The following is a 55,151-nucleotide window of genomic DNA, read 5'->3' as shown; positions in this document are numbered from 1 at the left end:
GCGATCCGGGCTCCCGCGCCAAGATCGCCGTGACCTCGCGCGATTCCTCCATCGATCCGGTCGGCGCCTGCGTCGGCATGCGCGGCTCCCGCGTCCAGGCGGTGGTGGGCGAACTCCAGGGCGAGAAGATCGACATCATTCCCTGGTCCCCCGATCAGGCGACCTTCATCGTCAACGCGCTCCAGCCGGCCGAAGTGGTCAAGGTGGTGCTCGACGAGGAGGCCGATCGCATCGAGGTCGTCGTCCCCGACGACCAGCTCTCGCTGGCCATCGGCCGCCGCGGCCAGAACGTGCGCCTTGCCTCTCAGCTCACCGGCTGGGACATCGACATCCTCACCGAGGCCGAGGAATCGGAGCGCCGCCAGAAGGAATTCGCAGAGCGCACCGATCTCTTCATGAATGCGCTCGACGTGGACGAGGTCGTGGGCCAGCTGCTCGCCTCCGAAGGCTTCCGCTCGGTCGAGGAAATCGCCTATGTGGATCCGTCCGAAGTCGCCTCCATCGAGGGCTTCGACGAGGACACCGCGGCCGAGATCCAGAGCCGCGCACAGGAGTACCTCGCCCGTATCGAGGCCGAGAACGAGGCCCGCCGCCAGGAACTCGGCGTCGCGGACGAGCTGAAGGAGATCGACGGCGTCACCACCGCCATGCTGGTCGCTTTTGGCGAGAACGACATCAAGACAGTCGAGGATCTGGCCGGCTGCGCCACCGACGACCTCGCCGGCTGGACCGAAGGTCGCGGCCCGGAGGCGACCCGCTACAAGGGTGCGCTCGACGGTTTCGACGTGTCTCGCGCCGATGCGGAGAACATGATCATGGCCGCCCGCGTGAAGGCGGGCTGGATCGAGCAGCCGGAAGAGACCGTGGAGACCGAGGGATCGGCCGAAGAGGCCGAGACCGAGGCTCAGCCGTCTTAACGCCGGCTATGGCAAAGCGAGGTCAGCACCCGTGCCGCGGCATGAACCGGAGCGCACCTGCATCGTCACCCGCGAGGCAAAAGCCCCGGCGGAGCTGATCCGCTTTGTCCTGGGACCCGACCATCAGGTCGTGCCCGATCTGAAGCACAAGCTGCCGGGCCGCGGCGTCTGGATCACGGCCCGCCGGACTATGATCGAAGAGGCGGTGAAACGCCGCCTCTTCTCCCGCGCCTTCAAGACCGAGGCCAGGGCTCCCGTGTCGCTGCCTCAGGATATCGAGCGCATGCTGCGGGACGACCTGCGCCAGGGGCTTTCCCTCGCCAACAAGGCGGGCGCGGTGATTACCGGCTTCCACAAGGTCGAGGCGGCCATCGCCGATAAGCCTGTCGTTGCCCTTATTCATGCCACAGAAGCGGCCGAAGATGGGCGTAGGAAGCTCGCGAACCAGTTGCGAAAACGCCTCGGCGACACAATATCAGGCTTTCCGGTCATCCAAGAACTGTCGAATGACGAATTGGATTTGGCATTAGGCCGGTCACATGTGATACATGCTGCCCTCGTCGCGGGCGCTGGGAGCGACGGCTTTCTGAACCGCTGGCACCGTTACCGCTCCTTTTGCGGTTCCGGAGCCGTACAAGCTGGGCTCGGTGACGGGACCGGCGAATCCACGATTTTGAAACCCGCAGGAATTGAGGCGGAATGAGTGATACGAAAAACCAGGGCGACAAGACTCTCCACGTGTCGTCCAAGACGCTTTCTCTGAAGCGGCCCGTCGAGCAAGGCGTGGTACGCCAAAGCTTCTCCCATGGCCGGTCCAAGGCGGTCGTGGTCGAGACCGTGAAGCGTCGCCCTGCCGTTGGCCCAGGCGCCAAGGACGAGAAGGCTGCGCCCCAGCAGGCGGCACCGGCTGCCAAACCTGCGGCTGCTGCGCCGAAGCCGGCTGCGCCCGCGGCCCAGGGCCGTCCGCAGCGCTCGGGCGGAGCCTCAAGCTCGACCCGGTCCTCCGGCGTGGTGCTGCAGACGCTCTCGGAGCAGGAGCGCGATGCCCGCATGAACGCGCTGGCCGATGCGCGCCGCCGCGACGAGGAAGACCGCAAGCGTCAGGCTGAGGATGCCCAGCGCCGCGCCGCCCGTGAAGTCGAGGAGGCCCGGGAGCGTGAGGCCGCCGAGGCCCGCAAGCGCGAGGAAGACGAGCGCCGCCGCCAGGACGACGAGCGCAAGCGCCGCGCCGAGGAAGAGGCCCGCCGCCGCCTGGGCGAAGAGGCCGCTCCCGCGCGTCAGGCGGCTACGGCTCCCGCCGGCCGCGAACGGACCGGCCCCCGCCCTGCCGGCGACGGCCGCGGCCCCGGTGCTCCGCGCACGGGCGCTCCGTCCGGCCCGCGTACCGGCGGCCCGCGCATGACGGGCGGCACCGATGGACGCCGTCCGCCGAGCCTCAACCATATGGCCCGCCCGGCTGCCCCGGTGGTTCCCGATCCGGAAACCGCGAAGCCCAATGCCCGCACGGCACCGCCGGTCGCAGCCCGCGCCGTCGAGGTCGAGGAGGACGAGGCTCCGCGCGCGGTCCGGCGTCCCGGCACTCCGGCCAAGCCCGTTCCCGCCCTAAAGGTGCCGAAGGCCAGCCCCGGCGAAGAAAAGCGCCGCGGCCGCCTGACCCTGGCCAATGCGACCTCTGGCGAAGAGGAGCGCACCCGCTCGCTCGCCGCCTTCCGTCGCCGCAACCAGCGCCTCATGGGCCACCGGCAGGTGGAGCAGAAGGAAAAGATCGCCCGCGAGGTGACGATTCCGGAGACGATCACGATTCAGGAACTCGCCAACCGCATGTCGGAGCGCGCCGTGGACGTGATCAAGTTCCTGATGAAACAGGGACAGATGCACAAGATCACCGACGTGATCGACGCCGATACCGCGCAGATCGTTGCGGAAGAACTCGGTCATACGGTCAAGCGCGTCGCGGAATCGGACGTCGAGGAAGGCCTGTTCGACACGCCGGACGTGGACGAGAACCTCGAACCGCGTCCGCCGGTCGTGACCATCATGGGTCACGTCGATCACGGCAAGACCTCGCTGCTCGACGCCATCCGCAAGACCAACGTGGTCTCCGGCGAAGCCGGCGGCATCACCCAGCATATCGGCGCCTACCAGGTGACGTCGCCGCTCGGCGGCAGGATCACCTTCATCGATACGCCCGGCCACGCGGCCTTTACGGCCATGCGCGCCCGCGGCGCCAAGGTGACGGATATCGTCGTGCTGGTGGTGGCGGCCGATGACGGCGTCATGCCGCAGACCATCGAGGCGATCAACCATGCGCAGGCGGCCGGCGTGCCGCTGATCGTGGCGATCAACAAGATCGACAAGCCCGACGCCAACCCCCAGCGGGTCCGCACGGAGCTCCTGCAGCACTCCATCGTCGTCGAGTCGATGGGTGGCGAGACCCTCGAATTCGAGGTGTCCGCCAAGACCGGCGACGGTCTCGAGACTCTTCTCGAAGGTCTCCAGCTGCAGGCTGAAATCCTCGAGCTCAAGGCCAATGCAGAGCGCTCGGCGGAAGGCACCGTCATCGAGGCGAAGCTCGATCGCGGCCGCGGTCCGGTGGCGACCGTGCTCGTTCAGCGCGGAACTCTCCGCACCGGCGACATCGTGGTGGCCGGCGCCGAATGGGGCCGCGTGCGCGCGCTCATCAACGATCTCGGCGCCAACGTGAAGGAGGCAGGTCCCTCCGTCCCGGTCGAGGTTCTCGGCTTCAATGGCACTCCGGAGGCTGGCGACCGCGTCGCGGTGGTCGAGTCCGAAGCCCGTGCCCGCGAGGTCACCGAGTACCGGACCCGCCAGAAGCGCGAGCGTCAGGCAGCCCGCATGGGTACCGCCGGACGGACGCTGGCCGACATGATGCGCGATCTCAAGGCCGGAGCGGGCCGCAAGGAATTCCCGCTCGTGGTCCGGGCAGACGTGCAGGGCTCGGCGGAAGCCATCGTCGGCGCTCTCGAGAAGGTGGGTAACGAGGAAGTTGCCGCCCGGATTGTCCAGGCTGGCGTCGGCGGCATCTCGGAATCGGATGTCACCCTGGCGGAAGCCTCCGGCGCCATCATCCTGGCCTTCAACGTGCGCGCCCACAAGGAAGCCCGCGAGGCGGCCGAGCGTGCCGGCATCGAGATCCGCTACTACAACATCATCTACGATCTCGTGGATGACGTGAAAGCGGCGATGTCGGGACTTCTGGCTCCGACGCTGCGCGAGGAGCGGCTCGGCGAGGCCCAGGTCCTCGAGGTGTTCAACGTCTCGAAGGTCGGCAAGATCGCAGGTTGCCGCGTTCTCGATGGCGTGGTCCAGCGCGGCGCCCATGTCCGCCTGATCCGCGACAACGTGGTGATCCACGAGGGCAAGCTGTCCCAGCTCAAGCGCTTCAAGGACGACGCCCGCGAGGTCACGTCCGGTCAGGAATGCGGTATGTCCTTCGAGAACTACCAGGACATGCGCGTCGGCGACCTGATCGAGTGCTACCGCGTGGAAGAGGTGAAGCGGTCGCTCTAAGCTCCTGCCTTCGCTCTTTCAGAACCTGAACAATGCGTCATCACCGGGCTTGTCCCGGTGATCTCGCTTTGGCGGGCTTCCATTTCTCTTCCACCGCGACGGCCGGGAGAAATCCGGTCGAGATTTCCAGCAATGTCCGGTCCAACCCCGGAGAATGATGATGGCCAAACGTTTCGAACAGACCACCGGACCTTCCCAGCGCCAGCAGCGCGTCGCCGAGCTCGTGCGCCACGCGCTCGCCGAGGTCCTCTCCCGCGGCGATCTCCAGGATGACATGCTGGCACGCCATGTCATCACCATCCCGGAGGTGCGCATGTCGCCGGACCTGAAGCTCGCGACCGCCTACGTCATGCCTCTCGGCGGCAAGGACATAGACGCTGTGCTCAAGGCCCTCGATAAGAACAAGAAGGTCCTCCGCCAGGAGGTCGCCCGCCGGGTGAACCTGAAATTCGCGCCCGAGCTCCGCTTCCGCCGCGACGAGAGCTTCGACGAGGCGGCCCGTATCGATGCGCTGCTGCGCTCGGAGAAGGTGGTCCGCGATACGGCGAAGCCTGCAGACGACGCATCCGACGACAGCGACGAGTAGAAGCCATGACCGAAGAACGTCCTCAACGTCGTCCGCAGGGCGACCGGCCAAAGAAGCGCGACGTCAATGGATGGATCATCCTCGACAAGGGCGTCGGCATGACCTCGACCCATGCGGTGGCCGTGGTGAAGCGGGGCCTCTCCGCCAAGAAGGCGGGCCATGCGGGCACTCTCGACCCGCTGGCCTCCGGCATCCTGCCGATCGCGCTGGGCGAGGCCACCAAGACCGTGCCATTCGTCATGGACGGGCGCAAATCCTACGTTTTCACCGTCGCCTGGGGCGCCGAGACGAGCACGGACGATTCCGAGGGCGAAATCGTCGAGCGGACCGACAGGGCGCCCGAGGCGGCCGAGATCGAGGTGCTCCTGCCCCGATTCACCGGCCAGGTCCAGCAGGTGCCGCCGCGCTTTTCCGCCATCAAGATCCAAGGGGAGCGCGCCTATGATCTCGCCCGCGATGGTGAGGTGGTGGAGCTGCAGCCGCGCACCGTCGAAATCGACCGCCTGGCCCTGGTGCATCACGAGGGCAACCGTTCGGTGATCGAGGCCGATTGCGGCAAGGGCACTTACGTGCGCGCGATTGCCCGCGACCTCGGCCGGACGCTCGGCTGCCTCGGCCACATCGCGGCGCTCCGGCGCACGCGGGTCGGGCCTTTCACGGAGCACGATGCGGTCACCGTGGACGATCTCGCAACCGATCCGGCGGCGCTTCGTCCGGTGGAGGCGGCCCTGAGCGAGATCCCCTCCGTTGCAGTGAGTCGGGACATGGCCGGCCGCCTCATGCGCGGCCAGTCGATCATCCTGCGCGGCCGCGAATCCCCGCTCTCGGGCAAGGTCTATGCCACCTGCAACGGCGTTCTCGTCGCCGTGGGCGACGTGGAGCGCGGCGAACTGGTGCCGCACCGGGTCTTCAATCTGGGAGCCTGAGAAGTCGTCTCCATCCTCTGCGGGAGGTCCCGGTCGGACGAGCGGCCCATTCCCCACAGAAAGATGGCCGGGACAAGCCCGGCCATGGCGTCAGCGGTAGGGATTGGTCCTAGAGCATCGTGGGGAACTGAGGTCCGCGTCAGCGAAAAGTGGATCCGGTTTTTCCCACATCAACGATGCTCTCATCATAAGAGAAAGCATCGGATGGGATCCCAAAAGTGCAAGTCCACTTTTGGGTCCAATGCTTTAGCGGTCCGATTTCAGCCCCTGAGCCTCGCGCATCAGGTACTTGCGGGTGATCGGCTCGATCTGGTCGTGGACCGCCTGGGCCATCTTCTGTTCCTCCCTCAGGGTGTCCTGGAGGGCCGGAACGAACTTCTGGTGGCCGGCGGCCTCGGCCATGGCGATGAGCGACACGTAGGACGCGATCTCGTAGTTCTCGAAGGCGTGGTTGGCGAAGGTGTTCTTGAGAACCTCGTCGGCCATGGGCATGTGGCCGGCCGCCGCCATATTGGCCATGAACTGGGTGGCGGTGTCCTTCAGCAGCGAGCGATCCTCGCCGAAATTATGCAGGATCTCGTCGAGACGGCGGATCTGCCCCTCGGTCTCCCGGATGTGCATCTGCAGAAGGCTCGACATTTCCGGGTAGTGCTCAAAGCGCTCGACCTGGCGCTGCATGAGCTGGATCGCTTCCTTCTCAAGGGCATGGGCGTTCTGAAGGCCGGTGATGAAGATGGTCCGGACGGTTTCAGAGGACGCCAGATCGGCTGTGGTGGCAACCATGGTTCAAGCTTCCTATATTGGGGTCTCTATACCACCAACAGCGGCTGTCGGGACTTGTTCCAACGGCCCAGGCCAAACCGGCGCATCCCATTGGAAGGCTTGGCAAAAACGATTCTTTTGGCACTTATCCACATTTCGTGTATGGTGCACCCGCCTCCTGGGACTGATCCCTGAGAGGACCGTCACGGTGACCGACCGCGCTGGACGACATCCCGGCCCGGCCTTTCCCGGACGAACCGACCTCAAGCCGTAAGGCGGGGGTCTTTTTCGAAAAGCAAACCCGAAAGGACATGCGATGTCGATTACGGCTGAGCGCAAGAACGCGCTCGTGAAGGAATTCTCCCAGAAGGCTGGCGACACCGGCTCCCCGGAGGTGCAGGTCGCCATTCTCACCGAGCGGATCAACAATCTGACCGGTCACTTCAAGACCCACGCGAAGGACAACCACTCCCGTCGCGGTCTCCTGAAGCTCGTGTCGTCGCGCCGTTCGCTCCTCGACTACCTGAAGAAGAAGGACGAGGGCCGCTACCGGACGCTGATCGAGAAGCTCGGCATCCGCCGCTAAGCTTTTGCAAGACTTCCGTCCGGAGCCCGGCTCCGGACGGTTTTTCCCGGATATGGCCGTGAGGGTCATCTCCGGAATCCAGGAACGGATCGGGTGAGATACATCCGACCGGTTCGCTCCGGCGCCGGTGAGGACGAAAAGATCCCGGCGTCCCTCTGAGGAGACGGATGACGCGATGACCATGGCAGGATCGCAAGGGGCTTGGACAGGCGGGACGACCCGCCGGACGAGCCTCTTGCCGTCTTGCTCATGGCATCGGGCCCCCGCTCCTGCTGTCATGAAAGACGAAACATGTTCGATACTCAACGCGAAGAACTGATCTGGGCCGGGCGCAAGCTCGTGCTCGAAACGGGCCGCATGGCCCGCCAGGCCGACGGCGCCGTTGTCGCCACCTACGGTGAGACCACCGTTCTCGCCACCGTCGTTTCGGCCAAGGAGCCGAAACCCGGCTTCGATTTCTTCCCGCTCACGGTGAACTACCAGGAGCGCGCCTACGCCGCCGGTCGCATCCCGGGCGGCTACTTCAAGCGCGAGGGCCGTCCGACCGAGAAGGAGACCCTCGTCTCCCGCCTCATCGACCGTCCGATCCGTCCCCTCTTCGTCGAGGGCTACAAGAACGACACCCAGGTTGTCGTGACCGTGCTCTCGCACGATCTCGAGAACGATCCTGACATCGTCGGCATGGTCGCCGCCTCCGCGGCCCTGACCCTGTCCGGCGTGCCCTTCATGGGCCCGGTGGGCGCTGCCCGCGTCGGCTATATCGGCGGCCAGTATAAGCTGAACCCGCTGCTCCAGGAAATGGACCAGACCTCCCTCGATCTCGTGGTCGCCGGCACCGCCGACGCCGTTCTCATGGTCGAGTCCGAGGCGAAGGAGCTGGCCGAGGACGTGATGCTCGGCGCCGTGATGTTCGGCCACAAGCACTTCCAGCCGGTGATCGAGGCCATCATCCGGCTTGCCGAGAAGGCCGCCAAGGAGCCGCGCGACTACCAGCCGGCCGATGTCTCCGAGGTGGAGAAGGCCGTTCTCGAAATCGCCGAGAAGGATCTTCGCGAAGCCTACAAGATCACCAAGAAGCAGGACCGCTACGCCGCCGTCGACGCCGTGAAGGCGAAGGTGATGGAGGCGCTGGTCCCGGCCGAGGGCGAAGCCAAATTCGATCCGGAGAAGGTCAAGGCCGTCTTCAAGGAGGCCCAGGCCAAGGTCGTGCGCTGGAACATCCTCGACACCGGCACCCGCATCGACGGCCGCGATCTCAAGACCGTCCGCCCGATCCTGTCGGAAGTCGGTGTCCTGCCGCGCACCCACGGTTCGGCGGTGTTCACCCGCGGCGAGACCCAGGCGCTGGTCGTGACCACGCTCGGCACCGGCGAGGACGAGCAGTTCATCGACGAGCTGGAGGGCACCCGCAAGGAAACCTTCCTGCTGCACTACAACTTCCCGCCCTACTCCGTCGGCGAGACGGGCCGCATGGGCTCGCCCGGCCGCCGCGAGATCGGCCACGGCAAACTCGCCTGGCGCGCCATCCACCCGATGCTGCCGGCTTCTCACGAGTTCCCCTACACGATCCGCGTCGTGTCGGAGATCACCGAGTCGAACGGCTCCTCCTCCATGGCCACCGTCTGCGGCGCCTCGCTGGCGCTCATGGACGCGGGCGTTCCCCTGCGCCGTCCGGTGGCGGGCATCGCCATGGGCCTCATCCTCGAGGGTGAGCGCTTCGCGGTGCTGTCCGACATTCTCGGCGACGAGGATCACCTCGGCGACATGGACTTCAAGGTGGCCGGAACGGAAGCGGGCATCACCTCGCTCCAGATGGACATCAAGATCGCCGGCATCACCGAGGAGATCATGCGCGTGGCGCTCGATCAGGCTCAGGCCGGCCGCGCCCATATCCTCGAGGAAATGAACAAGGCGCTGACCGCGCCGCGCGCCGAGCTCGGCGAGCACGCTCCGCGCATCGAGACCATGCAGATCCCGGTCGACAAGATCCGCGAAGTCATCGGTTCCGGCGGCAAGGTCATCCGCGAGATCGTGGAGAAGACCGGCGCGAAGATCGACATCAACGACGACGGCCTCATCAAGATCGCCTCCGCCGACGGCAAGTCGATCAAGGCGGCCTATAACTGGATCCGCTCCATCGTCGCCGAGCCCGAGGTCAACGTGATCTACGACGGCACGGTGGTGAAGGTGATGGAGTTCGGCGCCTTCGTGAACTTCTTCGGTTCCCGCGACGGCCTCGTCCACATCTCGGAGCTCGCCAAGAACCGGGTCGGCAAGGTCACCGACGTGGTGAAGGAAGGCGACAAGGTGAAGGTGAAGTTCCTCGGCATGGACGAGCGCGGCAAGGTCCGCCTGTCCATGAAGGTGGTCAACCAGGAGACCGGTGAGGACATCACCGAGCAGCTCAAGGCCGAGCGCGACGCCGAAAAGGCCCAGCGCGACCAGCAGAAGGCGGCTGCGGGCGAGTAAAATCGCTGATTTTCTTGATTACCCGAGCCCCCGCATCGCAGGATGCGGGGGCTTTTCTTTGGGAGATCCCATGTCCGATACGATCACGCGTCTGGATCAGCTCGAGTCCCTCTACGGCGAGGCCAACGAAGCCTCGCTTCTGAAGGAGGCCGACCGGGTCGTGCCGGAATACCGGGCGCTCATCGAAGCCTCGCCCTTCGCGGCGCTGGCGACGCGGGGACCGGAGGGGCTGGACTGCTCGCCGCGGGGCGACGGGCCGGGCTTCGTGCGGGTGCAGGACGAGAAAACCCTTCTGATGGCGGACCGGCGCGGCAACAACCGGCTCGATTCGCTTCGCAACATCGTGCGCGATCCTCACATCGCCCTGCTCTTCCTCATTCCCGGCATCGGCGAGACGCTCCGGGTGAACGGCCGCGCCGCGATCTCGGTCGAGCCTGGCCTCCTCGAGAGCTTCGCGGTGGAGGGCAAGCCGCCGAAAAGCGTTCTCGTGATTTCGGTCGATGCGGTCTATTTCCAGTGCGCCCGGGCCATCGTGCGCTCCGATTTGTGGAACCCGGAAAAGCACGTGCCCCGCGAGAGCCTGCCGAGCGCAGGACAGATCCTGGCAACCCTGACCGACAGCAGGATGGGCGGCGAGGCCTACGACAAGGGCCTGCCGGAGCGCCAGCGCACGACGCTTTATTGAGCCTTGACCTAAAGCTCCCGGCCTTCGAAAAAGCGGGTCTCATCTCCTCAGACAAGGACAGATCATGACGATTCAGCGCATCAAGCCAGGCCCCCGCATGAGCGGCGCCGTCGTTCACGGCAACACGGTCTATCTCGCAGGCCAGGTGGCCAACCAGACGGCCGGGCAGAGCGTCGCCGAGCAGACGAAGGAAATCCTTTCCATCATCGACAGCCTGCTCTCGGAAGCCGGCACCGACAAGTCGAAGATCCTCATGGCCAATATCTGGATCACCGACATGGCGACCTTCCAGGAGATGAACGCCGTGTGGGATTCCTGGGTCTCTCCGGGCAACACCCCTGCCCGCGCGACCGTGGAGGCCAAGCTCGCCGCACCCCAGTACAAGGTCGAGATCGCCGTCATCGCGGCGAAGTAAGCAGGCTTCTCCAACAAAAAAAGCGGGCCCGAAAGGGCCCGCTCTTCGTTTCTGCCTACACCTGCTTACGGGCAGGGGTGACGGCGACCGTCATAGCCGAGATAGGTGCCCGAAGCCGGGTCATAAGACCGGTAGCGCTGGGCGCAGTAGGCGTGATTGCGGTTATAGGTGGGAGTAGCCGCCTGAGCCTGGGACTGGGCCAGGGCACCGCCGATGATGGCGCCGGTCGCAAGACCCAGAGCGCCGGCCGCCAGGGCGTCGCCGCGGTCACGGCGGTAATAGCCGCGCGGGTTATAACCGTATCGACGCGGACCATAGTAACGGCGCTCTCCGTAGCGCGGCCTGTCACGGTAGCCGCGACGCGTATGGTCGTAATAGTGACCGCCGCGCCACTGGGTGTAGGTGGTCTGAAGCTCACCGTTCTTCAGCGCGTTCATGATTTCCTTCACCGGCGCAGCCTGCGTCTCAGCCGACGCGGGCGCGGTGAAACCGAAAGCTCCAAGAGCAACTGTCGCAGCGACAGCCATCAGCGTTTTACGCATGGGGTAATCCTCCGTTGTTGGGAGGCGAACGCCTAAAATCCGCGGTCGTTCCGCTGATGAGAATTTTTTGGACTGCGGCTTTCTGAAAACAAGAGGTCATTCATAGAATTGGCTAAGCTTTGGGCCTCGACGGAATCCGCCTCCTGCAACAAGAAAATGGCCGGATGCGATCCGGCCAAGCTGATCAGTCGATGAAATCTTAAGCCGAGCTCTTAAAGAATAAACCGGCTCAGGTCCGTGTTCTTCGCCAGGCTCTCGACCTCGCCGCGGACATAAGCCGCGTCGATGGTCACCGTCTCGCCCGAGCGGTCGGGAGCCGTAAAGGAGATATCGTCGAGAACGCGCTCCAGCACCGTTTGAAGCCGCCGCGCACCGATATTCTCTACCGAATTGTTCACTTCCACCGCGACTTTCGCGAGGGCGTCGATGGCATCGTCCGAGAAGGCCAGCTCCACGCCCTCCGTACGCATCAGCGCGACGGATTGCTTGATGAGGCTGGCCTCCGTCTCGGTCAGGATGCGCTTGAAATCCTCGACCGTCAGAGGCGAGAGCTCCACGCGGATCGGCAGGCGGCCCTGCAGCTCGGGCAGCAGGTCCGAGGGCTTGGAGACGTGGAACGCGCCGGAAGCGATGAAGAGAATGTGGTCGGTCTTCACCGGCCCGTATTTCGTCGAGACGGTGGTGCCCTCGATGAGCGGCAGAAGGTCGCGCTGCACGCCTTCACGCGAAACATCCGCGCCGGAGCGGCCCTCGCGGGCGCAGATCTTGTCGATCTCGTCGAGGAAGACGATGCCGTTGTTCTCCACCTGGCGCAGGGCCTCCTGGACGATGGCGTCCTGGTCGAGGAGCTTGTCGGCCTCCTCCATCACCAGCGGCTCGTAGGCCTCGCGGACGGTGGTGCGGCGCGTCTTGCGCTGCCCGCCGAAGGCCTTGCCGAACATATCGGAGAGATTGATCGCGCCGACGGAAGCGCCCGGCATGCCGGGGATCTCGAACATGGGCATCCCCTGCCCACTCGACTGCAGCTCGATCTCGATTTCCTTGTCGTCGAGTTCGTTGGCGCGCAGCTTCCGGCGGAAGGAATCGCGGGTTGCGGCGCTGGAGGTGGAGCCGACCAGCGCATCGAGCACCCGCTCCTCGGCAGCGATGTGAGCCTTGGCCTGGACCTGCCGGCGTCGCTCCTCCTTCACGAGGCCGATGCCGATCTCGACGAGGTCGCGCACGATCTGCTCCACGTCGCGGCCCACATAGCCCACTTCCGTAAACTTCGTCGCCTCCACCTTCATGAAGGGTGCATTCGCAAGCTTCGCCAGGCGGCGCGAGATCTCGGTCTTGCCGCAGCCGGTGGGCCCGATCATCAGGATGTTCTTAGGCGCGACCTCCTCGCGGAGATGGCCTTCCAGCTGCTGCCGACGCCAGCGATTGCGGAGCGCGATGGCGACCGCGCGCTTGGCGTCGTTCTGGCCGACGATGTAGCGGTCGAGTTCGGAGACGATTTCACGGGGGGAAAAGGTGGTCATGACGAAAGGATGGGGTGCGGAAGCCTGTGTGCAAGATGGGCGGGAAGAAGTCGCAGGAAAGCGGCGCGGACCGGACGCCAGCCCGCACTGAGCAGGAGCACGAAAGCGCCGAGAGCCAGCACCGTGAGCGGGGTGGTATAGTCGGTGAATCCGACCCTTTGGAAGAGGCTTGCGAGCGCATATCCCGCATAGGCCAGACCCGACACCAGCATGGCGCGGCGGTCGATCACCACCGCGACGATGCCGAGGGCCAGGAAGACGGCGAGAATGGCCGGCGCGACGGCGGCGATCTCCGCACCTTCCGACAATTGCGCGATGAGCGGGTGAACGATCATCGGCGCAGCAAGCAGATGCAGCCAGAAGGCGATGTCCGTCCGGCGCGTCACCCGCTCCGGATCGGAAAGATCGAAGCGCATGGCCAGGGCGAAGACGGCAAGGCCCAGGAGCAGCGTGATGACCTTCGAATATCTCAGCGCCCATTCGGGAGAGATCGAGGCCAGGATTCCCACCGCCGCAAGCGCCAATGCAGCCGTACCGGCGGCGATCGTGATAGGCACCCGGAAGCGCCGGTAGTGCAGCGCGGTCAGAGCGGCCGTCGTCAGGGCCGTTCCCGTCAGAACACCCGGGCTCATGGAGCCCAGAAGTCGCGATGCCCCGAACTCGTTCGGCGCTCCGAATGCCCATGTCAGGAAGAGATTGGCTGCGCCGAGGACGGAGACGGCATAGAGGGCGAGCAGTGCAATGCTCGGAAGCGCCATGCGCCGGCGACGGGTGAAGAACTCCGCCAGGAGCCAGGCGGCAATGGCGAGGATTGTCCACATCGCCTCCGTGTCCCACTGGCCCGTCAGATAGGCCAGCGCGCCGGTGAAAAGCGCAAGCCCCATGGTGACGAAGATATCGCTGAAGCCGGTGATGAAGCGCAGCTTCTCGTCGTCCTCGGGCTCCGGGGCCGTGGTCGCGTCCATCTCGCGCGCCAGGACCTGCAGATCCGTCGCCTGCTGGTTGGAAATGATTCCCCTTGCAACTCCCTGCTCGAGGACGGCTTCGCTGATCATCAATCGAGGCTTTCTATAACAATATTGCCATTGGTATAGACGCATATCTCGGCGGCGATGGAAAGCGAGCGGCGTACGATGGCTTCCGCATCCGTCTCATATTCGGCGAGCGCGCGGGCGGCAGCCAGGGCATAGTTGCCGCCGGAGCCGATGGCCGCTATTCCGTTTTCCGGCTCCAGCACGTCGCCCGCGCCGGAGAGCAGCAGGCCAACATCCTTGTCGGCCACCAGCATCATCGCCTCCAGACGGCGCAGATAACGGTCGGTACGCCAATCCTTGGTCAGCTCCACGCAGGCGCGGGTGAGCTGGCCGGGATACTGCTCGAGCTTGGCCTCCAGCCGTTCGAAGAGGGTGAAGGCGTCCGCCGTGGAGCCGGCGAAGCCCCCGATCACGCCGCCCTTGGTAAGGCGGCGCACCTTCTTGGCGTTCCCCTTCACGATGGTCTGGCCGAGGCTGACCTGACCGTCGCCGCCGATGACGACGCGGCCCCCTTTCCGGACCATGAGGATCGTGGTGGCGTGCATGCTGCGGGGGGTGGCGTCATCTGACACGGGGCGAAACTCCGGCGGATGGGAATGGAGGACGTCCGGCCTTCATGCGGGCCGAAAAGAACCGTTCAGGCCCTGACTTAAGCATTGATGGCCCAAAAGCAACGCGGGTGGCGTTTTCCGCCGCATCTTGGTAGAAGGCGCGGTCTCTCACTCCTGAAAAGGACCCTCATGATGCGCTCCGCGAGCGTCAGCCGTCGCACCGCTGAGACCGATGTGGCCGTGTCGATTGCCCTCGACGGCACCGGCAAGGCCGAGATCTCCACCGGGGTCGGCTTCCTCGACCATATGCTCGAACTCTTTGCCCGCCACGGTCTCTTCGACGTGACCGTGAAGGTGACGGGCGACCTGCATGTGGACCAGCATCATACGACCGAGGATACGGGGATCGCGCTCGGCCAAGCCATCGTGAAGGCGCTTGGCGATAAAAAGGGCATCGCGCGCTATGCGGATATCCATCTTCCGATGGACGAGACCTTGACGCGGGTGGCGCTCGACATATCGGGCCGTCCCTTCCTGGTGTTTCGCACCACGTTCCCGACGGAGAAGATCGGCGCTTTCGACACCGAGCTGGTTCGCGAGTTCTTTCAGGCGTTCGCCATCAATGCGGGCCTGACCCTGCACGTGGAAACCCTCTACGGAGAAAACAGCCACCACATCGCCGAGAGCTGCTTCAAAGGCTTGGCACGGGTCTTGCGTGAGGCGGTGGCCGTGGACCCAAGGGAAGAGGGTCGCGTTCCCTCCACCAAGGGAACGCTCTAGATCCGCTCAAGAGACGGCCTGTCCGGCGAAATCTGTTGCGCCTCGCCGGGTGGGGCCTGAGGAAACGTCGCGATGACCACCTATACCCTGCACCTCCCGCGCGATGCGCGGCCGGGTGATCCGATGCCATTGGACGAGGCCGAGCTCGTGGAGGACAGCTTCTCCTGGGGAGCGTTCTTCTTCACCTTTCTCTGGTTCTTCGTGCACCGGCTCTGGCTCGCCGGTCTCGGCGTGCTGGCGCTTCTCGTCGCCTTCAATGCGCTCCTGAACCTTCTGAACGTGGAACCGACGGCCGCCTTCGTGGCGCAGCTTCTGCTGCAGGTCCTGATCGGCCTCGAGGCCAGCAGCCTCAGGCGCTGGACGCTCGCGCGCCACGGCCGCCCGGCCGTTGACGCGGTCGCGGCCGCAGACCGGGACGAAGCGGAGGTGAAGGCCTTCGCCCGCTGGCTGGCCAGGAACCCCGCCCAGGCCCCCTCCCCCGCACCGGCTCCTGCGCCGGTCCTGCCCACCCGGAGGACCGAGCCGGTGATCGGTCTCTTCCCCGATGCGGAGCCCTACCGTTGAGCGTCGTCATCATCGATTACGGTTCGGGCAACCTGCACTCCGCCGCCAAGGCCTTCGAGCGAGCGGCGCGGGAAGCGGGCCTGAACGAGACCGTCACCGTCACCTCCGATCCGGACCTCGTCGCGAAATCCGACCGCATAGTGCTGCCGGGCGTCGGCGCCTATGCCGATTGCCGCCGGGGCCTCGATTCCGTGCCCGGCATGGTGGAGGCGCTGCAGAGGCGCGTCCGCGAAGAAGGTTATCCCTTCCTCGGCATCTGCGTCGGCATGCAGCTCATGGCGACCCGGGGCCTGGAGCACACGACGAGCTACGGGCTCGACTGGATCCCCGGCGACGTGAAGCCGATCGCGCCGAGCGATCCCTCCTTGAAGATCCCGCATATGGGCTGGAACACGCTCGAACTGGTCAAGCCGCATCCGATTCTGGCGGAGATTCCGACGGGGCCCGAGGGGCTGCACGCCTATTTCGTCCATTCCTATGCGCTGACGCCGTCAAACCCGGCCGATGTCGTCGCCACCACCGATTACGGCGGACCCGTGACGGCCATCGTCGGACGCGACAACATCGCCGGAACCCAATTTCATCCCGAGAAGAGCCAGACGCTCGGTCTGCGGCTCATCGCCAATTTTCTGAGGTGGCGTCCGTGATCCTTTATCCTGCAATCGATTTGAAGGAAGGCCGCTGCGTCCGCCTCATTCAGGGCGACATGGACCAGGCGACCGTATTCAACGACGACCCGGCGGACCAGGCCGCCACTTTCGAGGCGCAAGGCTTCGAATGGCTGCACGTGGTCGACCTCGACGGGGCCTTCGCCGGCAAGCCGATGAACGCCGCGGCCGTTGAAGAAATCCTGCGCCGCATGAAGATCCCGGTGCAACTCGGCGGCGGCATCCGCGACATGAAGACCGTCGAGGGCTGGCTCGCCAAGGGCGTGGCCCGGGTCATCATCGGCACGGCCGCCGTGCGCGATCCCGCCTTCGTGCGGGAGGCCGCGCGGCTCCACCCCGGCAAGATCGCGGTGGGCATCGACGCCAAGGACGGTCTCGTGGCGGTCGAAGGCTGGGCCCAGACCTCGACCCTGACGGCCGAAGAGCTCGGCCGCCGCTTCGAGGATGCAGGCGTTGCCGCCATCATCTACACGGACATCGCCCGCGACGGCATTCTCAAGGGGATCAACTTTCCCATGACCTTAGGCCTCGCCCGCGCGGTCTCGATCCCGGTCATCGCCTCGGGCGGGCTTGCCTCCATGGCCGATATCGAGCGCCTCACCGATCCCGACTGCGCCGTGCTCAACGGCGCGATCTCCGGCCGCGCCCTCTATGACGGGCGCATCGATCCGCAACAGGCGCTGGAACTGCTCCGCTCCGTGCGCAAGGAGCCCGCCTGATGCTGAAAGTGCGTCTCATTCCCTGCCTCGACGTGAAGGACGGGCGCGTCGTGAAGGGCGTGCAGTTCTTGGATCTCGTCGATGCGGGCGATCCGGTGGAGGCCGCCAAGGCCTATGATGCGGCGGGAGCCGACGAGCTCTGCTTCCTCGACATCACCGCGAGCCACGAGGCGAGGGGAATCCTGCTCGACGTGGTGCAGCGCACGGCCGAGGCCTGCTTCATGCCGCTCACCGTCGGCGGCGGCGTGCGCACGGTCGAGGACATCCGCAGGCTCCTGCTCGCAGGCGCCGACAAGGTCTCGATCAACACCGCGGCGGTGAAGAACCCTGACTTCGTGCGCGAGGCCGCCGAAAAATTCGGCAACCAGTGCATCGTCGTCGCCATTGACGCTAAGAAGGTGTCGGGCGAGGGCGAGCCCGCGGCTTGGGAAATCTTCACCCATGGCGGACGCAACGCCACCGGCATCGACGCCATCGCCTTCGCCAAGAAGGTGGCGGAGCTCGGGGCAGGGGAGCTTTTGGTCACTTCCATGGACCGCGACGGCACCAAGGGCGGCTACGATCTCGCCCTCGTGCGCGCCATCGCGGACGCGGTATCCGTGCCCGTCATCGCCTCCGGCGGCGTCGGCAACCTCGACCACCTCGTCGATGGCGTCGAGAAGGGCCATGCCAGCGCCGTGCTCGCGGCCTCCATCTTCCACTTCGGCACCCACACGATCAGCGAGGCGAAGGGCTACATGGCGAAGGCAGGACTGAAGATGCGGCTGGACAAGGCGGCTTAGGCCGGGAGAATGCTCCTCGTCATCCCCGGCGGCCCAGAGGGCCGGGAAGGGGATCTACTCTTGTTTGCGGAGAATGGATTCCCTTTCCCTCCGCTGCGCTACGGCCGGGAATGACACCGAGACAGCCATGACCTCCTTCACCCTTACCGATCTCGCCCGCATCGTCGCCGAGCGCGCCAGGGCTCCTGCGACCGAATCCTATACGGCCAAGCTTCTGAGCGAGGGGCCCGCGAGAGCGGCCAAGAAGCTGGGCGAGGAGGCGGTGGAAGCCGTGATCGCGGCCGTGCAGGGGGACCGGGCGAACCTCACTGCCGAGGCGGCGGATGTGCTCTATCATCTTTTGGTCGTGTTGCAGGGCGCGGGCATTCCCTTAAATGAGGTAATGGCGGAACTGGAACGGCGCACCACCCAATCGGGGCTCGCCGAGAAGGCCGCGCGCAAGGCGTAATTCGGGAAAGGTGGTTCGCATGGACCAGCCCAACACGGTGGCGGCTCCGGAAGCGGATGGCAGCCTCTCGCCCTACCGGGTCTTCCAGCGGGAGGAATGGGCGCAGCTGCGGGCCGATGCGCCGATGACGCTCACGGTCGACGAGGTGATGCAGCTGCAATCCCTCAACGACCCGATCTCCATCGACGAGGTGGCGGCGATCTATCTGCCGCTGTCCCGCCTGCTCTCCCTGTACGTCGCGGCCACGCAGGGGCTTTTCAAGGCGACCCAGCGCTTCCTTCTCGCCGAGAACGACACCAAGGTCCCCTATATCATCGGCGTCGCGGGCTCCGTGGCCGTCGGCAAGTCCACTACGGCGCGCGTGCTCAAGGCGCTCCTCGCCCGCTGGCCCAACACCCCGAAGGTGGACCTCGTCACCACGGACGGCTTTCTCCTGCCCAATGCCGAGCTCACGCGCCTGGGGCTCATGGAGCGCAAGGGTTTTCCCGAGAGCTACGATACCGGCAAGCTCCTGCACTTCCTGGCCGACATCAAGGCTGGCAAGCGCAACGTGCATGCACCGCTGTATTCGCACCTCGTCTACGACGTGGTGCCCGGCGAGGAGACGGTGGTCGACCGGCCGGACATCCTCATCGTCGAGGGGCTGAACGTGCTCCAGCCCGCGCGGATGCCCAAGGACGGCACGGCCATTCCCTTCGTGTCCGACTTCTTCGACTTCTCCGTCTATATCGATGCGGAGGAGGAGGACCTGCACCGCTGGTACGTGAACCGGTTCCTGCGCCTGCGCCACACGGCCTTCCGCGATCCGCTCTCCTACTTCAGGCGCTATGCGGAGCTCCCGGAGGCGGAGGCCATCGCCACCGCCGATGGCCTGTGGAACCGCATCAACCTCGTGAACCTGCGCGAGAACATCGTGCCGACCCGCCAGCGGGCGAGCCTGATCCTGAAAAAGGGCCCGAGCCACCGGATCGAGACCGTGGCGCTGCGGCGGCTGTAATCCACCGACCTTTCCGCAATCTTGGGCGTTGTTCCTCCAGCTTGACGAGGAGGAGCAATGGCCACGCATCCGGTCGAGAAAGGAATCGAGCAGAGCGCCGAACAGGCCCAAGAGGCGGCCGAACAGACACAGGAAGCTGCGGAGAATACCGAGACCGCCGCCAAGCACACGCAGGTCGCGGCGCGAAAGACGGCTGCGGCCACGACAGTCCTGAAGGACAGCGCCGACCGGCGCACGGAGCTTGCGGCCAATCGAACCGTCTTCGCCGCCGAGCGGACCTATGCCGCCTGGGTCCGCACGGGCCTCGCCGCGCTCGCCTCCGGAGTCGGCGCGAAGGCGCTGCTCGAAGGGGTGGTGCCGGGATGGATGATTGTGACGACCGGTTCGGTCCTGGTCTTCTTCAGCGCCTTCTGCTTCGCGGCCGCAGTCTGGCGTCAGTTCGTCATCGGCGCCGAACCGCCCAATCCGGACGTCCGGCGCCTTTCACCCTTCTTCCTCGTGGTGATCAACGGTTTCCTGGTGCTCGTCGCCATCGCCGCCCTGTTCGGCCTCTGGTTCGGCGATACAGGAGGAGGGTGAAAACCGTCACCGGCCCTGTGCCGGTGATCCCGACGAGATGGGGCGCTCTTCCGCATCGGGATGGCCGGGCCTGGCCCGGCCATGATGCAAGAGGATTCAGGCCAACAATCCCTGTTGCCGGGCCAGATCTCGCAGGCTCGCCTGGGAGCGGGCGCCGAGATGGCTGATGATCTCGGCCGCAGCCAGGCCGCCGAGGCGGGCGCAATCGGTGAGGTCGAGATTCTGGGTGAGGCCTGCAAGGAAGCCGGAGGCGAAGAGGTCGCCTGCGCCGGTGGTGTCGACCACGCGCTCGACGGGGAAGGCGGGCACAGCCTTCGTCTCGCCACGGCTCACCACCAACGCGCCCTCCGCGGAGCGGGTGATCACGCCCAGAACCTTCTCCTCGCGCAGCGCGGCAAGCGCGCTGTCGGCGGAGGAGGTGCCGTAGAGGCTCTGCAGTTCGTGGATATTGGCGAAGAGGATGTCGAGGCTGCCGTCGCGCATCAGCCCTAGGAACTCGTCGCGGTACCGGTCGACGCAGAAGGCATCGGAGAGGGTGAGCGCGACCTTGTTGCCGGCTTCGTGGGCGATCCTCACCGCCTTGCGGAAGGCTTCCTTCGCCGCCGGCGGATCCCAGAGATAGCCTTCCAGGTACACGATGCTCGAGGCGCGCACCGTTTCCGGGTTCACGTCGTCCGGGGTGAGGTTCTGGCAGGCGCCCAGATAGGTGTTCATCGTGCGCTCGCCGTCGGGCGTCACCAGGATGAAGCTGCGCGCCGTCGCAGGCCCGTCCTCGGCCATGGCCACATCGTAATGGACGTCGATGGCCTTGAGATCATGGGCAAAGAGGCGGCCCGTCTCGTCGTTCTTCACCTTGCCGATGAAGCCGGCCTTCACGCCCAGCGACGCGATGCCCGCCGCCGTGTTTGCGCCGGAGCCGCCCGACACGATGATGGCAGGACCCATGTCGCCATAAAGCTCCTCCGCGCGCGCCTCGTCGATGAGCTGCATCGCGCCCTTGTGGACCTTCTTCTTCAAGAGAAAGGCCTCGTCCGTATGGGCCAGCACGTCAACGATGGCGTTGCCGAGGGTGAGGACGTCGATGCGGGTCTGGGACATGAACCACCATGGTTTGCAAAAAGACGGGGCGCTTTCGCATCCGCAGTCCTGCCGGTCAAGGTCGGGGTGCACTTCCTGGAGAGCGAAGAAAAAGAGAGGCCTCCGAAAAGGCCTCTCTTCGAGATCGTCGTTTGCGCGCTTAGCGAGCGTATTCGAACTGGGGAGCGTCTTCGAGCTGCTCCCTGGTGGCGTTCCGCAGGATGGCCCGCTCGGGATAGTCGCGCATCCGGTCGCCTGCCGTCATGGCCATCCGGTCATCGGCGCCGATAGCGCCCGTTGTCGTCGGCTCCGTGGCGGGAGCGGTGGCCGTCATGTCGGCTCCGGGGGTGATCGGAGCAACGGCCGTGGTGCCGGTGCCCATGGCGCCGGCCGTGTCAGTCGCAGGGGCTCCGGTCACACCGCCCACGCCCATGCCGGTCCCGGGAGTGCCGGTGGCGGTCATCGCAATGCGGTCATCCTGCACCCATTCGAGGGCGTCGTAGGGGACGGCCACGTCGCGCTCGCCGATGCCCAGAAAGCCGCCGACGCCGATCACCACGGCCTCGACCTGGCCCGTGCTGTTGACGAGCACCTCCCGGATATCGCCGACCTTCTCGTTGTTCTCGTTATAGACGTTCATTCCTTCGAGGCGCGAGGCGCGCCACAGGTCGGGCCTGTTCTCGGTGACATACCGGATGTCGCCACCCTGCATGGGCATGGTCGAGGCGCCGGTTGCAGGGGCGGGCGCAACGGTGACGCCTTCAGGCACGATCGTCACCGGGGCCTGACCCTGAGGCTGAACCGGTGTGGTCTGGGCCAGTGCAGGGGCCGACAGCAGCGTGCCGGTCATGAGAGCGATCGCTATTCGCGGAAACATTTTTTACCCTCCGACATTGGGATCAAGGCGCCAATGGGCGCCCGTCGTCACGCCAACGGCGTCGGAGACGAAAAGGTTCTGCTGAGCTCCCGCACCTTCCACTAGCCAGCGGGCGGGGAAGGCTGTCCGAACTCCTGAAGGGCCTGCGTCGGGGCTACGCCCCGCTTCTCCCGCTCCTGCGCCTGATCGAGGATCGCCAGCATCTCTTCAAGATCCGTCCCGGAGAGGTCGCGGATTTCCCTTGCGAGGCGATTGGCGAGCAGCGTCGCCCGGGGATCGGCGCTGGCGGTGTCGATCTTCACCCGCGGGTCGGAGAGATCCGCAAGACGCGTCAGCTCGTCGGCCTCGTCCCAGATGATGTGGAAATACTGCAGCACGCCCTGGATCAGGGTCCAGGTCGGCTTGCCGCGCTCGCCCCGCTCGAGCGCTGAGAGATAGGCGCTCGACACGCCCAGATGGGCGGCCATGTCCTTCAACATAAGGCCGCGCTCGCGGCGCAGCTGCCGCACCCGTTCACCGAAGGGAGTCATTCCGTTACCCCTTAACCCCGCCTGCGGCGGAGCCTGACATAGAGTGCACCGGATCCGCCATGCTGGGGAGAGGCCTCCTCGAAGCCAACCACAAGAGATCTCAATTCCGGCAGACGAAGCCAGTGGGGAACCATGCGGCGCAGTACGCCGCGCTCGTCGAAAAGGCCGCCAGCAGCCGCGGCACCGCCCTTGCCGGTGATCACGAGAACGAGGCTGTACCCCGAACCCTGCGCCCGGTGGAGGAACCGCATCAGGGCGAAATGCGCCTCCTCCTGGCGCATCCCATGCAGGTCGATCGCCCCGTCCACGTCCTTCCGGCCCCGACGCAGGGCCTGGAGCGTCTTGCGCTCCACCGGAGCGAGCGGCGGCAGGGACGGTTTCGGGGGCAGGCGAGGGGGCAGAGCAGGGGGGGCAGACCCGCGTTGAGGCGCGGGCGCGGTTTCGGTCGTCTCCTCCGGCTGCGGTTCGGGCGGGAGGAGTCTGCCCTTCATGGGCTTCACCTCCTTGGCCACATGGGCCCAGAGCCGCCGCTCTTCGGGGCTCAGCTCGCGGGTCCGACGGCGCTTGGTCATGGTTGGGGTTTGGGCAGCAGAACCGTGAAGCGCACCGGATGGCGCATGAGGCCCGCACGTCGTCCCGCCTCCGTGCCGCTGCCGAAGAAGTAGTCGCCCCGCGCCGGACCGACGATGGCGGAGCCCGTGTCGTGAGCGATCATCAGCCGCCGCAGGGGCTCCGTCCGGTCGAGGGCGAGAGGCAATTGGCCTTCGAGCCAGATGGGCGTTCCGTAGGTCCAGAGAGTGCGGTCGACGGCGAGGCTCCGCTCCGGAACGAGGGGAATGCCTGCGCCGCCGATCGGGCCGTCCTCGGGCGCGAGCTCGTCCGCCTCACGGAAGAAGATGTAGGATTGGTTCTGCCGCATGAGCTCCCTGGCCGGACCCGGATTGTCCCTGAGCCAGCCCATGAGCTTCTCCAGCGTCATGGTTTCGAGATCCATCACGCCCTGCTGCACCAGCAGGCGGCCGACGGACGTATAGGGTCGGCCGTTGCGCCCCGCATAGGCGACGCGCATGACCGAGCCGTCGCGGAGCCTGATCCGCGCCGAGCCCTGGACATGGATGATGAAGGCTTCGCCGGGTTCCCGTAGATAGACGACCGGCTCGGCAAGCGCTCCCAAGGCTCCGTTCTCGATGGCGGCGCGGTCGGGATAGGGCTCGTAGCCTTCCGCCCTCCTGCGGGCAGCCTGGAGAGCGGGGTCGAGGCCGGGCAGGGTCTCGCCCTGCGGAATCGTCACGAGATCCTCCGGCCGGGCAAGCAGGGGGACGGAATATGTGGAATCGGGCGTCCGCGAACCCTGGAATTCCGGCTCGTAATAGCCGGTGAGAAAGCCCTCGCCCGAAGACGGAGCGACGGCGAAGGGCTGGAAATTCGCCTCGAAGAAATGCCGCGCCTCAGCCTTGGACGGACCGGCCAGAGTGGAAGCCTTGCGGCAGACCGCCTGAAGGTCCGCCTGCGAGGCCAGGGCGGGCCGCAATTCGATGCTCTGGGTCAAAAGCGCCCGGCAGGAGCGCAGGAAAGCCTGAAAGGCGGCCGCGTGGTCGTCCTCCTTCCAGCCGGACAGGCTCTCGAACGATACGGGTTCGAGGCGCGCCTGACCGGCCAGCGCCGATGCCGCAGCCTGCGCTGAGGACATGGTCAGGGCCGAGAGGAAAAGACAGGCGAGGCCGAACCGGCGGACATGCCTCATTGCCCCGCTTCGGTCGCGACCAGCAGCCAGTTCGGATCGCGGCTGCCGAGCTGCCGGGCGAAGGTCCAGACATCCGTGACGTCCACCACCGCATCCGGGCTTCCGTCCACCACGTTGCCGGAAGCGTCCCGGGTCGCAGTGATGAGCTTCGACTGAAAGCGCACGACCACCTGCCCCATCTTCCCGTGGACCTCGGCTCCCGCGAGCTCGGCCTTGTCGATGGAGACGAAAGCGGTCTCCACCTTCTCGCCCCGCTGCTCGCGCTCGGTGATCGCCCGCTCAAAGCCCTCGTAGACCTCCTTGGAGAGGAGGTCCTTCAGGGTCTTGCGGTCGCCCTGGGCGAAGGCGGTCACGATCATCTCATAGGCTGCCTTGGCGCCCTCGAGGAAATCGGCGGCGTCGAAAGACGGTTCGGCCCTGGCGATGGTGTCCAGGGCCTGGGCGGTCGGAGTTCCGGGTTCGGCAATCCCCTTCCAGCGGTCGCTCGGCGGAACCTCGACGGCGGCCTTGGCCCCGTTATGTCCGGGCAGGCGAACGACATTGTCCTGCTCGTTCGCCGGATTGCCGGGGCGCAGGGGAGCGTCGCGCCGGGAGAGCGGATCGAAAGGCGGCTGCTCGTTTCCGGTCTTCTGACCCAGGACAGAGCGAAGACGCCAGATCACGAAGACCGCGAGAATGATAAAAATAAGGGTCGTGATGTCGAAGGAATCCTGCATCGTCGATCCGTTGTCAGCCTGCCCGGCCCGGCTTTCAGGAATCATGCCGGGCTTATGCCCCAGAAAGCGGGTGTCTCTTTCGCATATGGGGTCTCAGGGTCGTAACATCCACCTCTGCCCGGGACAAGCGAAGGGAAATGCTGAATCTTGCTTCGCACGGGCGAAGCATGCTAGCGCGAAACTCCATGGCCCGTTGCCGATCCAGCGTCTCGCCTCGAGCGCTCCGTCCGGGCTCGACCGATTACCCCCATCGGGAGGATGACACCATGGCCGACAACCCGGCAAATAACGGCGCAGAGCAAAACGGCATGCCTGCGCTCAACGCCCTTGCGCAGTACTGCAAGGATTTCTCGTTCGAGAACCCCAATGCTCCCCGTTCCCTGCAGCCGCAGACGGAGGGTCCGCAGATCAACCTTCAAGTCAACGTGAACGCGAAGCAGCTCGCCGAGGCCGATTTCGAGGTCGACCTGACGCTTGAGGGCGATGCCAAGATCGGCGGCAAGGACGTTCTTTTCGCCTTCGAGCTGACCTATTCGGGCGTGTTCCGGGTCCAGAATATCCCGCAGGACCAGCTGCACCCGGTCATCATGATCGAGTGCCCGCGCCTGCTCTTCCCCTTCGCCCGCCAGATCGTGGCCGATGCGGTCCGCAACGGCGGCTTCCCGCCCCTCTATATCGACCCGATCGACTTCGTGGCTCTCTACCGTCAGCGCGCGGCCGAGGTTCAGTCGCAGCCGGGCCAGACGAACCTGTCGTAAGCCACATCTCGGTTGGGAAAAACAGCGCCCCGGTCTCATTGAGACCGGGGCGTTTTCCGTTCAGGCCTGCTCGGGGGTGCTCTCCCCGATATACTCGCGCCAGAGCGAGTTCGGGCCGAGGGACTGGATGAAGGATGCGTGAGCTTCGCGCTCGGCATCGGTCAGGCGCGAGATCATGGTCCGCGGCTTTGCTTCGCGGCCAGCCGCGTCATTCCGATTTAGGGCGATGCCCCTTCCGGCGCTGGGCTGAAGCGACAGGTCGAAGCCCACCTGCCGTCCGCCGATCAACTCGATATAGACCTCGGCCAGGATCTCCGCGTCGAGGAGCGCCCCGTGCTTGGTGCGCTTGGAATTGTCAATCCCGTAGCGCGAGCAGAGCGCGTCGAGGTTGTTGGCCGCTCCCGGATGCTTGCGACGGGCGAGCGCGAGCGTATCGACCACCACGGCAAGATCGATGACCTTGTGCCCGGTGCGGCCGAACTCTGCATTGAGGAAGCCGATATCGAAGGCCGCGTTGTGGATGACGAGCCGCGCGTCCCCGATGAAGTCCACGAACTCATGCGCGATGGCCGCGAAGACCGGCTTGTCGGCCAGGAACTCGTTGGAGAGCCCGTGAACCGCGAAGGCGCCTGCGGAGACCTGGCATTCGGGATTGATGTAGACGTGATAGTTCCGCCCGGTCGGGATGTGGTTGAGAAGCTCGACGCAGCCGATCTCGATCACCCGGTCGCCCTTGGCGTGATCGGTGCCGGTGGTTTCGGTATCCAGGACGATTTCACGCAACAGCGCCGACATTCTTTTCTTCTCTTCTTGAGGATCGAACCCGCCCTGGCCTGCCGGCGAGGCACGCCAGGATAGACCGCACCTGGGCCTCGGCGGAAGCAAAGCCCCAGCTCGTATCCACGAGGAAATGGGAACGAGCCCGCTTTTCGGCATCTGGCATCTGCTTATCGAGGATGACGGTGAATTTCTCCTCCGTCATGCCGGGCCGCGCGAGAACGCGGGAGCGCTGGACGTCGGCCGGAGCGGTGACGACGAGAACCGCGTCGCAGCGGCGCTCGCCACCGGTTTCGAGGAGAAGGGGAATGTCGAGAACCGCGACCGGTGCGAGAGCGGAGACGCTTTCGAGAAACTTTTCCTCCTCCGCCCGCACGAGCGGATGGACGATGGCCTCCAGCTGCCGGATCTTCTCCGGATCGCCGAGAACCGCCGCGCCGAGCCTGGCGCGGTCGACGGTGCCGTCGCTCACGGTACCGGGAAAAGCCCTCTCGATCAGCGGCGCGGCGCGTCCGCGATAGAGGGCGTGAACGGATGCATCCGCATCATGAACGGGCACACCGAGACGGCGGAAAATATCGGCCGTGGCCGATTTTCCCATGCCGATGGAGCCGGTGAGGCCGAGCACGAAGGTCATATCCGCCCCTCGATATCGGCGACGATGAGCGCGCGCAGTTCCGGTGTGACTTGCGGCCTCACGCCGAACCAGCGTTCGAACCCGGGTGCGGCCTGATGAAGCAGCATGCCGAGACCGTCGACGGTCCTCAAACCGCGCGCCTCGGCCGCCGCGAGGAGGGGGGTCTTCAACGGCACATAGACGATGTCTGCGACGGCAGCATCGTCGGGCATGGTGTGGAGATCGATGGAAAGCGGCGGCTGGCCCGCCATGCCGAGCGAGGTCGTGTTGACGACGAGCTGGCACCCGGCGAGGGCCTCGCCGATCCGATCCCAATCCATGGCTTCCAGCCTGACCGCGCCGCCTTCGAGATCATGAACGAGGCTTTCCGCCTTCGACAGGGTGCGGTTCGCGACGAGGATGCGGCCGAGTGGACGATCCTGGAGCCCGGCAACGACCGCGCGCGCTGCGCCGCCCGCGCCTAAAACCATAACATTGTCCACCGATTGCTCCCAGCCTGTCCCCAGGCTCTGGTCGAGATGGACTATGAAGCCGAGCACGTCGGTGTTGTCGCCCCAGAGAAGCCCGTCCTGGATCCAGAGCGTGTTGACGGCTCCCAGGCGCTCGGCGCGCTCCGTCCTGCGGTCGACGCCTGCGAAGGCCGCCTCCTTGTGCGGGATCGTGACGTTGCCGCCGGTATAACCCCGCTCACCAAAGCTCCTGAGAAAATCCCCGAAGTTCACAGGCTCCACGTCGATGCGCTCGTATGAGCCGTCGAGATCATGAACTTGCAGCCAGTAGCCGTGGATCAGCGGCGAGCGGGAATGCTTGATGGGGTGGCCGACGACGAAGGCCTTCGTCATGGATCTGATCCTTCAGAACGCGAGGCAGCCGAGGCGGCGCAGGGCGGAGAGGAGCGGGATGAGAGGCAAGCCCAGAACGGTGGAATGGTCGCCCTCGACCTTTTCGAAAAGATGAACGCCGAGGCCTTCCAGCTGGTAGACTCCAGCGCTCTGCAGGACATCCGGCCCCGCCAGATCGAGGTAGAGCGCAATGGCATCATCCGTCAAAGCGCGCATGCCGAGGCTGGCCTTGCTGCAAAAGGGCGCGACCACCTGCCCTCCGAGAGCGAGCGCTCCGGCGGAATGAAGCACATGGGTGCGACCCGAAAGTCTTCGCAAATGCGCCTGCGCGGCCTCCCGGCTCTCAGGTTTGTGGAAGACCTCGCCCTCGCATTCGAGCACCTGATCGGCCCCGAGCACGATCCGCTCCGGATGACGGCGGCTCACCGCCAGGGCCTTTTCGGCCGCAAGGCGCGCGGCCAGCGCGGGCGGATCGAGCGCTTCCGCCCGCGCCGCTTCCTCGACAACCCGCTCGTCGACGCCGGAGCCTTGCGTCTCCACCGGCAGGCCTGCGCTTACCAGCAGCGCGAGCCGGGTGGCGCTGGTGGAGGCGAGGAGGAGTTTTTCCGGCTGGATCCAGAGGGCGGGCATGGCGCTATTCCGCGATGAAACGCAGGCGGTGGTCGCGATAAAGGTCGATGATCGCGGCGGCAGTCTCCTCGATCGATCGGCGGGTCACGTCGATCGTCGGCCAGCCGTTGCGGGCGAAAAGCCGCCGCGAGGCAGCGATCTCCTCCGCCACCGCCTCCTTGTCCACATAGGACGTATCGTCGTCGGCCCTGAGACTGAGCAGACGGTTCTGCCGGATCTGAACGATCCGTTCCGGAGTCGCCACGAGGCCGACGATCAGGGCCTTGCGCGCATTTTCCAGGACCGGCGGCGGCGGAACGCCCGGCACGAGGGGAATGTTGGCCGTCTTCAGGCCGCGATTGGCGAGATAGATCGCGGTCGGGGTCTTGGAGGTGCGGCTGACGCCCACAAGAATCACGTCGGCATCGTCCATGTCGTGGGGCAGGTGCCCATCGTCATGGAGGAGGGTGAAGTTCATGGCGTCGATGCGCTTGAAGTAATCCGCATTCAGCATGTGCTGTGCGCCGGGCCGCGCATTGGAGTGGGTGCCGAGATAGGAGGAGAGCAGGGAATGCACCGGCTCGAGCACGGAGAGATGGGGCGAGCCGGTATTGCGGCAGACCTCTTCGAGCCGCTCCGCGAGATCCCGCTCCACCAGGGTGTAGAGCACGATGCCCGGCGCGGTCTCGATTTCCGTGATCACCCGCTCCAGCTGGGTGGTGGAGCGCACGAGCGGATAAACATGCTCGATGGCGGCGACGCCCTCGTATTGAGCGACCACGGCGCGGGCGACGGTGATCAGAGTCTCGCCCGTCGAGTCCGAGACGAGGTGAAGGTGAAAGTAGCTGCGCCCCATGAACAGGCCTCCCGGATGAGGAGTCGATAGATGTGGATAGAGCGGTGTGTCGGCGAGGTCCAGTGCGGGGGCCTGTGGGATTCCCGAACTTTCATCAACAGCGCTGACCCGTGTGGGATGCCGGGACCCTCGAATTGGGAGAATCCGGCACGAATCACCCCGGTCTTTTCGATTCAGGTTTCGTTAACACTTCTTAACGGGTTGTTAAGCTTTAAGAATTCGGAAAGGAATGCGGCAGGCCTGCCCCATCCGTTAACGAAGGGTTAACGCCTCCCGCGATGTGGACCGGTTGTGGACGGGGTTGCGGCTTTGCGATTCACGGCCCAAGAGAAACAACAGATTCTTTGATTCAAGAATTTATCTTTTAAGAGAGGGCCTGTGAGCGAGCGTCCCACCAAAGCTGTCCTACGCGTGCTGAACGGCGAACCGGTCTGGCCTCTGCCGATCTGGATCATGCGCCAGGCAGGCCGCTATCTGCCGGAATACCGGGAGACCCGGAAGGAGGCCGGATCCTTCCTGGATCTCTGCTACAATCCGAAGCTTGCCGAGGAGGTGACCCTCCAGCCGATCCGCCGCTTCGGCTTCGACGCCTCGATCCTGTTCTCCGACATCCTCGTGATCCCCCATGCGCTCGGCCAGGACGTACGCTTCGTGGAGAACGAGGGGCCGAAGCTCGATCCCATCACCGAGGCGAAGGATTTTTCGAGGCTTGCCGAGGAGCTGCCGCTGGAGCGGCTCGAACCGGTCTTCGAAACCCTGGATCGTTTGAGACAGTCGCTGCCGAAGGAGACCACGCTTCTCGGCTTCTGCGGCGCGCCCTGGACGGTGGCGAGCTACATGATCGCCGGCAAGGGCACCCCGGATCAGGCGCCGGCCCGGCTGACCGCCTATCGCGACCCGGCTTTCATGGATGCCCTCATCGATAGGCTGGTGCAGGCCTCCACCGCCTACCTCATCCGCCAGATCGACGCGGGCGCGGAAGCGGTGCAGATCTTCGAGAGCTTCGGCTCGGCCCTGCCGCCCGCGCTTTTCGACCGGCTGTCGTTGAACCCGATCCGCCGCATGGTCGAAGGATTGAAGGCCGCCCGGCCGGACGCCAAGGTCATCGTCTTCGTCAGGGGAGGCGGGGCCAATCTCCAGCGCTTCGCGCAGGCCGGGATCGGCGATGCGCTTGCTCTCGACTGGACGCTCGATCCCGCGAAGGTTCTGCCGACCCTGCCGGGCCACGTGGCGACCCAGGGCAATCTCGACCCGCTTGCGCTGATCGCCGGCGGCGAGGCTCTGGAGCAGGGCGTCGACCGCGTCCTGGATGCGGTGCGCGGCCGTCCGCACATCTTCAATCTCGGTCACGGCATCCTGCCGGAAACGCCGATCGAGCACGTCGAACAGATGATCGCCCGGGTACGGAGAGCCTGAGGAATGCTGTATCTGTGGCTCAAGGCGCTTCACGTCATCGCGATCATCGCCTGGATGGCGGGAATGCTCTATCTCCCCCGCCTCTTCGTCTATCACTGCGATGCACCGAAGGGCTCGATCCAGTCCGAGACCTTCAAGATCATGGAAAGGCGGCTTCTCAAGGCCATCATCAACCCGGCCATGATCGCCACCTGGCTGATCGGCCTCTATCTCGTCTGGGACGGCGGCTGGTATCTCTCCGGCTGGCTCCACGCGAAGGTGGCGCTCGTCGTGATCATGTCGGCGGTCCATGGCGTTTATGTCCGCCGGCTTAAGGAATTCGCCGCGGACAAGAACACGCGACCCGCGAAATATTATCGCATTCTCAACGAGGTCCCGACGGTGCTGATGATCGGCATCGTGATCCTGGTGATCGTGAAGCCGTTTTGATGCGCGACATGTCGTTCCCGGTCCAGCGAACTGCCGGGATGACATCTCCCGATTCGGGTTGTTAAAGAACACTTGAGATTCGCCGCACGACGCGGTAAAAGAGAATCCTCTTCCTAAAGGACAGGTTGCGCTGCGTGGGGCCGAAAGGCCTTCAAAAGTCACGGTTCGTGAACTGGGCGGCCCTGTCGACGTTCCCCCCATCTCCCACGCGTTCAGGCAACCTGCCCGCGGAAAAATCCCGAGAGTGTTCCCGATGAGGGAAATCAAGCTTCAAGATCTGAAATCCAAGACACCCACCGAACTCATCGCCTTCGCCGAGGAGCTCGAGGTCGAGAACGCGAGCACGATGCGTAAGCAGGAGCTCATGTTCGCCATCCTCAAGCAGCTGGCGGCGCGCGAGGTCGAGATCATCGGCGCGGGCGTCGTCGAGGTGCTGCAGGACGGCTTCGGATTTCTGCGCTCAGCCGATTCGAATTACCTGCCCGGTCCCGACGACATCTATGTCAGCCCCAGCCAGATCCGTCGCTTCGGCCTGCGCACCGGCGACACGGTGGACGGCCCGATCCGCGGACCGAAGGAGGGCGAGCGCTACTTCGCTCTCCTGAAGGTGAACACCATCAACTTCGAGGATCCGGAGAAGATCCGGCACAAGGTTCACTTCGACAACCTGACGCCGCTCTTCCCGCACGAGCGCTTCAAGCTCGAGATCGACGATCCGACGCGCAAGGATTTCTCGTCGCGCATCATCGACATCGTTTCTCCCATCGGTAAGGGCCAGCGTGCGCTGATCGTCGCGCCGCCGCGTACCGGCAAGACGGTGCTGATGCAGAACGTGGCGCAGTCGATCACCACGAATCACCCCGAGTGCTACCTTATCGTGCTGCTCATCGACGAGCGCCCGGAAGAGGTGACCGACATGCAGCGCTCCGTGAAGGGCGAGGTCGTGGCCTCCACCTTCGACGAGCCGGCGACCCGCCACGTGCAGGTGGCCGAGATGGTGATCGAGAAGGCCAAGCGCTTGGTGGAGCATGGCCGCGACGTGGTCATTCTGCTCGATTCGATCACGCGCCTCGGCCGCGCCTACAACACGGTCGTTCCGTCCTCGGGCAAGGTGCTCACCGGCGGCGTTGACGCCAACGCCCTGCAGCGTCCCAAGCGCTTCTTCGGTGCTGCGCGCAACATCGAGGAGGGCGGCTCGCTCACCATCATCGCGACGGCTCTGATCGATACCGGGTCGCGCATGGACGAGGTGATCTTCGAGGAGTTCAAGGGCACCGGCAACTCGGAAATCATTCTCGACCGCAAGGTTTCCGACAAGCGCACCTTCCCGGCCATCGACATCACCCGATCCGGCACCCGCAAGGAGGAATTGCTGGTACCGAGCGATACGCTCAAGAAGATGTACGTGCTGCGCCGCATCCTCAACCCGATGGGCACGGTGGACGCGATCGAGTTCCTGCTCGACAAGCTGCGTCAGACCAAGTCGAACGGCGAGTTCTTCGACTCGATGAACACCTGAGCCGAAGCGTCCGGCTTGGAAATTTTGCCCCATCCTCCGGCCGGAGGGTGGGGTTTTCTTTTGTCCGTCAGAGGACGCCCAACAAGAACAGGATGACGAGGGTTACAACGGCGGAAACCAGGAGCGAGGCTCCGCAACCGAGGCGATTCGAGAAGAAGAAGAACATTGCCGCTCCTGTGGTTTCTGTCAGGCGAGCGTCAATTCCTATTGTATCGCTGCAGTTCCTTAAGGATTCAGGACTGGGTCCTCACGGAAACTGTCAAATTATTGTTACAATTAAGGAAATCGTCCTCAGCGGCATAGTCGAAGAGATCACGCGGGTACCCTGCGAGAACGGGAAAGAGCTCCCGCCAGGGAGCAGTTTTCGCCACCTCGGAAAGCCAGCGGCAGGTTTCCAGAACCGAGTCCTCGTAGGTGGCAACCGGACGGTATCCGATCTCTGATGCAGCCGCCATGTCGATCAGAAAGGGGCGGGGACAGGACCAGGGAGTGGTCCCCACGCGTGGCGGGTAAGCGTCATCGTCACTGATTCTGATGAACTTGCCCTGATAGTTCATGTAACGGGCGATAGCCTGCCCGATCGCAGCAACATCGGGCGGATCGGGATCTCCGATGTTCAAGGTGCGGCTTCCAGGATTATCCAGACAGATACGGGTCAGCTCTGCGATGTTCCTGACAGAAGATGTGTGGAAGCGGCTGCGGCCTTGGTAAGCCAGCGGGATCGAATCTCGTCCGTCGAGCATTCGTTTGACGAACCACCATTCGCGCGGGTGCTGGGATCCGGGTCCGTGGATCGCACATGGCCGCAGCACGGTGACCGGACATCCGGCCTGCTCCTGCAGTGTCGTCTCCAGCGCCATTTTGCGCGTCGAGTAGGTCCCCGGTCCCGGATCGACCGTTGCTTGCCTTTCCGTGATGAGCTCGTCGAATTCCGGAAAGCCGGTTTGCATCGATTCTTCGAGGGTGCGCCCGGCCTCGTCCCTGTAGACGCTGGCCGAGGAGATCACGAGAAGGGTGCCGACGGAAGTCTCCACTTCCAAGAGCTGTCGGGCATGGGTCTCGTCGAAGGCGACCGTGTCGATCAGCGCATCGGCTCCGGAGCCTAAGGCTGAGGCGATGGCGGCGGAATCCTGCCTGTCCAGGGTCACGACCTCCAGGCCCCGCTCAATTAGCTCGGATGGCGGCGCCCGGTGCCCTCTGTGGGAAGCGGTGACCCTCCAGCCATTCTCCAGAAGGTTCGCGGCAATGGCGCAGCCGATCTGCCCTGTCCCGCCGATGATAAAGGCCTTTCGCGCCATGGCTTCCCTCCGCTCTCGCGATTCTCTTCCCGAACCTTGCGCGATGCTACTGGATATCAGCGGTGCTGTTCAACGCTGCGACCGGCTATCGCTCCTGAGGGCCTTCGATCGTCGCAGGGGCTTAAGACGCCTGCATCATCTCCCGCACCTGCGCCTCGAGCCCCGTTGGATCCGTCACCGGCAGCGAACAGCGGATTCCAGCGCAGACGAGGGCTTGCGGACCATTGCCTGAGGAGGCGAGGGCCTTGGCGGGGTGATTGTCGTCCAGGGCTTCACCCTCGTGCAGCCGATGAACGCTGCGATCGAGATAAGGCATGCGCAAGGCCGCCTCGAAGAGAGCGTCGGCCTTGTTTCCCGTGACGAGAATGCTCAGACCCCTGAGGTGCAGGTCGAGGGCATTGAGGATCGAGGTATGGCCGAGCGGGGCTGAGCGTGCGATTCCGACGAGCCGGTTCAATATATCCGAAGCTCGCTGGATATCGTCCTGTGCCTCCGTGATCTGAGCGAGGCGCACGAGGGCTTCCGCGAAGACGCCATTGGCGTTGGGCACTGCATCGTCATGGGTCGGCTGGGGATGAACGACCAGCGGGTCCGCGCCTTGAGCGGTCATGGCGAGGGCGCCTGTTTCCGCGACCATGAATTCGGACAGCAGGACGTCGCGCCAGGTGTGCGCATCCCGCAGATAGGATGCCTCGGAGGTCGCCTCGAAGAGGGCGAGCGCTGCCCGCATCATGGCCGCATGGTCGAGGGCGAAGCCCGGAAAGATCAGCGAGCCGCCGCGCCAGGAATGGCCGAGCTTGTCGTCGCGGGTCATTGTCTCGCGGATGAAGCGATAGGCTCGTTCGGCAAGCCCGATCCAGTCCGGCCGGGAAAGGAGGGGAGCCGACCGAATGAGAGCGGAGATCATCAGCCCGTTCCAGTCGGCCAGCACCTTGTCGTCCAGGCCGGGCCTGACCCGTGTCGAGCGGCGTTCGAGAAGCTTCTGCCTCATTCCGGCAAGCCGCTCCTCGATAGCGGGCGGGGCTTCTCCTGAAATGAGCCGGTTCGGGATATTCGTCTCCTCCCAGTTCCCGTGCTCCGAGACGTCGTAAACCTTCGCGAAGAAGGCGGCGTCCTCGCCGCCCAAGACCTCGCGGATTTCACTCAAGGACCAGACATAGAAGCGGCCCTCAATCCCTTCGGAATCCGCATCCAGGCTTGAGGCGAAGGCTCCTTCCGGCGTCACCATCTCCCGCTCCAGCCAGGCGACGATACCGGCAGCGGCGTCGCGGAAGAGGGCGCGGCCGGTTTCGGCGTAGGCCAGCGCATAAAGCTCCAGGAGCTGGGCGTTGTCGTAGAGCATCTTCTCGAAATGCGGCACGAGCCAGCGCTCGTCGACGGAATAGCGGGCGAAGCCGCCGCCGAGATGATCGTGGATGCCGCCGAGCGCCATCCGCTCCATGGTCAGGAGAGAGGCTTCACGGGCCTTGCCGTCCCTGGAGCGATGAGCGTAGCGCAGGAGATATTCGAGGATCAGTGGGTTGGGGAACTTTGGGGCACCCTGAAGGCCTCCGTTCTCCTTGTCGATCAGCTCGGTGAGACGCGAGCCCATCTGGTCGAGATCGGGGAGGGTGAGGGTGCCGCCGTCAGCCTGCGCCGTTTGGGCGAGGTGCTGCTTCAGGGCGTCCCAGTTCTTCGCGATCCGTTCGGGCTCGGCATGATAGAGGCGGCTGATCTCGCGCAGGACCTGGACGAAGCCGGGCCGGCCGAAGCGGGGCTCCTTCGGAAAATAGGTCCCGCCCCAGAAGGGCTCGCCCTCCGGCGTCAGGAACATGGTGAGCGGCCAGCCGCCCTGCTCGCCCAGCAGATGCAGCGCGCTCATATAGACGTGGTCCACATCAGGCCGCTCCTCCCGGTCGACCTTGATGTTGACGAAGAGCTCGTTCATCACCGCCGCGACGTCCGGATCCTCGAAGCTCTCATGCGCCATCACGTGGCACCAGTGGCAGGCCGCATAGCCGATGGAGATGAGCACCGGCTTGTTCTGCCGGCGCGCCTCGGCAAGAGCCTCCGGCCTCCATTCCCACCAATGGACAGGGTTGTCCCGGTGCTGCAGGAGATAGGGAGAACTAGCGTCCTTCAGTCGGTTCATGGGTCCTGCTCCTGTCGGGCCTTGAGGGTCGGACGAGAACGATCCTTCAGCCGCCAAGGGTAATAGTTTATCGGGTTTAAGTCCCGCCAGCCTCAGAGGTTCACGCCATGCGTTCGGGTGACACGATCTTCGCCACCGCCTCCGGTTACGGCCGGGCGGCAGTGTGCCTCATCCGGATCAGCGGCAGCGAGAGCCGGACGATCCTGGAGCGGATGGCGGGAGTCCTGCCGCAGCCCCGGCGTGCGGCGCTGAAGGTCCTGCGGGACCCGAGCAGCGGGGAGCCCCTCGATCAGGCCCTCGTGCTCTGGATGCCGGGGCCGAACAGCTTTACCGGCGAGGACCAGGCCGAGCTTCATATCCATGGCGGTCTCGCGACGCGGGCTGCGGTGCTGCGGAGCTTGAGCTCCTTCGAGAACTGCCGGGCTGCCGAGGCAGGGGAGTTCACCCGCCGCGCCTTCCTCAACGGGCGGATGGACCTTGCCCAGGTCGAGGGTCTCGCCGACATCATCGATGCGGAGACGGAGGCACAGCGCCGTCAGGCCATGCTTCAGCTCGAAGGCCGCCTGGGCGACGCCTCCGAGCGCTGGCGCGAGAACATCCTTCTCGTCCTGGCCCTTCTGGAAGCGAGCCTCGACTTTTCCGACGAGGGCGACGTGCCGGAGGATCTGGAGGCGGATATCCTCCGCCGCCTCGGGCTGCTCGAGAAGGAACTCGCCAAGGTTCTGGAGAACCGCAGCGGCGAGCGACTGCGCGAGGGACTGACCGTGGTGCTGGCAGGCCCGCCCAATGCGGGCAAGTCCACGCTCCTCAATGCCCTCGCCCGACGCGACGTCGCCATCGTCTCGCCCATCGCCGGAACGACCCGCGACCTGATCGAGGTCCATTGCGACCTGGGCGGTCTGCCTGTGGTGATCGTCGACACGGCGGGCCTGCGCGAAAGCGGCGACCTGATCGAGCAGGAGGGCGTGGCGCGAGCACGGGCGCGAGCCGGAGCTGCCGATCTCGTCCTGTGGCTGATCCCGCCGGAGGGTCCCGTCACCGAGCCGCCCTCCGCCCGTCGCGTCCTGCGGGTGGGCACCAAGGCGGATCTCGACCGGGGCCGGCCCGGCTGCGATCTCCTGATCTCGGCCGCCAGCGGGGAGGGGATCCCCGAGCTCATCCGGCGACTGGAGGAGGAGGCTGAAGCCGCGCTCGGACAGGCTGACGCCATCGTGACCCGGGAGCGCCATCGCAAAGCGGTGGAGCGTGCCCATCTCTCTCTTGTGGGAGCACGGAAGATGCTGGAGAGCGGCGGACCCGTGGAGCTGGCGGCGGAGGAGGTTCGCCTTGCGTCCCGCGCTGTTGGGGAGATTACCGGCCGGGTTGATGTTGAGCACGTGCTCGACCGGCTCTTTTCTTCCTTCTGCATCGGGAAGTAGGGGCGTTCATCAAGAATTAGCGGATCGGGCTCATTCTGAAGGTGTCCCGAAGACGAGGGCGCTTCCAGAGTTCTCTGGATGATTCTTCGAGACGCTTCGCTCCTTGGATCCAGGCGGCGACCGGGTCCGGCGAAAGAACACCCGAAACCTGTTCACGAATCGGTGGAAGCATGCTGAATCCACTCTGCACAAGGTGTGGAGATCCTGTGCGGAGCGGTGCATGAGCGCCGATGTTTCACGTGAAACATTTTGCCCTTTTGACCTCTGACCCGATGGGTTCTAGACCCCGGGCATGGAGATGACCATGAGTTCGGCTTTCGATGTGATCGTCGTGGGAGGAGGCCATGCCGGCGCTGAGGCGGCAGCGGCCTCCGCGCGCACGGGCGCGCGCACGGCGCTCGTGACGCACAAGATCTCCACCATCGGGGCCATGTCCTGCAACCCGGCCATCGGCGGGCTCGGAAAGGGTCATCTCGTCCGCGAGATTGACGCTCTCGATGGGGTGATGGCCCGCATGGCCGACCGCGCCGGAATCCAGTTTCGCCTGCTCAACCGCCGCAAGGGTCCTGCCGTGCGCGGGCCCCGCACCCAGGTCGACCGGAAACTCTATGCCCGCGCCATGCAGGCCGAGCTTTCCCGGACGCCGAACCTGACCCTCATGGAAGGGGAGGCCGACGATCTGGTGATCCGGGACGGCCGGATTGCAGGGCTTCTCCTTGCGGATGGGCGACAGCTCACGGCAGGGGCCGTGGTCATCACGACCGGAACCTTTCTCTCCGGCCTGATCCATATCGGCGAGAAGAAGATTCCGGCCGGGCGCATGGGCGAACGCCCCTCACTCGGGTTGCCGAAAACCTTTGCCCGGTTGGCCTTCACCCTCGGCCGCCTCAAGACCGGAACGCCGCCCCGCCTGGACGGGCGTACCATCGACTGGGCTTCCGTCGACAAGCAGGCCGCGGATGATGAGCCTGTGCCGTTCTCGCTCGTGACCGAGAAGATCACCACGCCCCAGATCGAGTGCGGCATTACCCGCACAACGGCGAAGGTGCATGAGCTGATCCGCGGCAATCTCCACCGCTCGGCCATGTATTCAGGCGAGATCCAAGGCACCGGTCCGCGCTACTGCCCCTCTATCGAGGACAAGGTGGTGCGCTTCGGTGATCGGGACGGCCACCAGATCTTCCTGGAGCCGGAAGGCCTCGACGACATCACGGTTTATCCGAACGGCATTTCGACCTCGCTCCCCGAGGACGTTCAGCTTGCCTTCCTCGCCGAGATCCCGGGCCTGGAGAAGGTGCGCATGCTCCAGCCGGCCTATGCCATCGAGTACGACTATGTGGATCCGCGCAATCTCACGGCCGGGCTCGAGACAAAGGCCGTCCAGGGGCTGTTTCTGGCAGGCCAGATCAATGGCACCACCGGCTATGAGGAGGCGGGGGCGCAGGGCTTGGTCGCCGGCCTCAATGCCGCCCGCCGCGCCGCCGGCCAGGAGAACACCGTTTTCGACCGGGCCGAGTCCTATATCGGCGTGCTGATCGACGACCTCATCACCCGTGGGGTGAGCGAGCCCTATCGCATGTTCACCTCGCGCTCGGAATATCGCCTGAGTCTGCGCATCGACAATGTGGACGAGCGGCTGACGGGCAGGGGGCTGGAACTGGGCTGCGTCGGAACAGAGCGAGAGGCGCATTTCCACCGCTCGCAGGCCGAGATCACCGGGGTCCGGCAGCGTCTGCAGGCGCTTTCGCTGACGCCGAAGGAGGCAGCGCGCCATGGTCTCGAGCTGAACCAGGACGGCATTCGCCGTACCGCCTACCAGATTCTTTCCTATCCCAGCATCGGCTGGAACGATCTCGCCCGGGTTTGGCCCGAACTCCGCGAGGTGAGCGCCAGCGTGAAGGAGCGGCTGGAGACAGACGCCACCTATGCGGTCTATCTCGACCGGCAGCAGGCCGATATTGCCGCCTATCGGCGCGACGAAAGCGTGGTGCTGGAGGAGGCCATCGACTTCCGGAACCTTCCCGGTCTCTCGAACGAGATCAAGGCGAAGCTCGACCTCGTCCGCCCCCGGACCCTGGGCCAGGCGGCCCGGATCGAGGGGATCACGCCGGCGGCCCTCACCCTGCTCGCCGCTCACGCGCGGAAGGCCTCATCCCGCAGCGCCCATACGATGGATGCGGTGTCGTGATGAAGAGAGGCATTCCAGACCTCGATGTTTCACGTGAAACATCGGAGAAGCTCGAACTGCTGGAGCGGGAGCTTCGCCGCTGGCAGGCGATCAAGAACCTCGTCGGCCCGGCGACCCTGGATCACATCTGGGACCGGCACATCGTCGATTCCCTCCAGCTTCTGGACCTCGCGCCGGAGGCAAAAACCTGGCTCGATCTCGGCTCCGGCGCGGGATTTCCCGGTCTCGTCCTGGCTATCGCGGGAGCGGAGCGAGGCCTGAAAGTTCACCTCGTCGAGAGCAACTCGCGCAAATGCGCCTTCCTTCGCCAGATAGCCCGGCTGACCGAGGTGTCGGCCCAGGTGCATGAGGCGCGGCTCGAAACCGTCATTCCCGGCTTCGTCGGCAAGACCGATGTGGTCTCCGCCCGGGCTTTGGCCTCGTTGACCCAGCTTTTGGAATGGACCGAGCCTTTGTTGAAAGCGGGGACAATGGGCCTCTTCCCCAAGGGTCGGGACGCCGAGATTGAATTGACCGAGGCCCGGAAAAGGTGGACAGTCGAGGCAGAGTTCCTGCCCAGCTGTACCGATTCTGACGCCAGGATTCTTCGCATAACCTCCATCGAGAGCCTTCCAAGATGAACGACCTCAGCGGATTCGAAGCTGGAGCGTGCGGGCCCAAGCCGCGCATTCTGGTGCTCGCCAACCAGAAGGGCGGCGTGGGCAAGACGACTACCGCCATCAACTTGGGAACAGCACTCGCCGCCATCGGCGAGAAGGTGCTCATCGTGGATCTCGATCCGCAGGGCAACGCCTCGACCGGTCTCGGCATCGACCGCAGGAGTCGCCAAGTCTCCACCTACCATGTTCTGACCGGCGAGACCTCGCTCGCCCAGGCCATTACCGAGACGGTAGTGCCCCGGCTCTTCGTCGCCCCCTCGACTCTCGACCTGCTCGGGGTCGAACTGGAGATCGCGAACGAGCGCAACCGGGCGCATCGTCTCCGCTCCGCCATCCAGAGCTTAACGGAGAGGGAAGTAACCGATCTCTTTACCTATATTTTGATCGATTGCCCGCCATCGCTGAATCTTTTGACCATCAATGCCTTGGCCGCAGCTGACGCCGTTCTGGTCCCCCTTCAGTGCGAATTTTTTGCTCTGGAGGGTCTCAGCCAGTTGCTCAAGACGGTGGAGCAGGTCCGTTCGGCCCTTAATCCGCAGCTCATGATCCACGGGGTCGTGCTCACCATGTTCGACCCCCGCAACAACCTCTCGGGCCAGGTTGTGGCGGATGTCCGCGAGTTCATGGGCAACAAGGTTTACGAGACCATGATCCCGCGCAATGTCCGCGTGTCGGAAGCACCGTCCCACGGCAAGCCGGTGCTGCTCTACGATCTGAAATGCGCCGGCTCGCAGGCCTATCTGCGGCTCGCCTCCGAAGTCATTCAGCGCGAGCGCGCCCTGCGCGCTGCATAACAAAAACTGAGAATCCGAAATGGCTAAAGAAACGAAGTCGCTCGGCCGCGGGCTGGCCGCTCTGATCGGCGATGTGGGCGAGGAGATGGGCACGCTCGAGCGCAAGGGCCTCAACGCGCAGCGCTCGGTGCCGGTGGAATTCCTGCGCCCGAACCCGCGCAACCCGCGAAAGGTGTTCGACGACACGGACCTGAGCGAGCTGACCCAGTCGATCAAGGATCGCGGCATCATCCAGCCCATCGTGGTGAGATCGCTTCCGAACCGGAACGAGGAATTCGAGATCGTCGCCGGCGAGCGCCGCTGGCGCGCGGCGCAGAAGGCCGGGCTGCACAAGGTGCCGGTGGTCATCGTCCATATCGACGACAAGACCTCGCTCGAATACGCCATTCTCGAAAACGTCCAGCGCGCCGACCTCAATCCGATCGAGGAGGCGGAAGGCTATTCGCGTCTCATGGCCGAGTTCTCCTACACCCAGGAGAATCTCTCGAAAATTATCGGCAAGAGCCGCAGCCACATCGCCAACATGATGCGCCTTTCCGACCTGCCCGGTTCGGTGAAGAAGCTCCTGATCGACCGCAAGCTTACCGCCGGCCACGGCCGCGCGCTCCTGTCGGTCAAGGATCCGGCCGGCGTGGCGAAGCGCGTGGTCGACGAGGGCCTGAGCGTCCGCCAGGTGGAGACGATCGCACAGGCCGATGCGGCTCAGCCGAACCAGGAGGCCAAGGCCGCCAAGGCAAAGCCCGAAAAGGATCCCGACACCCGAGCACTCGAAAAGGCGCTTCAGGACGTGCTGGGCCTGACCGTCACCATCGACCACAAGGGCCAGGGCGGCGAATTGCGGATCAAGTACAAGACCTTGGACCAGCTGGACGGGCTGTGCCGGCGGTTGAATCCGTAAACAATTCCAGTTCAACACCCCAAACTCATCCTGAGGAGCAGACGAGGTCTGCGTCATGAAGAAATTTCCAGAGAGTACTGGATCTTCTTTGTGGCGGTCGCTCTGCGACCTCCTCAGGATGAGGACAGTGTCTCCGTGTATGAACGAAACTGAAGCTACCGCCGCGCCGCCCGCGCGAGGTCGAGCAGGGTTTTTGCCGCGATGGCGTCGCCGAGGTCGCTGAGGCGGCGGGTTTCGAGAAGGCTCGCCTGGATCATCGCAATAGCATCCTTCAGGCTGCCGCTCGTCCAGCGTTGAAGATGGCGCTCGATCAGGGGCTTGCGCCGGAAATGCAGGCTGCGCATGCTCTCCATCACCGCCGGGATCGGGCGGCCTTCCTCGACGGCGAGGCGGGCCGTGAGCAGCATCAGCGCATAGCGAAGTGCGGCTCCGAGCAGCACGGAGGCGTGCACGCCCTCGGCTGCGAGCCGCCGTGAGCCGGTCTCGAGCCCCGTGCCTTCGCCGGCGAAGGCTGAATCCACCACCGCATCCATGGCGAGGCTCGACACATCGCTCATGATGGCGTCGACGTCCTCGAGCGTGATCTCCCGCTTTCCATGGGCGTAAAGCATGAGCTTTGCGAGCTCGCCGCGCGTGGCGAGCCGGTCGCCGCCGAGGCTCGCGAGCAGGGCGGCTCTCGCATCGCGGGAAATGGAAAAGCCGTTGTTCTTCAACGTCTCTTCGACGATGGTGCCGAGATCCTTGCCCGAATCCGCATAGCACGGCAGGGCGAGGGCCTTCTGCGAGCGCTCGCAAAGGGTCCTCAGCGGCGAGGATTTCTGCAGGTCGCCGCCTTCGATGACAATCGTCGTATCCTGTAACTCGCCCTTCAGGACTGCGTCCACGGCAGGAGCGATGTTCCGTGAAGTGGCCTTGATCCAGATGGCGCGCTTGCCTCCGAACAGCCCCATGGTTCCGGCCTCGTCCGAAAGACGTGCGGGATCGGAGGCAATGTCATCGCCATCGATCCGGATGAGCTGGAACGGATCGGACGGATCCGTCACCGAGCGCTCGGCCAAAGCCTTCGCGCGCTCGTTGATGAGACCGGTATCGGGCCCGTAGAAGAGAAAGACGCCGATGCGCGGATCGGGGCGTCGCAGCGCCCCGTCCACCTCATGGGCCTTGACGGCGACCATCGACTTACGTGCGGGCTGCGAGCGTCGCCGCCAGACGGGTTTTCACCTGTTCCGCCAAGAGCTTGGCGAGCCTGATCTCCGCATTGCGGGCGGCGCGGACAGTGGCGAAACGCTGCTCGAACCGGTCATAGGAGGCCGAACCCGTCGCGGTTCCTTGCGTGATCACCGTCGAGCCGTCGAGGCTCGTGAGCCGGTAGGTGAGCGTTCCGTTGAGCGTGGCCGCCAGCGCCCGTCCCGATTCGGAATCGACGATGGGCGTCGTCAGGCTGTCCCTGAACGACAGGCGCAAGGCATAGCGCTTCGGAACCTGCTGGCCGGAGCCGTTGAGCTCGTAGATCAGCTCGCTGCGCAGAAAATGGCCGAACCGCGCATCGTCCTCCGGCCAGGTCAGCTCGGGCACGTCGATGGAGGCGAGAGTCGTCTGAAGCGATTCGCCCGAAGCCGTCGGGCCGTAGAGAGGCCGGAAGCAGGCGGAGAGGCCGAGCGACAGCCCGGCCACGAGCGCGAAGCGGGCGAGGCCTTTGAGGTTAAGCGACGACATTCACGATCCTCTGGGGAACGACGATGATCTTGCGGGCCGACTTCCCTTCCATAGCCTTTTGCACGGCGTCAAGCGAGAGCACAGCCGCTTCGATGGCGGCCTGATCCGCATCGCGGGCGACCGTCACGTCGGCGCGCTTCTTGCCGTTGACCTGAACGGGGAGGGTGACCGTCTCCTCGACCAAGAGCGAGCGGTCGGCTTGAGGCCAGGGCGTATCGGCAGCCAGACCCGACTGGCCCAGGGACTCCCAGCATTCCTCCGCCAGATGGGGCATCATGGGGGCGAGGAGCTGCACGAAGATGCGGCCGGCCTCCGCGAAGGCCGAGGCGAGGCCCGGCTCATCGGAGCCCTTCGCCCTGTTCGCCAGATCCTGGAGATTGTTGGCGAGCTCATAGAGATGGGCGACGCAGCGGTTGAAGCGCAGGCGCTCCACATCCTCCTCGACGGCGGCCAGCGCCTTGTGCGCGGCCTTGCGCACGGCCAGGCCGATCTCGCCCCCGGCCGAAGCGCCGTTGCCGCCGGCCGACAGCTCGGCGATCTCGCCGACGAGACGCCAAACGCGCTGGATGAAGCGGCCTGCGCCCTGCACGCCCTCCTCGGTCCAGATGACGTCGCGCTCAGGCGGAGAGTCGGAGAGCATGAACCAGCGGGCCGTATCGGCGCCGTAGGATCCGATGATCTCGTCCGGATCCACCGTGTTCCTCTTCGACTTCGACATCTTCTCGATGGAGCCGATCTCGATGGGAGCGCCGGTCTCCACATGGAGGGCCTTGCGGACGCCGCCCTCCGTCTCGAAGCGCACGTCGGAGGGCAGCACCCAGGCGCCGCTCTGGTCCTTGTAGGTCTCGTGGACCACCATGCCTTGCGTGAACAGGCCGGCAAACGGCTCGTCCAGCCCCGCATGGCCCGTCCTCTTCATCGCGCGGGTGAAGAAGCGCGAATAGAGCAGGTGCAGGATCGCGTGCTCGATGCCGCCGATATACTGGTCGACAGGCAGCCAGGAATCCACCGTCGCCCGATCCGTCGGCTTGTCCGTCAGGGTCGGGTCGGTGAAGCGCGCGAAGTACCAGGACGAATCCACGAAGGTGTCCATGGTGTCCGTCTCGCGGCGGGCCTTGGCCCCGCATTTCGGGCAGTCCACATGCTTCCAGGTCGGGTGCCGGTCGAGCGGGTTGCCCGGCACGTCGAAGGACACGTCCTCCGGCAGCACCACCGGCAGCTGGTCCTTCGGCACAGGCACGACGCCGCAATCGTCGCAATGGATGATCGGGATCGGGCAGCCCCAGTAACGCTGGCGCGAGATGCCCCAGTCGCGCAGGCGGAAATTCACCTTGCGCTCGGCCACGGGCCGGTTGTTGCGGGTCTCCGTCTCCAGACGGCGGGCGACCTCCTCCTTGGCTTCCGCGATGGTGAGCCCATCAAGGAAGCGGGAATTGATCATCCGGCCCTCGCCGTCATAGGCCACGTCCGTCACCACGAAAGTGGCAGGGTCCACGTCCGGCGGGCAGACCACGGGCGTGTTGCCGAGGCCATACTTGTTGACGAAATCCAGATCGCGCTGGTCATGGGCTGGGCAGCCGAAAATGGCGCCGGTGCCGTATTCCATCAGGATGAAGTTCGCGACGTAAACGGGCAGCGTCCAGTTCGGGTCGAACGGGTGCTGCGCCCGGATGCCGGTGTCGAAGCCCAGCTTCTCCGCCTTCTCGATGGCCTCCTGCGCCGTACCCATGCGCTTGCACTCCTCGATGAAGGAGGCGAGTTCGGGATTGTTCGCAGCCGCGGCCTTCGCCAGCGGATGATCAGGCGCGACGGCCATGAACTTCGCCCCGAACAGGGTGTCCGGGCGCGTGGTGTAGATCTCGAGTTCGCTCTCGCCGTTCGGCACCGTCTCGGGTTTGAGCGCAAAGCGGACCAGCAGGCCCTCGGAGCGGCCGATCCAGTTGCGCTGCATCAGGCGCACCTTCTCCGGCCAGCGGTCCAGGCTATCGAGCCTGTCGTTCAGGTCCTCGGCGAAATCCGTGATCTTCAGGAACCACTGGGTCAGCTCGCGCTGCTCCACGAGCGCGCCGGAGCGCCAGCCGCGCCCGTCGATCACCTGCTCGTTGGCGAGCACGGTGTGGTCCACCGGATCCCAGTTCACCTTCGCGGTCTTGCGGTCGACGAGGCCCGCTTCCAGGAAGTCGATGAACATGCGCTGCTGGTGCTTATAGTAGCTCGGATCGCAGGTCGCGACCTCGCGGCTCCAGTCGATGGCGAGCCCCATGCTTTGCAGCTGGCCGCGCATGGTGGCGATATTGGCGTAGGTCCATTCCTTGGGGTGGACCTTGTTCTGCATGGCGGCGTTCTCCGCCGGCATGCCGAAGGCGTCCCAGCCCATCGGGTGGAGCACGTTGAAGCCCTTGGCCCGCTTGTAGCGCGCCACCACGTCGCCCATGGTGTAGTTGCGCACGTGGCCCATATGGATGCGCCCCGACGGATAGGGGAACATCTCAAGCACGTAGTATTTCGGGCGCGGGTCGTCGTTCCTCGTCCTGAACAGGTCGCGGTCGTTCCAGACCTTCCGCCATTTCTGCTCGGCTTCCTTGGCGTTGTAGCGCTCCGGCCTCATGTTCTTCAGCACATCCGTCTTTCGAGCAGGAAGGGCTTCCGGCTCTCTTGTTCCTATCATCGCATGATCGTGTCGGTGAACCGGTATCTACTTCACCGGATCATGCTTTAAGCGATTCAAGCGGCTTGCGCCGCAGCATTGGCGCGGACTAGGACACAGCTCTCCCGCGCGGTCAACGGTTTCGCGCGCGAAGCGGCATTCTCGGGACCCTTGAGAGGACTTCCATGAGCGACAACGATCCGGTCGAAGGCTTGCACGAGGTGCAGGAGGGCATCCGCCGCGCCGCCGCCGATTACGGGCGCGACCCGTCCTCCATTACCCTGGTGGCGGTTTCCAAGACCTTTCCGGCAGAGGCTATCGAGCCGGTCCTGGCCGCTGGCCACCGGGTTTTCGGGGAGAACTACGTGCAGGAGGCCAAGGCCAAGTGGCCGGCCCTGCGCGAGCGCTACCCCGGCGCGGAGCTCCACATGATCGGCCCGCTCCAGTCGAACAAGGCAAAGGAGGCGGTGGAGCTCTTCGACGTGATCCACACCCTCGACCGGCCTTCGCTCGCCCAGGCGCTGGCGAAGGAAATCGCGAAGTCAGGCAAAACGCCGCGCCTGATCGTCCAGGTGAATACCGGCGAAGAGCCGCAGAAGGGCGGGGTCATCCCGACCGAGGTCGACGTCTTTCTGGAAGCCTGCCGCGACCAGTATGGCCTTACCGTCGACGGTCTCATGTGCATTCCCCCAGCCGAGGACCCGCCGTCGCCCCACTTCGCCCTCCTCAACACCATCGCCCGGCGACATGGGCTGAAGGTGCTCTCCATGGGCATGAGCGCGGACTACGATGCGGCCATCCAGCTCGGGGCCACCCATGTGCGGGTGGGCAGCGCGATCTTCGGGGCCAGGACGAAACGCTGAACCGGCTAGTCGACCATCGCCGCACCGGCGAAGCGTCCTGCCTTTTCATTCCAGAAATAGAGAACGGTCTGGCCGTTGCCGATCCAGAGGATGCCGGGCTTCTTCAGAGTCACGCGGGCGGGATAGCCTTCCTCGCAGGCGGCTTGGTGGAATTCCCGGAAGGCATTGCCGCAGACCGTTTCCCAAGTGCCGGGTTCGGCGAGACCAAGACCGTCCGAAGGCTCTATGCCGTCGGGGTCGATCACATGGACCTTGCCCTTCAGGACCGCGATCAGGCCCCGGGCCCCGTCTGATTGGCGCACTGCAATCAGACCCTTGTCCGTGGTCCCGTCGCCGTCGAAGTCCGCCTCAACCATGGCCGGATCGACCGAGTCGCTCGGCACGCCGGCGATGCGCGCCTTTTCCTCCTCTGCCGTCAAAGCCCGCCAGCCCCCAAGATCCTGCGCATGAGCTGCTGAAAGGGCCGGGACGAAGAGAGCGATGCTCACGGTGAGGCAGGAAAGGATACGCGGGATCATCGTGGTGGCCTGTGATGAGATCAGAATCCTATTCACCCTTAGCGGCGGCGTGACAAGCCGGCTGTGAGGCAGCGCACGAAAATTGCCCCCGGAGCTCCCGTATTGAACGTTGGCCCGACAAAGGCTAAGCTGACAGGATCGATCACCACTCGAACCGAAGGAGGGCTGCATGTGTGAAGCGATGCATCTACGCATGTTCGGCCCCGGTTACGCCCTGCAGCAGGTTGTTGCAGGGCCGGCCATCGAACGGATCTGACGGCGGGTTTTGATTGCCGCATTCTCAGAAGTAAAAGTGGTTTCCCGCTTTTGCCGATAATGCTCCCCCGTCCTCATCTCATCCTGGTCAGCTCTGAACGGCTTACCGCGTCACCGGCCTGAAAAGGCTGCGGCGCGTCCGAGATACGTTCCAGACTTTGCGCGGACGCCCTGTCGTGACGCGCCGTACCGATTGAGATGAAAAATGGGCTCCATCAGCCTTCGCAATATCACCATCATCGCGCAGACTCCGCTTTTCCAGAACCTGACCCTCACGATCGGCGAGCGGGACCGTCTTGGCCTCGTGGCCGGCAACGGGGCGGGGAAATCCACGCTCCTCAAATGCCTTGCTGGCCTCGCCGAGCCGACTACGGGCGAGATCGTCCGCTCCCGCGGCCTGAAACTCGCGCTGGTCGAGCAGGACATGCCGGGCAATCTGCTGGACCTTTCCCTGCACGAAGCCATCTGCCGCGCCCTGCCGCCGCCAGAGCAAGATGTCCAGGAATGGCGGGTCGATGTCATTCTCGACGAGTTCGAAGCGCCTTCGGATCTGCGCGATCGTCCTGTCCGGGCGCTCAGCGGCGGCTGGCAGCGTCTGGCCCTGATCGCCCGCGCCTGGGTCACCGAGCCCGATCTCCTGCTGCTCGACGAGCCGACGAACCACCTCGATCTTGAAAAGCTCCTGCTCCTGGAGCGGTGGCTGAAGGACGTGGCGGACCGGGTGCCCGTCGTGGTCGCGAGCCACGACCGGGATTTCCTGGATGCCTGCACCAGCCGCACCCTTTTTCTGCGCCCGGAGGAATCGGTCTCGTTCCCGCATCCCTATCGCCGCGCGCGCGAATTGCTCGAAGCCCATGATGCGGCGGCGTTGGCGCAGCGGGAGAAGACTCTTCGGGAGGTGAAGCGTCTGCGTGAAAGCGCCAACGAGCTGCGCAATATCGGCATCAACAGCGGCAGCGATGCGGCCCACGTGAAATCCGCCCAGATCAGGCGCCGCGCCGAGCAACTGGAGCAAGGTGTCCGCGCCGCACACAAGGAAAGGCCGGGCGAGATCCGGCTCGCCAATCGCGGCACTCACGCCAAGGTGCTTCTCTCCGTGGAAAACGTCGTCGTGCAGGCGCCCGACGGGCGAAACCTGTTCCCGATCCCGAAGCTGGAGGTGGCTCAGGGGGACAGGATCGTGGTGCTCGGACGGAACGGAACCGGCAAATCCCAACTCATCCGCCTGCTGCACCGGGCAATGCTTCAGCCGGACGGCTTTCCCGGCATCCGGATCAGCCCGAGCCTTGCTCCGGGCTATATCGACCAGGACATGCGGCAACTGCCGGAAAAGGCGAATGCGCACGACTTCGTCCTGTCGCAGTTCCGTCTCGGCGATCAGAGGAGCCGGGCCGTACTGGCGGAAGCGGGCTTCTCCATCGAAAGGCAGAAGCTTCCCATCGGCCGCCTCTCGCCGGGCCAGAAGGCGCGGCTCGGGCTTCTGGCGCTGCGTCTGTCCAACCCCAACTTCTACCTCATGGACGAGCCCACCAACCATGTGGACATCCCGGGGCGCGAACAGCTCGAAACGGAGATCCTCGATTCCGAGGCCACCTGCATCGTGGTGTCCCACGACAGAAGCTTCGTGAAGACCGTCGGTACCCGCTTCCTGCTGATCGACAGGGGACGGATCAGGGAAATCGACGGGCCGGAGGACTTCTTCAGAACTCTCGCCGGCTGAGCCACGCCATGAAGGATGCGGGATCGATCCCGCATCCTTTCAGCCGAGCCGTTGAAAAAGAGCGCGGGCAAGATTCGCGGCGCTGCCGGGGTCGAATTCGAGGTAGAGGTAAGGCTCGATCAGCTCCAGCTCCATCAGCATGAACCCGGCAGGGCGGACGAGCCCGTCGATGCGGGCATAAAGCGGCGTCTGCGGGAGAAGGCCGAAATAGGCCCGCGCCGCGTCGATTACCTCCCGGCTCACCTCCACACGCTCGTAAGTGGTGCCGTATTGCTGGTTCGCCCGCCATTCGCCCGCTTTGAGGACACGGCGGACGGCGTGGGAGAAAACGCCATCGATGAAGGTCAGGGTCGTCTCGCCGAGAACGGCGATGTCCTCCTGAAATTCCTGCAGCAGGGCTTCGCCGGGCGTGTCGGGGTTCAGGGGCCAGGTCTCGCGCTCCGCCCGGCCGAGCTTGCGCACCCCGTTCCCGCTTTGTCCGGAGACCGGTTTGAGAACGGCCGTTTTCCAGCCTTCTGCCTTCATCATTCGCTCGATGGCTGAGCGGTTTGCTTCGCCCAAGTGGAAGGTCCGGGGCACGCTCAGCCCTGCTGCCGCCATCTCCAGCAGATAAGTCTTGCGGAAATTCCACCGCAGAGTTGAGGGCGGATTGAACAGCCTTGCGCCCGTGGCTTCCAGCGCATCGATCCAGTCGAGAAAGCGCTTCGGGTCGTCGTGATAATCCCAGCAGCACAGGGGCAGCACCGCGTCGGCTTGCGCGAATGTCTCGAGCGGCGTGGTCTTCCAGGGCGCATGGGCTGCCTCCGCGCCCTCGGATCGCAAGCCATCGAGCAGGGCTTCGAGGCTCGGCGTCGGATGCGGATATTCCGAGCATGTTGTGATGATCACCTTGGCCATCAGCCGACGATCTCGATCTGCGTCCCGGGCCCGATCCGCTCCAGCAGGCGGCGGATCATGCGCCGGTCCACGGCCACGCAGCCTTCCGTGGGCCTAAAGCCTGGGCGGGCAAGATGCAGGAAGATGGCGCTGCCGCGGCCGCGTCTGATGGGGCCGCGGTTCCAGGCGATGTCGATCACCACGTCGTAGAGATGATCGTCCCGCCACATCTTTTCATGGCTCGTCGGGCAGGGGAGGGGAACGAGCCTGTTGTAGCGCCGGTCGCGGACATCGTCCGACCAGCCCTCGTTCGGCCGGATGGGCTTGAGGCGCAGCCCCGTGCGCGGGCGGGGGCCGTGGTCGGCGCGGTAGAAAGCCTGCAGCAGCTTGAACCGTCCGACGGGCGAAGCGCCGTCGCCCTCGCGCTTGGCGTGGCTCGTGCCGGAGCGCCCCAGCGCGCAGGGAATGACCAGATTGCCCGCCTGCAGCCGGCCCCGCCTGTGGTCGAGGGGCGAGCGGAAGACACGGACGAGGTTGACGGAGGCACGCTTCATAGGCAGTGGAAGGGCAGGGTCTGCCTCTTGTTGTCAAGCTGGGAATGATTACTCTTAAGGCGGAAGCATGATCCGATGCCTTGAGGCTTGCGCCTGCGGAAAGCCGGATTTCCGGTTTTCAGATCGGGATCATGCGGGAGAAAGCGGGCAGGCGCACCGGATCGAACCGGCACCGTCCGTTCTCCTGAAAAGACCGCTCCTGCGCCTAAGTGCTTTCACCGTGTAAAGGGTTTGACATGTCGAATGCCAGCCGCCTCCTCGTCGTCGATGATGATCGGGATCTGCGCGACACCCTTGCCGAACAGCTGGGGCTGCACGACGAGTTCCAGGTGAGCACCGCGGAAACGGCTGGGGAGGCGATCGAGGCGGTGAAGGCGGACCGGACCGATCTCGTCATCATGGATGTGGGCCTGCCCGACATGGACGGGCGCGAGGCCGTCAAGGTCATGCGCCAGAACGGCTTTCGCAGCCCGATCATCATGCTGACGGCCCAGGGCTCGGAGACCGACACGGTAATGGGTCTCGAAGCGGGCGCGAACGATTATGTGGTGAAGCCCTTCAAGTTCGCGGTTCTGCTGGCCCGCATCCGCGCGCAGCTGCGCCAGTACGAGGCGAGCGAGGATGCGGTGTTCCAGATCGGCCCCTACACCTTCCGCCCGGGCTCCAAGCTTCTGACGACCAATAAGGGCTCCAAGCTCAAGCTGACGGAGAAGGAGACCGCGATCCTGCGCTATCTCTACCGGGCCGGTCAGTCGGTGGTCGGGCGCGACACGCTCCTCACGGAGGTCTGGGGCTATAATTCCAACGTTACTACCCACACCCTGGAGACCCATATCTACCGGCTGCGGCAGAAGATCGAATCCGATCCGTCGAACGCCCGCATCCTGGTCACCGAGCCCGGCGGCTACAAGCTGATCCCCTAGGCCATGGCGCTCGACGACGATATCGCGGTTCTCTCCAGCGCGCCCCTGTTCAATCTGCTCGAACGGGACGCCCTGCGGCTCGTCGCCTTCGCCTCTGAGGGCCGTCTGCTGCGAGAGGGGGACATCCTTTTCAAGAAGGGCGACCGCTCCGACGGCGGCTATGTGGTGAGAAGCGGGGCCATTGCGCTCGATGCCCGGGAGGACGGCTCGCCCGATGCCTTGGTTGTCGGGCCTGGCGCCCTGATCGGCCAGGCGGCGCTCTTCACCCGCATCGAGCGCCCGGCCACGGCCATGGCCCGGGAGGCTTCGAGCGTTATCCGCGTGACGCCGAGCCTCATGCGCCGAGTGCTGGAGGAGTTTCCCCACGCGGCGGCCGCCATGCAGGACGCCATGGCGGAGGAGTTGGCCCGTCTCACGGAGGGCCTGGAGCAGGTTCGCCGGAAGCTCATCGCCATCGACGGCGAGGAGATCCCGGCGAAAGCTCCTGACGAAGAGGAGGAATGAGGGCTTTCGCCCTCACGCCGCCTTCACGTCGGTGAGGAACACCTCGACCTCGCGGCCGAGATTTTCCGCATAGCGAGCGAGCTCCTGGGCCGCGCCCAGAACCTGGGTCGCCGCCGCGCCGGTCTCCCCTGCGCCGTGCTTCACGGTGTCGATGCTCTCCGTCACCTGGCCCGTGCCGCGCGCGGCCTCCTGGACGCTGCGGGAGATCTCACTCGTGGTGGCGCCCTGTTCCTCCATGGCGGCGGCGATCCCGGTCGAGATGGTGGAAATCTCGTTGATCACCGTCTGGATGCCCTGGATGGCGCCGACCGCCTCGTTAGTTGCGCCCTGGATCTGCGCGATCTGAGTACCGATTTCCTCCGTCGCCTTGGCGGTCTGGGTCGCCAGGTTCTTCACCTCGGAGGCCACGACGGCAAAGCCCTTGCCGGCTTCGCCCGCGCGGGCCGCCTCGATGGTCGCGTTGAGCGCCAGGAGATTGGTCTGGGCGGCGAGGCCGTTGATCAGGGTGACCACGTCGCCGATGCGCTCGGCTCCGCTGGCCAGCGCCCGCACGATGTCGTTCGTCCGCTTGGCGCTCTCCACGGCCTCGAAGGAGATCCTGGAGGATTGGGTGACCTGCTGCGCGATCTCCCTGATCGAGGCCGACATCTCCTCGGTGGCGGCGGCGACGGTGCGGACGTTGCCGGAGGTCTGCTCGGCGGCCGCCGCCACGCTGACCGACTGCTGGTTGGTCCGGTCGGCGGTCGAGGTCATGGTCCGGGCGGTCGCTTCCATCTCCGACGCGGCGGCAGCGAGTCCCTGGGTCAGGGCGGAAACATTCGCCTCGAAAGAACGGGTCAGCTCATCGAGCTTGAGTGCCCGCTGCATCTTGGCGTCGTTCTCGGAGGCCTGCTCGAGGGCGAGGCGCTGGCGGTCGAGGGTGTTCTCGCGGAACACCTCGACGGCGCGGGCCATATCGCCGACTTCGTTCTTCCAGCTGGCATAGGGAACCGCGAGATCGGTCTGCCCTTCGGCCAGGCTCTTCATGGCCCCTGCAAGCCTCGGGATCGGCCGGAACAGCATGCGGCCCGAGATGATGGCGGCGAGCGTCAGGGCCAGCACGGCCGCCAGCGAGATGATCCCCATGCGCCACATGAGCCGGTCCGCGGCGGCCTCAAGTTCGGTGGTCTGAACGCCGGTGCCGAGAACCCCCAGGACCTGGCCGCTCTGGCCGAAGACAGGGAGGTTGATCAGGAGATAATCCTGTCCTAGCACCTTGGCCTGTCCCACATAGGTATTGCCGGCCGATACGATGGGAAAGACGATGCCGTTGCGGTCCATGGCGGTGCCGACGGCGCGCGTTCCGTCGGGATTGCGCAGGTTCGTGGCGCGGCGAATGAGGTTGCCGCTCGGTCCATCCTTCACGAAAAGGGTCGCCGGAGCCTGCGTCGCCTCGGCGATGCGGTCGACGAGCTCGTCGCTGTAGAACACGGCGTCGTCATTGACGGTAATGCCGCTGATGGCGCCGTTGGCGTCCTTTTTCACCGCAAGGCCGCCGACGGAGGTTTTGAGGATCCCGGCGAAGGTCCTGACATTGGCCTGAAGCTGGGTCAGCGCATTGGTCCGGACATCCGCGCGGGTCTGCATCGAGACGACCGCAAAGAGCGACGCGGCGGTGAGCACGACGAAGGCCACCATGGCCGCGGTCGTAAGATGGGAGAGTTTTCGATTGGCGAGGAACTGCACGTGTATTTCCCTTAGGTAATATCGTGCAGCACATCTCGCAGAAGGCCCTTAAAAAACCTGTGAAATTTTCAACCAGTCAGCGAGAATTGGGGCGGCAGTGACTATAGAGACCGGCACCGGATTCGCGATGTGCAGGAGGATCAGATGCCGGCCCCAGAGACGAAGGCTCCCATTCGCATCGTGGCGGCGGTGATCCGGGATGAGCATGGTCGCATCCTGCTGGTTCGCAAGCAGGGCACGCAGGCCTTCATGCAGCCCGGCGGCAAGCGCGAGCCGCACGAGGACGCTGCCGCGACCCTGGCCCGCGAAATCCGGGAGGAGCTGGGCTGCACAGTCCGGCCTGATACATTGCGCTTCCTGTCGAACCTCTCCGCTCCGGCCGCGAACGAGGCCGGACAAATGGTCGAGGCCGCACTCTACGAGGCTCAGATCGAAGGCGAGCCGGCCATCTCCGCCGAGATCGCGGAGATGACGTGGTTCGACCCGGATTCCCCGCCGGACCTCGTCCTTGCGCCACTCACCCGAGACCGGGTGTTGCCCCTCCTGCGGGCGTGATCGGTTTGAACGCCTCCTAACACTACTTTGGCACTTTCATCAGTGAGCCGAGGGTGAAGCG

General features: G+C 65.0%; 56 protein-coding genes (1 of these 56 running past the window's edge). 31 read left to right on the top strand and 25 right to left on the bottom strand.

Annotated features, from left to right (window positions below):
• The 5 genes from nusA to truB all read left to right on the top strand — a co-directional run.
• A protein-coding gene (gene nusA / locus LG661_RS10000) for a transcription termination factor NusA (protein ID WP_230531734.1) crosses the window boundary here: on the top strand, positions 1-917 show its 3' portion. The gene continues 703 nt to the left of window position 1, outside the view; the window shows 917 of its 1,620 coding nt (coding positions 704-1,620); its start codon lies beyond the left edge, outside the window; it ends in the stop codon at positions 915-917.
• Between the two features lie 31 nt (positions 918-948).
• A complete protein-coding gene (locus LG661_RS09995) occupies positions 949-1,620 on the top strand; it encodes an RNA-binding protein (RefSeq protein ID WP_230531733.1) in 672 nt (223 codons plus the stop codon).
• Entirely contained in the window at positions 1,617-4,448 is a 2,832-nt protein-coding gene (infB, locus tag LG661_RS09990; RefSeq protein WP_230531732.1) for a translation initiation factor IF-2, read from the top strand. The genes LG661_RS09995 and infB overlap by 4 nt, the downstream gene beginning before the upstream one ends.
• A 160-nt stretch (positions 4,449-4,608) precedes the next feature.
• Positions 4,609-5,034 carry a 30S ribosome-binding factor RbfA gene (rbfA, locus tag LG661_RS09985; RefSeq protein WP_230531731.1) on the top strand — a complete coding sequence of 142 codons (426 nt, stop codon included), beginning with the start codon at positions 4,609-4,611 and terminating at the stop codon, positions 5,032-5,034.
• A 5-nt stretch (positions 5,035-5,039) separates the two neighbouring features.
• The gene (gene truB, locus LG661_RS09980; RefSeq protein WP_230531730.1) at positions 5,040-5,960 is read left to right on the top strand and encodes a tRNA pseudouridine(55) synthase TruB; all 921 of its coding nucleotides are present in this window, start codon (positions 5,040-5,042) and stop codon (positions 5,958-5,960) included.
• A gap of 246 nt (positions 5,961-6,206) precedes the next feature.
• Here truB and LG661_RS09975 read toward each other — a convergent pair whose 3' ends face one another.
• Positions 6,207-6,743 carry a ferritin-like domain-containing protein gene (locus tag LG661_RS09975; RefSeq protein ID WP_230531729.1) on the bottom strand — a complete coding sequence of 179 codons (537 nt, stop codon included), beginning with the start codon at positions 6,741-6,743 and terminating at the stop codon, positions 6,207-6,209.
• A 295-nt stretch (positions 6,744-7,038) separates the two neighbouring features.
• On the opposite strand from LG661_RS09975, the gene rpsO reads away from it, so the two are divergent.
• From rpsO to LG661_RS09955, 4 genes are all read left to right on the top strand, one after another.
• Complete coding sequence (rpsO, locus tag LG661_RS09970; RefSeq protein ID WP_230531728.1) at positions 7,039-7,308, top strand: 30S ribosomal protein S15; 270 nt, start codon at positions 7,039-7,041, stop codon at positions 7,306-7,308.
• Between the two features lie 291 nt (positions 7,309-7,599).
• Entirely contained in the window at positions 7,600-9,777 is a 2,178-nt protein-coding gene (gene pnp, locus LG661_RS09965) for a polyribonucleotide nucleotidyltransferase (protein WP_230531727.1), read from the top strand.
• Positions 9,778-9,847: 70 nt separating this feature from the next.
• Positions 9,848-10,462, top strand: a complete 615-nt coding sequence (locus LG661_RS09960; RefSeq protein WP_230531726.1) for a pyridoxamine 5'-phosphate oxidase family protein — start codon at positions 9,848-9,850, stop codon at positions 10,460-10,462.
• 64 nt (positions 10,463-10,526) lie between these two features.
• Complete coding sequence (locus LG661_RS09955) at positions 10,527-10,877, top strand: RidA family protein (RefSeq protein ID WP_230531725.1); 351 nt, start codon at positions 10,527-10,529, stop codon at positions 10,875-10,877.
• 65 nt (positions 10,878-10,942) lie between these two features.
• Here LG661_RS09955 and LG661_RS09950 read toward each other — a convergent pair whose 3' ends face one another.
• The 4 genes from LG661_RS09950 to hslV form a co-directional block, all read right to left on the bottom strand.
• Positions 10,943-11,419: a BA14K family protein gene (locus tag LG661_RS09950; RefSeq protein WP_230531724.1), complete on the bottom strand. Its 477-nt coding sequence runs from the start codon at positions 11,417-11,419 to the stop codon at positions 10,943-10,945.
• Positions 11,420-11,631: 212 nt separating this feature from the next.
• On the bottom strand, positions 11,632-12,939 hold the full coding sequence (hslU, locus tag LG661_RS09945) for an ATP-dependent protease ATPase subunit HslU (protein ID WP_230531723.1): 1,308 nt from the start codon (positions 12,937-12,939) through the stop codon (positions 11,632-11,634).
• The gene (locus tag LG661_RS09940; protein ID WP_230531722.1) at positions 12,936-13,994 is read right to left on the bottom strand and encodes a hypothetical protein; all 1,059 of its coding nucleotides are present in this window, start codon (positions 13,992-13,994) and stop codon (positions 12,936-12,938) included. Before LG661_RS09940 ends, hslU begins: the two co-directional genes overlap by 4 nt.
• Positions 13,994-14,518, bottom strand: coding sequence for an ATP-dependent protease subunit HslV (hslV, locus tag LG661_RS09935; RefSeq protein ID WP_230531787.1), 525 nt, complete (start codon positions 14,516-14,518; stop codon positions 13,994-13,996). Before hslV ends, LG661_RS09940 begins: the two co-directional genes overlap by 1 nt.
• 198 nt (positions 14,519-14,716) lie before the next feature.
• Here hslV and hisB point away from each other — a divergent pair, with 198 nt between their 5' ends.
• From hisB to LG661_RS09895, 8 genes are all read left to right on the top strand, one after another.
• Complete coding sequence (gene hisB, locus LG661_RS09930) at positions 14,717-15,304, top strand: imidazoleglycerol-phosphate dehydratase HisB (RefSeq protein ID WP_230531721.1); 588 nt, start codon at positions 14,717-14,719, stop codon at positions 15,302-15,304.
• A 72-nt stretch (positions 15,305-15,376) separates the two neighbouring features.
• Positions 15,377-15,868 (top strand): DUF2628 domain-containing protein, encoded by a 492-nt coding sequence (locus LG661_RS09925; protein ID WP_230531720.1) that lies wholly within the window; start codon positions 15,377-15,379, stop codon positions 15,866-15,868.
• Entirely contained in the window at positions 15,865-16,515 is a 651-nt protein-coding gene (hisH, locus tag LG661_RS09920; RefSeq protein WP_230531719.1) for an imidazole glycerol phosphate synthase subunit HisH, read from the top strand. Before LG661_RS09925 ends, hisH begins: the two co-directional genes overlap by 4 nt.
• Positions 16,503-17,255, top strand: coding sequence for a 1-(5-phosphoribosyl)-5-[(5-phosphoribosylamino)methylideneamino]imidazole-4-carboxamide isomerase (gene hisA / locus LG661_RS09915; protein ID WP_230531718.1), 753 nt, complete (start codon positions 16,503-16,505; stop codon positions 17,253-17,255). Before hisH ends, hisA begins: the two co-directional genes overlap by 13 nt.
• Positions 17,255-18,037: an imidazole glycerol phosphate synthase subunit HisF gene (gene hisF, locus LG661_RS09910; protein WP_230531717.1), complete on the top strand. Its 783-nt coding sequence runs from the start codon at positions 17,255-17,257 to the stop codon at positions 18,035-18,037. The genes hisA and hisF overlap by 1 nt, the downstream gene beginning before the upstream one ends.
• A 127-nt stretch (positions 18,038-18,164) precedes the next feature.
• The gene (locus LG661_RS09905) at positions 18,165-18,485 is read left to right on the top strand and encodes a phosphoribosyl-ATP diphosphatase (protein ID WP_230531716.1); all 321 of its coding nucleotides are present in this window, start codon (positions 18,165-18,167) and stop codon (positions 18,483-18,485) included.
• A 19-nt stretch (positions 18,486-18,504) separates the two neighbouring features.
• Complete coding sequence (gene coaA / locus LG661_RS09900) at positions 18,505-19,482, top strand: type I pantothenate kinase (protein ID WP_230531715.1); 978 nt, start codon at positions 18,505-18,507, stop codon at positions 19,480-19,482.
• 57 nt (positions 19,483-19,539) lie between these two features.
• Entirely contained in the window at positions 19,540-20,061 is a 522-nt protein-coding gene (locus tag LG661_RS09895) for a YidH family protein (RefSeq protein WP_230531714.1), read from the top strand.
• Between the two features lie 96 nt (positions 20,062-20,157).
• Here the strand turns inward: LG661_RS09895 and LG661_RS09890 are convergent, their stop codons facing one another.
• The 6 genes from LG661_RS09890 to LG661_RS09865 all read right to left on the bottom strand — a co-directional run bounded on the left by LG661_RS09890 (position 20,158) and on the right by LG661_RS09865 (position 25,005).
• A complete protein-coding gene (locus LG661_RS09890; protein WP_230531713.1) occupies positions 20,158-21,159 on the bottom strand; it encodes an adenosine kinase in 1,002 nt (333 codons plus the stop codon).
• A gap of 139 nt (positions 21,160-21,298) precedes the next feature.
• A complete protein-coding gene (locus tag LG661_RS09885; RefSeq protein WP_230531712.1) occupies positions 21,299-22,015 on the bottom strand; it encodes a PRC-barrel domain-containing protein in 717 nt (238 codons plus the stop codon).
• Between the two features lie 101 nt (positions 22,016-22,116).
• A complete protein-coding gene (locus LG661_RS09880; RefSeq protein WP_230531711.1) occupies positions 22,117-22,545 on the bottom strand; it encodes a helix-turn-helix domain-containing protein in 429 nt (142 codons plus the stop codon).
• Between the two features lie 11 nt (positions 22,546-22,556).
• Positions 22,557-23,117 (bottom strand): Smr/MutS family protein, encoded by a 561-nt coding sequence (locus LG661_RS09875; RefSeq protein ID WP_230531710.1) that lies wholly within the window; start codon positions 23,115-23,117, stop codon positions 22,557-22,559.
• Positions 23,114-24,289 carry a murein transglycosylase A gene (gene mltA, locus LG661_RS09870; protein ID WP_230531709.1) on the bottom strand — a complete coding sequence of 392 codons (1,176 nt, stop codon included), beginning with the start codon at positions 24,287-24,289 and terminating at the stop codon, positions 23,114-23,116. The genes LG661_RS09875 and mltA overlap by 4 nt, the downstream gene beginning before the upstream one ends.
• Positions 24,286-25,005: a Tim44/TimA family putative adaptor protein gene (locus LG661_RS09865; protein ID WP_230531708.1), complete on the bottom strand. Its 720-nt coding sequence runs from the start codon at positions 25,003-25,005 to the stop codon at positions 24,286-24,288. The genes mltA and LG661_RS09865 overlap by 4 nt, the downstream gene beginning before the upstream one ends.
• Before the next feature lie 266 nt (positions 25,006-25,271).
• Between LG661_RS09865 and secB the strand changes: the two genes are divergently transcribed.
• A complete protein-coding gene (gene secB / locus LG661_RS09860; protein ID WP_230531707.1) occupies positions 25,272-25,763 on the top strand; it encodes a protein-export chaperone SecB in 492 nt (163 codons plus the stop codon).
• 60 nt (positions 25,764-25,823) lie between these two features.
• Here secB and dnaQ read toward each other — a convergent pair whose 3' ends face one another.
• Genes dnaQ through LG661_RS09835 form a run of 5 tightly spaced genes read right to left on the bottom strand, consistent with a single transcriptional unit; the run spans position 25,824 to position 29,484 of the window.
• Complete coding sequence (dnaQ, locus tag LG661_RS09855) at positions 25,824-26,549, bottom strand: DNA polymerase III subunit epsilon (protein WP_230531786.1); 726 nt, start codon at positions 26,547-26,549, stop codon at positions 25,824-25,826.
• On the bottom strand, positions 26,539-27,177 hold the full coding sequence (coaE, locus tag LG661_RS09850; RefSeq protein ID WP_230531706.1) for a dephospho-CoA kinase: 639 nt from the start codon (positions 27,175-27,177) through the stop codon (positions 26,539-26,541). The genes dnaQ and coaE overlap by 11 nt, the downstream gene beginning before the upstream one ends.
• Positions 27,174-28,019, bottom strand: coding sequence for a shikimate dehydrogenase (locus tag LG661_RS09845; RefSeq protein WP_230531705.1), 846 nt, complete (start codon positions 28,017-28,019; stop codon positions 27,174-27,176). The genes coaE and LG661_RS09845 overlap by 4 nt, the downstream gene beginning before the upstream one ends.
• A 12-nt stretch (positions 28,020-28,031) precedes the next feature.
• Complete coding sequence (locus tag LG661_RS09840) at positions 28,032-28,649, bottom strand: Maf family protein (protein WP_230531704.1); 618 nt, start codon at positions 28,647-28,649, stop codon at positions 28,032-28,034.
• 4 nt (positions 28,650-28,653) lie between these two features.
• Complete coding sequence (locus LG661_RS09835) at positions 28,654-29,484, bottom strand: pyruvate, water dikinase regulatory protein (protein WP_230531703.1); 831 nt, start codon at positions 29,482-29,484, stop codon at positions 28,654-28,656.
• A 378-nt stretch (positions 29,485-29,862) separates the two neighbouring features.
• Between LG661_RS09835 and hemE the strand changes: the two genes are divergently transcribed.
• From hemE to rho, 3 genes are all read left to right on the top strand, one after another.
• Positions 29,863-30,900: a uroporphyrinogen decarboxylase gene (gene hemE, locus LG661_RS09830; RefSeq protein ID WP_230531702.1), complete on the top strand. Its 1,038-nt coding sequence runs from the start codon at positions 29,863-29,865 to the stop codon at positions 30,898-30,900.
• 6 nt (positions 30,901-30,906) lie between these two features.
• Entirely contained in the window at positions 30,907-31,329 is a 423-nt protein-coding gene (hemJ, locus tag LG661_RS09825; protein WP_230531785.1) for a protoporphyrinogen oxidase HemJ, read from the top strand.
• A 253-nt stretch (positions 31,330-31,582) separates the two neighbouring features.
• The gene (gene rho / locus LG661_RS09820; protein WP_230531701.1) at positions 31,583-32,848 is read left to right on the top strand and encodes a transcription termination factor Rho; all 1,266 of its coding nucleotides are present in this window, start codon (positions 31,583-31,585) and stop codon (positions 32,846-32,848) included.
• A 233-nt stretch (positions 32,849-33,081) separates the two neighbouring features.
• Here rho and LG661_RS09815 read toward each other — a convergent pair whose 3' ends face one another.
• Positions 33,082-34,146: an NAD-dependent epimerase/dehydratase family protein gene (locus tag LG661_RS09815; protein WP_230531700.1), complete on the bottom strand. Its 1,065-nt coding sequence runs from the start codon at positions 34,144-34,146 to the stop codon at positions 33,082-33,084.
• A 121-nt stretch (positions 34,147-34,267) separates the two neighbouring features.
• A complete protein-coding gene (locus tag LG661_RS09810; protein WP_230531699.1) occupies positions 34,268-36,277 on the bottom strand; it encodes a thioredoxin domain-containing protein in 2,010 nt (669 codons plus the stop codon).
• A gap of 107 nt (positions 36,278-36,384) precedes the next feature.
• Between LG661_RS09810 and mnmE the strand changes: the two genes are divergently transcribed.
• The 5 genes from mnmE to LG661_RS09785 all read left to right on the top strand — a co-directional run bounded on the left by mnmE (position 36,385) and on the right by LG661_RS09785 (position 42,234).
• Positions 36,385-37,695, top strand: a complete 1,311-nt coding sequence (gene mnmE, locus LG661_RS09805; RefSeq protein WP_230531698.1) for a tRNA uridine-5-carboxymethylaminomethyl(34) synthesis GTPase MnmE — start codon at positions 36,385-36,387, stop codon at positions 37,693-37,695.
• Between the two features lie 304 nt (positions 37,696-37,999).
• Positions 38,000-39,883 (top strand): tRNA uridine-5-carboxymethylaminomethyl(34) synthesis enzyme MnmG, encoded by a 1,884-nt coding sequence (gene mnmG, locus LG661_RS09800; protein ID WP_230531697.1) that lies wholly within the window; start codon positions 38,000-38,002, stop codon positions 39,881-39,883.
• On the top strand, positions 39,883-40,503 hold the full coding sequence (gene rsmG, locus LG661_RS09795) for a 16S rRNA (guanine(527)-N(7))-methyltransferase RsmG (protein WP_230531784.1): 621 nt from the start codon (positions 39,883-39,885) through the stop codon (positions 40,501-40,503). The genes mnmG and rsmG overlap by 1 nt, the downstream gene beginning before the upstream one ends.
• Complete coding sequence (locus LG661_RS09790; protein WP_230531696.1) at positions 40,500-41,336, top strand: ParA family protein; 837 nt, start codon at positions 40,500-40,502, stop codon at positions 41,334-41,336. The genes rsmG and LG661_RS09790 overlap by 4 nt, the downstream gene beginning before the upstream one ends.
• Positions 41,337-41,355: 19 nt before the next feature.
• Positions 41,356-42,234 carry a ParB/RepB/Spo0J family partition protein gene (locus LG661_RS09785; protein WP_230531695.1) on the top strand — a complete coding sequence of 293 codons (879 nt, stop codon included), beginning with the start codon at positions 41,356-41,358 and terminating at the stop codon, positions 42,232-42,234.
• A gap of 155 nt (positions 42,235-42,389) precedes the next feature.
• Here the strand turns inward: LG661_RS09785 and holA are convergent, their stop codons facing one another.
• Genes holA through leuS form a run of 3 tightly spaced genes read right to left on the bottom strand, consistent with a single transcriptional unit; the run spans position 42,390 to position 46,558 of the window.
• Positions 42,390-43,409, bottom strand: coding sequence for a DNA polymerase III subunit delta (holA, locus tag LG661_RS09780; protein WP_230531694.1), 1,020 nt, complete (start codon positions 43,407-43,409; stop codon positions 42,390-42,392).
• A gap of 4 nt (positions 43,410-43,413) precedes the next feature.
• On the bottom strand, positions 43,414-43,950 hold the full coding sequence (gene lptE, locus LG661_RS09775; RefSeq protein WP_230531693.1) for an LPS assembly lipoprotein LptE: 537 nt from the start codon (positions 43,948-43,950) through the stop codon (positions 43,414-43,416).
• Complete coding sequence (leuS, locus tag LG661_RS09770; RefSeq protein WP_230531783.1) at positions 43,937-46,558, bottom strand: leucine--tRNA ligase; 2,622 nt, start codon at positions 46,556-46,558, stop codon at positions 43,937-43,939. The genes lptE and leuS overlap by 14 nt, the downstream gene beginning before the upstream one ends.
• A gap of 224 nt (positions 46,559-46,782) precedes the next feature.
• Between leuS and LG661_RS09765 the strand changes: the two genes are divergently transcribed.
• Positions 46,783-47,460, top strand: a complete 678-nt coding sequence (locus LG661_RS09765) for a YggS family pyridoxal phosphate-dependent enzyme (RefSeq protein ID WP_230531692.1) — start codon at positions 46,783-46,785, stop codon at positions 47,458-47,460.
• Positions 47,461-47,465: 5 nt separating this feature from the next.
• Here the strand turns inward: LG661_RS09765 and LG661_RS09760 are convergent, their stop codons facing one another.
• Positions 47,466-47,978 (bottom strand): hypothetical protein, encoded by a 513-nt coding sequence (locus tag LG661_RS09760; protein WP_230531691.1) that lies wholly within the window; start codon positions 47,976-47,978, stop codon positions 47,466-47,468.
• A 460-nt stretch (positions 47,979-48,438) separates the two neighbouring features.
• Between LG661_RS09760 and LG661_RS09755 the strand changes: the two genes are divergently transcribed.
• On the top strand, positions 48,439-49,953 hold the full coding sequence (locus tag LG661_RS09755) for an ATP-binding cassette domain-containing protein (RefSeq protein ID WP_230531690.1): 1,515 nt from the start codon (positions 48,439-48,441) through the stop codon (positions 49,951-49,953).
• 39 nt (positions 49,954-49,992) lie between these two features.
• Here the strand turns inward: LG661_RS09755 and LG661_RS09750 are convergent, their stop codons facing one another.
• The gene (locus tag LG661_RS09750; protein WP_230531689.1) at positions 49,993-50,850 is read right to left on the bottom strand and encodes an ATP-grasp domain-containing protein; all 858 of its coding nucleotides are present in this window, start codon (positions 50,848-50,850) and stop codon (positions 49,993-49,995) included.
• Positions 50,850-51,383 carry a L,D-transpeptidase family protein gene (locus LG661_RS09745; protein ID WP_230531688.1) on the bottom strand — a complete coding sequence of 178 codons (534 nt, stop codon included), beginning with the start codon at positions 51,381-51,383 and terminating at the stop codon, positions 50,850-50,852. The genes LG661_RS09750 and LG661_RS09745 overlap by 1 nt, the downstream gene beginning before the upstream one ends.
• Before the next feature lie 236 nt (positions 51,384-51,619).
• Between LG661_RS09745 and LG661_RS09740 the strand changes: the two genes are divergently transcribed.
• Both LG661_RS09740 and LG661_RS09735 read left to right on the top strand, forming a co-directional pair.
• Positions 51,620-52,306 carry a response regulator transcription factor gene (locus tag LG661_RS09740; protein WP_230531687.1) on the top strand — a complete coding sequence of 229 codons (687 nt, stop codon included), beginning with the start codon at positions 51,620-51,622 and terminating at the stop codon, positions 52,304-52,306.
• Positions 52,307-52,309: 3 nt separating this feature from the next.
• Entirely contained in the window at positions 52,310-52,810 is a 501-nt protein-coding gene (locus LG661_RS09735; protein WP_230531686.1) for a cyclic nucleotide-binding domain-containing protein, read from the top strand.
• Positions 52,811-52,822: 12 nt separating this feature from the next.
• Here the strand turns inward: LG661_RS09735 and LG661_RS09730 are convergent, their stop codons facing one another.
• The gene (locus LG661_RS09730) at positions 52,823-54,535 is read right to left on the bottom strand and encodes a methyl-accepting chemotaxis protein (protein ID WP_230531685.1); all 1,713 of its coding nucleotides are present in this window, start codon (positions 54,533-54,535) and stop codon (positions 52,823-52,825) included.
• Between the two features lie 144 nt (positions 54,536-54,679).
• Between LG661_RS09730 and LG661_RS09725 the strand changes: the two genes are divergently transcribed.
• A complete protein-coding gene (locus LG661_RS09725) occupies positions 54,680-55,090 on the top strand; it encodes an NUDIX hydrolase (protein WP_230531684.1) in 411 nt (136 codons plus the stop codon).
• The last annotated feature ends 61 nt before the right edge of the window (positions 55,091-55,151 follow it).

It is taken from the genome of Microvirga roseola (genome assembly GCF_020866965.1).
GTDB lineage: Bacteria > Pseudomonadota > Alphaproteobacteria > Rhizobiales > Beijerinckiaceae > Microvirga > Microvirga roseola.
Note: the sequence above shows the minus strand (reverse complement) of the source record. Positions and strands in the feature narration are given on the sequence as shown.

Coding starts and splice junctions, on each gene's coding strand:
- infB (WP_230531732.1), top strand. CDS start 1,617: ATGAGTGATACGAAAAACCAGGGCGACAAGACTCTCCACGTGTCGTCC.
- rbfA (WP_230531731.1), top strand. CDS start 4,609: ATGGCCAAACGTTTCGAACAGACCACCGGACCTTCCCAGCGCCAGCAG.
- truB (WP_230531730.1), top strand. CDS start 5,040: ATGACCGAAGAACGTCCTCAACGTCGTCCGCAGGGCGACCGGCCAAAG.
- LG661_RS09975 (WP_230531729.1), bottom strand. CDS start 6,743: ATGGTTGCCACCACAGCCGATCTGGCGTCCTCTGAAACCGTCCGGACC.
- rpsO (WP_230531728.1), top strand. CDS start 7,039: ATGTCGATTACGGCTGAGCGCAAGAACGCGCTCGTGAAGGAATTCTCC.
- pnp (WP_230531727.1), top strand. CDS start 7,600: ATGTTCGATACTCAACGCGAAGAACTGATCTGGGCCGGGCGCAAGCTC.
- LG661_RS09960 (WP_230531726.1), top strand. CDS start 9,848: ATGTCCGATACGATCACGCGTCTGGATCAGCTCGAGTCCCTCTACGGC.
- LG661_RS09955 (WP_230531725.1), top strand. CDS start 10,527: ATGACGATTCAGCGCATCAAGCCAGGCCCCCGCATGAGCGGCGCCGTC.
- LG661_RS09950 (WP_230531724.1), bottom strand. CDS start 11,419: ATGCGTAAAACGCTGATGGCTGTCGCTGCGACAGTTGCTCTTGGAGCT.
- hslU (WP_230531723.1), bottom strand. CDS start 12,939: ATGACCACCTTTTCCCCCCGTGAAATCGTCTCCGAACTCGACCGCTAC.
- LG661_RS09940 (WP_230531722.1), bottom strand. CDS start 13,994: ATGATCAGCGAAGCCGTCCTCGAGCAGGGAGTTGCAAGGGGAATCATT.
- hslV (WP_230531787.1), bottom strand. CDS start 14,518: ATGCACGCCACCACGATCCTCATGGTCCGGAAAGGGGGCCGCGTCGTC.
- hisB (WP_230531721.1), top strand. CDS start 14,717: ATGCGCTCCGCGAGCGTCAGCCGTCGCACCGCTGAGACCGATGTGGCC.
- LG661_RS09925 (WP_230531720.1), top strand. CDS start 15,377: ATGACCACCTATACCCTGCACCTCCCGCGCGATGCGCGGCCGGGTGAT.
- hisF (WP_230531717.1), top strand. CDS start 17,255: ATGCTGAAAGTGCGTCTCATTCCCTGCCTCGACGTGAAGGACGGGCGC.
- LG661_RS09905 (WP_230531716.1), top strand. CDS start 18,165: ATGACCTCCTTCACCCTTACCGATCTCGCCCGCATCGTCGCCGAGCGC.
- coaA (WP_230531715.1), top strand. CDS start 18,505: ATGGACCAGCCCAACACGGTGGCGGCTCCGGAAGCGGATGGCAGCCTC.
- LG661_RS09895 (WP_230531714.1), top strand. CDS start 19,540: ATGGCCACGCATCCGGTCGAGAAAGGAATCGAGCAGAGCGCCGAACAG.
- LG661_RS09890 (WP_230531713.1), bottom strand. CDS start 21,159: ATGTCCCAGACCCGCATCGACGTCCTCACCCTCGGCAACGCCATCGTT.
- LG661_RS09885 (WP_230531712.1), bottom strand. CDS start 22,015: ATGTTTCCGCGAATAGCGATCGCTCTCATGACCGGCACGCTGCTGTCG.
- LG661_RS09880 (WP_230531711.1), bottom strand. CDS start 22,545: ATGACTCCCTTCGGTGAACGGGTGCGGCAGCTGCGCCGCGAGCGCGGC.
- LG661_RS09875 (WP_230531710.1), bottom strand. CDS start 23,117: ATGACCAAGCGCCGTCGGACCCGCGAGCTGAGCCCCGAAGAGCGGCGG.
- mltA (WP_230531709.1), bottom strand. CDS start 24,289: ATGAGGCATGTCCGCCGGTTCGGCCTCGCCTGTCTTTTCCTCTCGGCC.
- LG661_RS09865 (WP_230531708.1), bottom strand. CDS start 25,005: ATGCAGGATTCCTTCGACATCACGACCCTTATTTTTATCATTCTCGCG.
- secB (WP_230531707.1), top strand. CDS start 25,272: ATGGCCGACAACCCGGCAAATAACGGCGCAGAGCAAAACGGCATGCCT.
- coaE (WP_230531706.1), bottom strand. CDS start 27,177: ATGACCTTCGTGCTCGGCCTCACCGGCTCCATCGGCATGGGAAAATCG.
- LG661_RS09845 (WP_230531705.1), bottom strand. CDS start 28,019: ATGACGAAGGCCTTCGTCGTCGGCCACCCCATCAAGCATTCCCGCTCG.
- LG661_RS09840 (WP_230531704.1), bottom strand. CDS start 28,649: ATGCCCGCCCTCTGGATCCAGCCGGAAAAACTCCTCCTCGCCTCCACC.
- LG661_RS09835 (WP_230531703.1), bottom strand. CDS start 29,484: ATGGGGCGCAGCTACTTTCACCTTCACCTCGTCTCGGACTCGACGGGC.
- rho (WP_230531701.1), top strand. CDS start 31,583: ATGAGGGAAATCAAGCTTCAAGATCTGAAATCCAAGACACCCACCGAA.
- LG661_RS09815 (WP_230531700.1), bottom strand. CDS start 34,146: ATGGCGCGAAAGGCCTTTATCATCGGCGGGACAGGGCAGATCGGCTGC.
- LG661_RS09810 (WP_230531699.1), bottom strand. CDS start 36,277: ATGAACCGACTGAAGGACGCTAGTTCTCCCTATCTCCTGCAGCACCGG.
- mnmE (WP_230531698.1), top strand. CDS start 36,385: ATGCGTTCGGGTGACACGATCTTCGCCACCGCCTCCGGTTACGGCCGG.
- mnmG (WP_230531697.1), top strand. CDS start 38,000: ATGAGTTCGGCTTTCGATGTGATCGTCGTGGGAGGAGGCCATGCCGGC.
- rsmG (WP_230531784.1), top strand. CDS start 39,883: ATGAAGAGAGGCATTCCAGACCTCGATGTTTCACGTGAAACATCGGAG.
- LG661_RS09790 (WP_230531696.1), top strand. CDS start 40,500: ATGAACGACCTCAGCGGATTCGAAGCTGGAGCGTGCGGGCCCAAGCCG.
- LG661_RS09785 (WP_230531695.1), top strand. CDS start 41,356: ATGGCTAAAGAAACGAAGTCGCTCGGCCGCGGGCTGGCCGCTCTGATC.
- holA (WP_230531694.1), bottom strand. CDS start 43,409: ATGGTCGCCGTCAAGGCCCATGAGGTGGACGGGGCGCTGCGACGCCCC.
- lptE (WP_230531693.1), bottom strand. CDS start 43,950: ATGTCGTCGCTTAACCTCAAAGGCCTCGCCCGCTTCGCGCTCGTGGCC.
- leuS (WP_230531783.1), bottom strand. CDS start 46,558: ATGAGGCCGGAGCGCTACAACGCCAAGGAAGCCGAGCAGAAATGGCGG.
- LG661_RS09765 (WP_230531692.1), top strand. CDS start 46,783: ATGAGCGACAACGATCCGGTCGAAGGCTTGCACGAGGTGCAGGAGGGC.
- LG661_RS09760 (WP_230531691.1), bottom strand. CDS start 47,978: ATGATCCCGCGTATCCTTTCCTGCCTCACCGTGAGCATCGCTCTCTTC.
- LG661_RS09755 (WP_230531690.1), top strand. CDS start 48,439: ATGGGCTCCATCAGCCTTCGCAATATCACCATCATCGCGCAGACTCCG.
- LG661_RS09750 (WP_230531689.1), bottom strand. CDS start 50,850: ATGGCCAAGGTGATCATCACAACATGCTCGGAATATCCGCATCCGACG.
- LG661_RS09745 (WP_230531688.1), bottom strand. CDS start 51,383: ATGAAGCGTGCCTCCGTCAACCTCGTCCGTGTCTTCCGCTCGCCCCTC.
- LG661_RS09740 (WP_230531687.1), top strand. CDS start 51,620: ATGTCGAATGCCAGCCGCCTCCTCGTCGTCGATGATGATCGGGATCTG.
- LG661_RS09735 (WP_230531686.1), top strand. CDS start 52,310: ATGGCGCTCGACGACGATATCGCGGTTCTCTCCAGCGCGCCCCTGTTC.
- LG661_RS09725 (WP_230531684.1), top strand. CDS start 54,680: ATGCCGGCCCCAGAGACGAAGGCTCCCATTCGCATCGTGGCGGCGGTG.